This is a genomic window from Brachybacterium sp. Marseille-Q7125, from assembly GCF_023062615.1.
Taxonomy (GTDB): domain Bacteria; phylum Actinomycetota; class Actinomycetes; order Actinomycetales; family Dermabacteraceae; genus Brachybacterium.
The window spans coordinates 1-57,671 of record NZ_JALLAL010000014.1 but is presented as its reverse complement, the minus strand read 5'-3'; the positions used below and the strand labels follow the sequence as shown (position 1 = coordinate 57,671).

Here is a 57,671-nt window from a genome sequence, read left to right as displayed (position 1 = left end):
ACGACAACCCCGGCGACGACAACCCCGGCGACGACAACCCCGGCGACGACAACCCCGGCGACGACAACCCCGGCGACGACAACCCCGGCGACGACGAGTCCGGCGAAGACGAGTCCGGCGACGAAGAGCCCGGTGAAGAAGCTCCGGGCGATTCCGCTCCCGAGACCGGGGGCAGCGATGAGAAGCAGGGCTCCGACGATCGCGGGAACAGCGATGACCGCGGGAACCGCGATGGCGATGTGCAGGCCGGTGGACAGCAGCCGGCTGCGTCGGCGCCCGCACCGGCGGCTCCCGGATCGGCGACCAATGACTTCCCGGCTGCCGGGCCCACCGTCACCGAGCAACAGCGGCTGAGCGCCGTAGAGATCCTGCGGGCGTTCCTGTCCTTCGGCGGGAAGAGCACCGGCGCGGACAGCACCGGCTCCAGCGAGGGCTCTGATGCGGAGGCGTCCGATGGCGGCGGTGAGCTCGCCCAGACCGGCATCGAGGCCAGCGCGTTCGTGGGCCTGAGTGCCCTCGCCCTGCTCGGCGGGGCCGGGATGCTCTGGTACGCGCGGCGTCGCCGCAGCTGATCAGCCCTGCCCTGGCGCTGACGGCTCTGTGCCTGCTGAGGCCAGCAGCACCGCGAAATCCTCGAGGGTGCGCTGCAGGGCGACGGAGGGATCCAGCAGCCACTGGATCTGCAGCCCGTCTGATGCCGCCACGATCAGCGCGGCCATCCGTGCGGGATCCACATCAGCTCGCACCAGTCCTGCCCCCTGATCCTCGCGCAGTCGACGCGCGAGGTTCCCGCGCACCCGCTCGAACCGGGCGGTGAAGTACTCGTTCGCCGGGCCCTGCTCCGCCTCCAGGGCGGCGGCCAGCAGCGTCGAGTACAGCTGCACCAGGCCCGGGACGTGCACATTGCGCACCGCCGCATTGGCCATCACCTCGGCGGCGCGCTCGCGGCCTCCATCGGCCCGCTCCTGCCCCTCCCGCTGCTCATGGTGCTGGTATACCGCCACCAGCAGCTCCTCGCGGGAGGCGAAGTAGTGCAGCAGGGCGCCGTGGGAGACGCCGATCGCCTCGGCGATGCGCCGCAGTGACGTGCCCTCAGGGCCGCGGGCGCGGAACACCTCGATCGCGCGATCCAGGATCTCTTGACGCCGGGCGATGCCCTTGCGATAGGAGCCGGCGCGGCCGATCGCACCGCGGCCCCGCGTGGGCTCCGCGGCGTCGGCGTCCTTCCCCTCAGTGCTCATGAATCCGAGCCTGCCATAAAAACCTCCACGCGGTGGTTTCACTGTTAGGCTCGACGCACCCTGACGCGATAGGACGAAAGCAGGTCACCGTGACACCACCCCAGGACCCCACCGAGCTTCCCCTCGCCTCCGTCCAGCTGTACACGCTGGCCCAGGAATTCACCGCCGATATGCACGGCTCTTTGGCGAAGCTCGCCGAGATCGGGCTGCAGCATGTCGAGGCCTTCGACTTCGTGCGCCGCCCGAAGGAGATCCGTGCGGCGCTGGATGCCACCGGCCTCACCTCCCCCACCGGGCATGCGCCGCTGCTGTCCGATGAGCTGTGGACCCCGGATGGCTCCATCCCCACCCCGAGCAATGAGGTGGTCTTCGAGGCTGCCGCCGAGATCGGGATGCAGGTCGTGATCGACCCGATGGTCCCCACTGAGCGCTGGCTCACCGAGGACGGGGTGAAGGACACCGCCGAGCGGCTGAACACCGCCGCCCAGAAGGCCGCCGAGTACGGGCTGGCCGTCGGCTACCACAACCACGCCCAGGAGTTCCTCGCCGACTTCGACGGGAAGACCGCCTACCAGCGCTTCCTCGAGCTCACCGACGATGCGGTGCAGATCGAGCTGGACCTGTTCTGGGCGCTTGTGGGCGGACAGGACGTCGTCGGCCTCGTGCGCGAGATCGGCCCGCGGCTGACCGCCATCCACGTCAAGGACGGTGTGGCCCCGGCGTCGAACCCCTTCGCGCCCGGCGCCCCCGCCTTCACCTCCGACAGCCTGGATCAGCGCCACGCCGGTGAGGGGGACGTCCCCACCGCCGAGGCGATGCAGGCTGCGACCCAGGTGCAGTACGCCGTGATCGAGTACGACCACGCCCCCGGTGACGTCTTCGCCGACATCGCCGACAGCCACCGCTTCCTCCTCGAGAAGGGACTTGCCCGATGACCACCCTCGAAAGCCCCGTCGGCATCGGCGTCATCGGCGCCGGGTTCATCTCCGACCAGTACCTGCGCACCCTCGCGACCTTCCCCGATGTGCGCGTACTCGCGATCGGCGACCTCATTCCCGAGCGCGCCGCCACCCAGGCGCAGACATACGACATTCCCGTCCACGGCACCGCGCAGACCGTGCTCGAACACCCCGAGGTGCAGGTGGTCGTGAACCTCACGATCCCCGCCGTGCACGCGGAGGTCTCCGCTGCCGCGATCGCCGCGGGCAAGCACGTGTGGACCGAGAAGCCACTGGGCCTGGACCGAGAGTCCACCGCCCAGCTGCTGCGTGATGCCGAAGCGGCGGGGCTGCGCGTGGGCTGCGCCCCGGACACGGTGCTCGGCGCGGGAGTGCAGACCGCGCGGCGGGCGATCGTCGACGGGCTGATCGGCCGTCCGCTGTTCGCGCAGACCTCCATGCAGTGGCAGGGCCCCGAGGTGTTCCACCCCGATCCGGCCTTCCTGTTCGCCAAGGGCGCGGGCCCGCTGCTGGACATCGGCCCCTACTACTTCACGGCCCTGGTGAACCTGCTGGGATCCATCACCGAGGTGGCGGCGATGGGGCTGAAGGCCAGCGAGGAGCGAGAGATCCTGGTCGGCGAGAAGGCCGGGCAGCGCTTCCCGGTGATCCCGCCGTCGACGATCTCGGTGCTCACGCGCTTCGCGGGCGGGCAGACCGGCACCTCGCTGGTCAGCTTCGACTCGCCGCTCGCGCGGCAAGGGGTCGTGGAGATCCACGGCACCGAAGGCTCGCTCGTGGTGCCGGATCCGAACATGTTCGAGGGCCGGGTGGCGTATGTGCGGCCCTTCGAGCCCTCCGGGGAGACACCCGGGGAGCAGGAGTGGATCGAGGTGCCGCCCGCGGGGCCGACGACCGGCCGGGGCCTGGGGCTGCTGGACATGGTCCGCGCGATCGCCCAGGACCGCCCGCATGTGGCCAGCGGCGCAGTGGGCTACCACGTGCTGGATGTGATGCTCAGCGCCGAGGAATCCGCCGAGCGCGGCGAGTTCGTGCGCGTGGACTCCGCGGCTCCTGAGATCCCGGTGGTCCCCGCGGACTTCGACCCGACCGCGCAGACCCTGTGAGCTGAGCGGCAGTGACCTGGGACTGCGCGGTTCAGTCCGCCCAGTTCCAGGTCACGCCCACAAGCCCGGGGCCGAAACCGGTCACGGCGCACTGGACGCGGCCGCGCTGATCCAGAACGGCGGGGCGGCAGGTCACCTCCCCGGGCTCGGGATGGATGACGGTGCGCAGATCGCGCAGGGGCCGGGAGCCCCGGAACTCGACCTCGACCATGAGGCTCAGGATGCGCCGGGACACGGAGTATTTTATGTCGGTGACCTCATCCATCTGCACCGGCAGCGCCACCCGGTAGGACACGACCGCCACCTGCCCCTGCTGGAGGGGGCCGTCCACCTCGATCCGGGCCCCCACCACGGTGCCGTCCCGCTTGCTCACCCGACGGGCCACACGGCAGCCGCCGAGCGCGCCGATCTGCGGGATGTCGGGACCTCCCGCGGTCTCCAGCAGATGCACGTTCGGCAGGGCGCAGATGCCATCGGCCGTGGCCTTCACCTGCGTCAGGAAGGTCATCTCGAGGGTGGAGGCGTCGGTGTCCACCAGGGCGTGCTCCACGATGGTCTGCTCCATCGGGAAGTCCTCCGGAGTTCTGAACCCGAGCTCGACCAGGGCCTCGCGCACAGCGCTCGTCCCCGGGGGCATGAGCATGGCCAGGTCCCCGCGCTCCGGCGGACGACCCCGTCGGCGCCGCGGCGCCACCAGGCTCGACAACGTCCCCGGCTCGATCTTCACGACCTCCTCAAGAGCCTCGAGGACTTCGCGCGAACGCTCCCAGTCGGGGTGCCGGGCGCCGCTCTGCCACGAGGACAGGGTGGCGGGGCTCGCCGGCAGATCACGGCGGCGCAGAGTGCGGCTGATCGCCGCGAGCGTCAGCCCGCTGCCCGCGATCGCCTCGCGCAGCACCTGCGCGAAACGCTCCGGATCCCCGACGCCGGCTCCTGCCTCACCCGGCGTCTGCTCCTCATACATGACCTCAGCTCCTCCCGGTCCCCGCAGCGTAGTGCCGGAGCCTGAAGTTCGCGCATTCACCCCTTCGGCTGAGATCGTGAACACCGGTTCCTAGCATCGAGACCCCGAGGGCGCCTTCTAAGGTTCCGCAGGCCCTTCAGCAGTCGGCCACGAGGCGCAGCAGCACGCGGGCGCCGAAGCGGATCGCCTCCACCGGCACACGCTCATCGACGCCGTGGAACAGCGGGGCGAAATCGAGGTCCGCGGGCAGCTGGAGGGGCGCGAACCCGTACCCGGCGATCCCCAGCCGGGAGAGCTGCTTGTTGTCGGTCCCGGCGCTCAGGCAGTACGGCAGCAGATGGGCCCCGGGGTCCTCGGCGAGGATGGCGCGGTGCATGGCGTGGACGAATGGGGTGTCATCGGGCGCATCGAGCGCCACCCCGAGCGTCTCCACGATGACCTCCACGTGCTCGCCGCTGAGCTCGTCGATCAGCGCCAGCAGCGCATCCTCGTGGCCGGGCAGGAACCGGCAGTCCACCTGCGCCTCGGCGGTCTGGGGGATGACATTGCCCTTGTAGCCGGCGTGGAAGGTGGTGACGTTCGCGCTGTCGGCCAGGGTGCCGGCCACGAACTGGCGGGCCCCGCCCAGCAGCGGCAGGAACGCCTCCGGGTCCGCCTCATCCCAGTCCTGCCCGGTGACGTCGGCGACCCGATCGAACAGGGTGCGCACGCTCGCCACGTACTCGCGGGGGAACTCGTGGGCGTCGATCGCGGCGATCGCGCGGGCCAGGCGCACGATCGCATTCTCGTCATTGGGGACCGAGCCGTGGCCGGCACGGCCGGACGCCCGCAGACGCAGCCAGGCCATGCCCTTCTCTGCGGTCTGCAGCAGGTAGGCGCGCTCCGCAGTGCCCGATGGGGTGGGCAGGGTGATCGAGTAGCCGCCCACCTCACTGATCGCCTCGGTGCAGCCGTCGAACACCTCGGGGTGGTGCTCGACCATCCAGCGGGAGCCGTAGGTGCCGCCCGCCTCCTCATCAGCAAACATGACGATCACGAGGTCCCGCGGGGGTTTCTGGCCGGTGCGGGCCAGGTGCCGCACCACCGCGAGGATCATGCCGTCCATGTCCTTCATGTCCACGGCACCGCGGCCATAGAGCACCCCGTCGATGATCTCCGCGGCGAAGGGGTCCACCGACCAGTCCCCGGCGTGCGCGGGCACCACATCCAGATGCCCGTGGATCACCAGTCCGCCGCGCTCGCGGTCCTGGCCCGGGAGGCGCAGCACGACGCTCGCCCGGCCCGGCTCGGACTCCAGCAGCTCCGGCTCGAGCCCCACCTCCTGCAGCAGCTGCATGACGTAGTCCGCGGCCTCCCGCTCCCCCGGGCCCCAGGTCTGCGGGTCGTGGCCGCCGTAGTTCGTGGTGTCGATGCGGATCAGCTCGCGGGTGATCCGCACCGCCTCGTCCTGCAGGAGAGTCAGCTGCTCAGCGGTCGGCTCGGCGAGGGTCATCGACCCAGGCTATCCGCCGCCCCGTCCACTCGCGTCCCGGCCACGCCCGGGCGGGTGATGAGCACATCGGCGCCCTCGGGGGCATCGCCGCCCGCGCGGTAGCGCTCAAGCCAGTCCGCGGCGAAGGCCGGGGCGTCCGCGGTGGGCACGAGCGCCCACACGCTGCCGCCGAAGCCCGCCCCGAAGGAGCTTGCGGACGCCGCACCCAACTCCCGGGCGAGGTCCACGAGCTGGATGGTCTGGGGCACCTGATTGCCCAGGTGCGTCGCGGCGAGCTGCTGGGAGACCTCCACCTGCTGGGCGAACGCCTCGATGTCCCCAGCGCGAAGAGCCTGGTGGGCACGCGGCACGATCTCCCCGGATTCGCGCAGGAACTGCTCCAGGCGGTCCCTTTCGGCGCCGACGGGCAGGATCTCCCGCAGCGGGTCCAGTCGCGGATCCTCCGCCGCGAGCGGCTCCTCAAGGTCCTCCCCCACCAGGGAGCGGACCGCGGCCTGCACGGAGGCGTCCCGTCGGCCGGTGCGGCGGTTCCACTCCTGGACCACCTGGGTCAGCAGGGCGGGGCCGCGGTTGTAGGCCTCACGCGCGGCGCCGGTCTTCTCGGCGAGCACCCCGCTGACGGCCACCACGAAGGACCAGTCCTTGGCGAGCGGCACGGTGTCGATCACGCGCATCGGGTCGAACTCGGCGTAGGAGATCATGCCGTCGCGCCCGGTGAGCATGCCGGTGTGGTCCAGGGAACCACCGGAGGTGCCCACCCCCGGTCGGCCCGCGAAGGTGCCGAAGGTCTTGCCGTTCTCGATCGAGGCCGCATAGCCGGCGAGCGCCACCCGGTCGGTGATCTGCGCCGTCCAGGCTGGGGAGTCGGTGATGCCCGCAAGGTCCGCGAGGACCATCGCCGTGGCGGTCAGCAGCGCGGAGGAGCTGGACATGCCCGAGGCGGGTGGGAGGTTGGAGGTGGCGGTCAGCTCCGCGGCCGGCAGGGGCCCGAAGTTCTTGGTCAGCCGCTCGAGCACCGTGTGGACGTAGCGGCCCCAATGCCCAGGTGGCAGGGGCGGCTCCTCGCCGCTGCGCAGGCTCACCGCATCGGGGTGCACATCGGTGCGGGCTCGCACGGTCCCGGGCTCACCGCCGGTCAGTTCGCCGCGGACGGTGATGCCGCGGTCGACGGCGCACACCAGCACGCGGCCGCCGCCGTAGTCGGTGTGCTTGCCCAGCACCTCGATGCGGCCGGGCATCCGCCAGGTCGCGGCGGTGCGGGCGGGGCCGGTCACAGGGAGACCTCCACTCCGGTCAGGCGGCGCTGCACATCGGCGATGTCCTCGCGGCGGGAGAGGTCCAACACGCCCCCGGCGAAGGGGATCACCTGCACGGTCGCGAGGGCCCGTACGGCATCGACGATCTCGAGCTCCCCGCGGGCGCTCGGGGTGATCTGCTCGCAGGCGGTGAAGATCTCCGGGGTGAAGGCGAAGCAGTTCATGCTCACCAGGGCGTTCTCACCCGCGGCGGCGAGATCCTCCGCGGAGGGCTTCTCCAGGATGCCGGTGAGGATCCCGTCCTGCTGCTGGATGATCGCGAAGGCGGCGACCCGGTCCGCGGGGATGTTCGACTGCTCCACCAGGGCGGTGCGCTCGAAGCCCAGCAGGGCATTGCCGGGGGCGGCCAGGAGCTGCTGCACACCCTCGCCCGGGTACAGGTTGTCGCCGTTGACCATGAGGAACGGCTCCTCCCCCACCGCCTCCCGGGCGGCGGCCACGGCATCGGCGGTGCCCCTCGGCTCCTCCTGCACGGCGAAGAGGACCTCGAGGCGCTGTGGGGCCACCTGCGCGATGTGCTCGGCGAACTCGGCATGCTCGGGGGCGACCACCAGGACCGCCCGGGTGATCCCGGCATCGGCCAGGGCGGACAGCGAATAGTCCACCAGGCAGTGCTCGCCGATGGGCATCAGGGCCTTATGCCCGCTGGCCGCCGCGGCGGCCTGCTCGGCGCTCAGGTTCTCCCCGCCCGCGGCGCGCATACGGGTGCCCAGTCCCCGGGCCAGGACGACGGCGGTGGTGATCATGACTCTCCCAGGTCGAAATGGTCGGCGACGGCGCTCGCCAGCTGCTGCGCCTCCTCCAGGGTCGGGGCCTCCGCGAACACTCGGATCACCGGCTCGGTACCGGAGAAGCGGATGGTCAGCCAGGAGTCGTCGGCGAAGTACACCTTGGCCCCATCCTCCCAGCTGATCCGCGCGATATCGCGGTCGAAGGAGGGCAGTTCGTGCTCGACGAAGATGCGCTGCTGCAGCTCCTCGCGGCGGGCAGGAGTGTACGCGTAGGCGGCCTCGACCATCTCGAGCCGCCCGTAGCGGTCCACGATGTCCTGGTAGATCTGCGAGAGCTTCTTTCCGGAGGCTGCGACCATCTCCACCAGCAGGCTGCCGGCCTGGATGCCGTCCTTGCCGGGGATGTGCCCGGCCACCGTGAGGCCGCCGGAGGATTCACCGCCGATGATCGCGCCGGTCTCGGCCATCTTCGCGCTGATCCACTTGAAGCCCACCGGCACCTCATGGCACTCCTGGCCGTGGGCGGCGGCGACCCGGTCCAGCAGATGGGTGGTGGACATGTTGCGCACCACCGGGCCGGACCAGCCCTTGGTGCTCAGCAGGTACTCGTACAGCAGCACGAGCACCTGGTTGGGGCTCAGGTATTCGCCGGTGTCATCGATGATGCCCAGGCGGTCCGCATCCCCGTCGGTCGCGATGCCCAGATCCGCCCCCTGCTCGAGGACGGCCTGCCGCAGCGGGGCCAGCGACCCCTCCGCCGGGGAGGGCATGCGGCCGCCGAACAGCGGATCGTGGCGGGCGTTGATGACATCCACCTGGCAGCGGGCGGAGATGAGGATGGTCTGCATGCTGGTCTGCGCGACGCCGAACATCGGGTCCAGCACCACGTGCAGATGGGCGTGGCGGATGGTCTCCAGGTCCAGCTGCTCCATGATCGCGTCGAGGTACCAGTTGATCGAGGACTGCTCGGTGACCAGCTCGCTGCTGCGTGCCTCATGCGGGGCCAGGGCCTTCACGTCCGCCTCGGTGAGCGGGGCGATGCGCTCACCCAGCTCATCGGTGACCTCGAGGGTCGCATCGCGCCCGCCGGCGGTGAAGAGTTTGATGCCGTTGTACAGGGCCGGGTTGTGGCTCGCGGTGACGGCGAGGCCGTAGGGCGCCTCCTGCTGCTTCACCGTCCACATGCACATCGGCGTGGGCACGGGGCGGGTGATCACGCGCACCGGGATGCCATTGCCGGCCAGCACCTCGATCGCCCACCAGGCGGCGACGTCGGAGAGGAACCGCCGGTCGTAGCTGATGACGATGCCGCGCTCGGCGACGCCCTCATCGTGCATGCGGTCCGCGAGGCCCTGGGCCAGCAAGCGGACGTTCGCGCGGGTGAACTCATCACCGATGATGGCGCGCCAGCCACCGGTGCCGAACCTGATCATGGATGCTCCTTCGCGGGCGGGGCGGCGGGGTGGGGCAGCCTCCCGCCAATACGTTCACGTTGTGAACAAACTACGACGACGGGCGCATGCCGTCAAGACTTTCGACAGGTTCCCCCCTGTGTTATTCGCAGTAACCTGGCGGCGTGCTGCGTTCCGAGTTGCCGCGTTCCCAGTTCTGCCGTGTGCTCCTGGCCTCCCTCGGGGGATCCCTCGCCCTCGGTGCCTGCACCGACCGCGGAGGCACCGACCCCACTGCATCGCCCGGCCCCTCCGATGGTGGCGGCCCCTCCGACGGGGGCACCAGCGGTGACGGGGAGGACATCGTCGGCACCCCGGCCCCCGCGTGGCCGCAGCCAGCCGCCGTCGACCCCTCTGCCCTGCCGGACCTCGACGTGCTCACGATCTCCGACAACACCCTGCACATGCACATCGTGGTCCCGCAGCTGGGCGGCCACGACACCCTGAACACCGCGACGCGAGAATTCGCCGAGGGGCAGGAACAGGACTTCCGCGACGGCCTGCCGCCCGCCCCCTCCGATGGCGGCGACAGCGAGACTCCCCCGATGTGGATCTCCGGCACCTGGCAGGCCACCGCGCTCAGCGCGGACATCGCCGGATTCGTGCTGACCACCAGCTACTCCCCCGGCGCGAGCACCGGGCAGGAGCGGCGCAGCCTCTGGTACGACACCCGGGCCGGGCGCGTGCTCTCCCCCGGCGACCTGTTCGTGTCCGAGCGTCTCGGGGACATCACCGAGGCCGTCACCACGGAGCTCGAGGACCACATCGAAGACGTCGACTCCGCATGGGTGGATTCCGCACTGGATGAGGGCAGCGCGCTGATCGCCTTCACCGCCGACGGGGACCTGCTGGTGGGCTTCGATTCGCACACCGTCGGCCCCGGATCCGCGGGCGCCCCCGCCGTCGCCCTACCCGACCCGGACGGTGCGGGCTGGCTAACTGAGACGGGCCGCACGGCGCTCGCCGCAACGCTCGACCCGGCCCCAGCCGACCTGCCCGACCGCCCCGAGGTCACCGTCCACCCGCCGGTGGACCCCAGCGACGGAAAGTTCATCGCGCTAACCTTCGATGACGGGCCCTCCGGCTCGACCACACCCCGTCTGCTCGACATCCTCGCCGAGCATGAGGTGCCCGCGACGTTCTTCGTCCTCGGCTCCCAGGCGCAGGCCTTCCCCGATGTGCTCGCGCGGCAGGTCGCCGAGGGGCATGAGATCGGCAACCACTCGTGGTCCCACCCGGATCTCTCCGGCCTCGGCGCCGAGGCCGTGCGGGAGGAGATCGACCGCACCTCCACGACGATCGAGGAGATCACCGGCGCACGGCCCACCCTGCTGCGCCCGCCCTACGGCGCGACGAACGGCACCGTCGATGAGGTGTCCGCGGAGCTGGGGGTCGCGCAGATCCTGTGGAACATCGACACCGAGGACTGGCGCCACCACGATCCTGCGCAGACGCGCACGGCGATGCAGAATCCGGCGAGCGGCTCGATCGCTCTCATGCACGACATCCACGCCAGCACCGTCGACGCGGTGCCGCAGGTGATCGAGGATCTGAAGGCCGCGGGCTTCACCTTCGTGACCGTCAGCCAGCTGCTGCCGGATCCGGTCCCGGGCGAGCGCTACTCGCAGGCGGGCTGAGAGGCGGGACGCGCAGCGGATCCTCGAGCACCCGCTGCAGGGCGAGCGTCGCCCCGCCGCGAGCCGCGGCCTGGAGCCCGAGCCATGAGCCGAGCACCTCGACGCGACCTGCGGGGTCCAGCAGCCGCGCATCCAGCGCCTTCTGCACCGGGCTGACCAGCAGCTCGGCGAGCTCGCCGAAGGCCCCGCCGAGGATCACGACCTGCGGGTTCAGCACATCGGTGAGCACCCCGAGGCCCCGGGCGAGATCGGTGGTCAGCTGCGCCATGCCCTCCGTGATGGCGGGTTCTCGTGCGGCGGCGAGCTCGCGCAGGCGGGCGAGGCGCCGCGCCATCGACCAGTCCGCGGTGCGCCCGGGATCCTCGGCGGGCAGCAGGTCCAGGACCGCCTCGAGGCCGACGAGCGTCTCCCAGCAGCCGCGGCGGCCGCAGCGGCAGGCACGGAGCGGGGCGGTGGGGGTCGGTGCGCCCAGGCTGATGTGCCCCACCTCGCCGGAGCTGCCGGAGAAGCCGCGCAGCAGGTTGCCGCCCACGATGATGCCCGCGCCCACGCCGACATCGCCGGTGAGATAGATGAGGTCCGCAACCCCGCGGCGGGCCAGGCGCGGGGCGGCCGCGAGCGCGGAGAGCTTCGCGTCATTCTGCACCGCGACCGGCAGCTCCTCCCCCATGAGGCGCTGGTCGAGCTCCGCGGCGAGCGGCACCTGCTGCCAGCCGAGGTTCGAGGCGAAGCGCACCGTCGCGGACTGCTCGTCGATCGGGCCGGGCGCGGCGACGCCCACGCCCGCGACCCACAGTCCGGCCGCCTCGGCCACCTGCTGTGCCTCGCAGATCAGCTGCGCCGCAAGATCCAGGACCGTGGCCGCGGGGTAGGTGCGGGCGGGCTCAGCGTCGGCGGCAGGCTGCCCGTCGGCCCCCTGAGCGGCGGCGTCCCGTCCCCGCTTTCCGCCGGCGATGAACGGGGTAGGGCGCGCCGTGGTGAACCGGACGCCACCGCCGAGGTCCTGCAGGCACACGGTGAGCTGATCCGCCGCGAGATCCATGCCGATGCCGGCCACCCGCGTGGGATCGAGGTGGAGCGCGGTGCCGGGTCGGCCCACGCCGCCTTGCCGCTGCGTCGGGCCCTCGCGCACCAGCCCGCGCTCCGACAGATCCGTGACCAGCGAGGTCACCGCTGCTTTCGACAGGCCGGTGCGCTGGGCGAGATTCGCCCGGGTGCTCGGGCCGTGATCGGCCAGATCGCGCAGCAGCAGCGAGAGGTTCGCGCTGCGCATTGCGGCGTGGCTCCGCGGGCGGGCGGCCGGGCTCATGATGCGGCGTGGGTCGCACCGTCCGGCCGGGCGGCGCGGGCGTACCACTGCTCGAGCTCGCGCAGCTCTGCGGCGCCGACGTGCCCGGTCGCGGGCGGGCACGGGCCGCCGCGGGCGATCGCGGCGGGGATGCTCAGGTGCAGCCCGTCGGGTTCGGCGCGCTCCCGATCCGGCTCACGCGGCAGGGCGGCGATCACCGTGGCCGGCAGCAGGACCGTGCGCGAGCTGAGCTGCCGGCGGATCACCGCCAGGGCGGCGAACTCGCCCGTGGCATCGCGCAGGTAGATGTCGCGGACGCGGCCGACGACGACCCCGTCGGCCCCGTGCACTGTGACGCCCTCGAGGTCAGCCGGGCGCAGCGGCGGCGCCGGGGATTTAGAGGGTGCAGTGCTCACAGCTCCTGATCCTAGCGATCCGGCTCCCTGCCGCGGGCCCGGATGCGCCGGTGGGCGGGGCTCAGTTCTTCGCGTCGTCCTTCGCGTCGACCAAGAGCAGGCCGATCAGCTCACGCACATCGTCGATCGGATCAGCCACCGCAGATTTCTGCAGCTCACGGACGGTGTGCTCACGCACCGTGAGGCTCAGCAGCTCGGAGAACACGGTGCGGGCCAGGAACGTCGGCCCCGCGCCCTCCCGCAGATACCCGGCCTCCGCGAGGCCCTCGAGAGCCTTCTCCAGCACATGCTCATGCACCAGGCGCAGCCGCGCGATCCGGAACCGGCCCGGATGATCCGGGTTGACGATCTCCGCGGATAGCGTCGCCATCAGCGCCATCTGATGCCCGCGCGGATCCCACGGTCCCGCCAGCGCCGCCAGCAGCATCTGCGGGGATCCCGCGAGGGAATCCACCGAGTTCAGCAGGCCCTGCGCATGCGCCTCCAGCCGGTCGATCACCGCGCTGAGCAGCACTTCCTTGGAGGAGAAGTGGTGCAGCATGCCCGGATGGGAGATCCCCACCCGACGCGAGATGTCCCGCAGGCTCGCCCCGTGATATCCGCGCTCGGCGAACAGTGCCGAGGCCGCATCCAGGATCGCCTCGCGCCGCCCCGAGGACTGCGAGGAGGAGGCCTTGGAGCCATCGGCCGTCCCGGGGGTGTTCGGGACCGACGTCGCCGTGCGCAGTCCGTCCCCGCCGTCGAAGTCGATCGAGGAGATCGAGTCCAAGGCCCTCAGCGCCCTCGCGAGCGGATCCCCGGCTGCCGGTCCTCGGGAGCCGGGAGCGTCCGTGTGCGTGCGGTCCGAGGCCCGGGCTGACAGTGGCGCCGGGCCCGGGCCCGAACCGGTTGAGGAACTACCCGCAGCGCGCATCTTGGACTGCTCCTTCGGCTGACGTCTCTCGCTGGTCAGGGCGAGGCGAGCAGCTCCGCGATCTGAACCGCGTTGAGCGCCGCACCCTTGCGCAGATTATCGGCAACCACGTAGAGGATGAGGCCACGCCCCCCTGGAACCGCCTGGTCCTGCCGGATCCGTCCGATGAATGTGCCATCATGGCCGGTTGCCCTGAGCGGAGTCGGCAGGTCCATGACGGTCACCCCGTCGGCCGCCTCCAGCAGCTGCCGGGCGCGCTCGGCCGCGAGGGGCTCGGCGAATTCGGCGTGGATGGTCAGGGCGTGGCCGCTCAGCACCGGGATGCGCACGCACGTCCCGGATACGGCCAGGTCAGGAAGACCCAGGATGCGTCGGGACTCATGGCGGAGCTTCTGCTCTTCATCGGTCTCCCCCGAGCCGTCATCGACCAGGCTGCCGGCGAGCGCGACAGCGTTGAAGGCGATCGGCTCCGCGTACACCGTCGGCTGCCCGAGATCCACCGCGGAGCCGTCCAGCGCGAGCTCTTCGAGGCGGTCCGCGGCGCGGCGGATCTGCGCGGCGAGCTCCTGCACGCCTGCGACACCCGATCCGGAAACCGCCTGGTAAGTGGAGATCGCAAGGCGGGTCAGGCCCGCATCGTCATGCAGGGCCTTCAGGGCCGGCATCGCCGCCATCGTGGTGCAGTTCGGGTTCGCGATGATGCCCTTGGGGCGCTTAGCCAGGTCCTGCGGGTTCACTTCGGAGACGATGAGCGGCACGTCAGGGTCTCGCCGCCAGGCCGAGGAGTTGTCCACCACCGTCGCCCCCGCCGCGGCGAAGCGGGGCGCGAGCTCGCGAGAGGTGGCGCCGCCCGCGGAGAAGATCGCGATGTCCACCTGCTGCCCGGGCGCGGTGAGGTCCGCGCTCGCGGCGTCCTCGACCACGAGGTCGAGGTCCGCGTAGCGCACGGTGCTGCCGGCCGAGCGGGCCGAGGCGAAGACACGGATCCGCGAATGCGCGACCGCCCGGTCGGCCAACAGGGTCAGCATGACCCGGCCCACCTGTCCGGTGGCACCGACCACGCCGATCACGGGCCCGTCGGCCGCGTATCCGGGGGTGGCCGAGAAGTCGGGGGTGTGCTGGGTGGTGGGCTGCTGGGTGCTCATCGTCCGGTCCCTCCGTAGACCACGGCCTCGGTCTGCTCGGCGTCGAGGCCGAACGCCGTATGGATCACGCGCACCGCATCATCGAGGCGGCCCCGGTCGGTGACCACCGAAATGCGGATCTCCGAGGTGGAGATCATGTCGATGTTGATGCCCGCCTCCCCGAGGGAGCGGAACAGGCGGGCGGAGACGCCCGGGTGGGAGCGCATGCCCGCGCCGACGATCGAGACCTTCCCGATCTGGTCGTCGTAGCGCACCTCCGCGTACCCGATCGCCTCATGCGCCTGCTCGATCGCCTCCAGAGCCGCGGGAGCGTCGGCCTCCGGGAGGGTCAGGGAGATCGCGACCGTGTCGTCGGTGGTGGAGGTGTTCTGCACGATCATGTCGATGTTCGCGCCGGTCGCGGCGACCACGTCGAACAGCAGCGCGGCCTTGCCGGGGCTGTCCGGGACCTCCACCACGGTGATCTTGCCCTGACTGCGGTCATGTGCGACGCCGGAGATCAGCGGAGCCTCGAGGCCCTCCGCGGTGAAATCCGGGCAGTGGGGATCCAGGCCGGGCTGAGGCGCGGCGGTCGGGTCCTGGTTCTGGTTCTGGTTCTGGTTCTGGTTCTGGTTCTGGGGCGACGGTGTCGTCACGGGGATCTCCTTGCTGGGATCGGCGGCGTCGCGGCGGGCGACCTCGGCGGTGCGGACGGTGACGGTCGGGTCCACCGGGATCTCACGCGCAGGATCATCGGACACCACGGTGCCCAGGCGCCCCGAGTAGCTCGAGCGCACATGCAGCGGCACGTCATAGCGCCGCGCGTACTCCACACTGCGGGCCATGAGGATCTTCGCGCCGTTCGCCGCGAGCTCCAGCATCTCCTCGCTCGTGATCCAGGGGACGCGGCGGGCCGAGGGGACGATGCGCGGATCGGCCGTGAACACCCCGTCGACGTCCGAGTAGATCTCGCACACATCGGCGCCGAGCGCCGCCGCGAGCGCCACCGCCGTGGTGTCCGAGCCGCCGCGGCCCAGGGTGGTGATGTCCTTCGTGGTGCTCGAGACGCCCTGGAAGCCGGCGACGATCGCGACCTGCCCCGCTTCGAGGGCCTGCTCGATACGGCCCGGGGTGACGGTGAGGATGTGGGCGCGGCCGTGCTCCTCATCGGTGATCAGCCCGGCCTGCGAGCCGGTGTAGGCGCGGGCGGGCACGTCCAGGGCGTTCAGGGCCATCGACAGCACCGCCATCGAGATCCGCTCCCCGGCGGTGACCAGCATGTCCAGCTCGCGCGGCGGCGGGGTGGGGGCCACCTGGTGGGCCAGGTCGATGAGGTCATCGGTGGTGTCGCCCATCGCCGAGACCACCACGACCACCTGATGCCCGGCCTGCGCATACAGGGCGATGCGGCGGGCCACGCGGCGGATCGCATCCGCATCGGCCACGGAGGATCCCCCGTACTTCTGGACGACCAGGCTCATCGGCGGTTCCTCTCGGCGTGGGGTGCGGGGGCAGGGGCGTCCGCCAGTCTACGAGCGCCCCGCCGGGACCTGCCGAGCCGTCCCACGGGCACGCGCCCGTTACCCCGCCAAGACGGCTACGTTTCCGTGGAAATTGACCATCGATTCCCACGAAAACGTACCCGTGTGCGCTTTAGGAGGTCCGACGGGGCGAGGGGGCAGGGCGGGGCAGGCCAGGCAGGCCAGGCAGGGCAGGGCCCCGCGCGGGTCAGAGCGTCTGCACGAGGTCGCGCAGGAGGGCGCGGGCTCCGCGCTCGCGCAGCGTGGTCAGCGCCGCGAGGTACGGCCGCGTGAAGGCCTCGTGCTCCACAAGGTCACCGAACAGCTCCTCGTCGCGCAGGAACGCCAGCAGGTCCTCGTCGTGCTGGGCGGCCGCACCCATGACGCGGTCGCGCAGGCGATCCACCACCGGCCACTGCTCGCCGTTCTCTCCCGTGCCCTCCGCGTAGCGCGCCCAGGACGCCACGATCGCCGCCGAGGCGCTCACGTCCCGACCCGCCGCGAGGTTCTCGCGGATCACGGGCATCAGCCAGGTGGGGATCCGGTCGGAGCTCTCCGCCGCGAGCCGCGCGAGCGTGTCCTTGACATGCACGTTCGCGAAACGCTCCATGAGCTGGTCCTGATAGGCGTCCAGGTCCATGCCGGGCACGGGGGGCACCGTCGGCGCCCCCTCCCGTTCCATGTAGAGCACGCGCGTGAACGGCGCCAGGTCCGCATCCACGGCGGCCTCGTCGGCGTAGGTGTGCCCCAGCAGCAGCCCGAAGTACGCGATCGCCTGGTGGGAGCAGTTCAGCAGGCGCAGCTTCATCAGCTCGTAGGGCTCGACATCGTCGACCATCTGCACGCCCGCCTTCTCCCAGGCGGGTCGGCCGGTGGGGAAATGGTCCTCGAGCACCCACTGCACGAAGTCCTCGCTGACCACCGGCCATCGGTCCGCGATCCCGAAGTCCTGCTCCACCATCGCCACGTCCTCGGGCGTGGTCACGGGGGTGATGCGGTCCACCATGCAGTTGGGGAAGGCGACGTGCTCGCGGATCCACGGCGCCATCGGCTCGCTCCCGGTGCCGCCGGCATCGTCGCGCAGCTCGGCGTAGGCGAGCATCATGCGCCGAGCCAGATCCCCGTTGCCGCGCACGTTGTCGCAGGACATGACAGTGAACGGAGCGGTCCCCGCCTCGCGCCGACGCCGCAGCGCCTCCACCACGTACCCGAACATCGTGCGCGGCGCGCTCGTCGTGACGTCCGCGGCGATGTCGGCGGCCACCTCGGGCGTGGACTCCTGGAACTCGCCGGTGGAGGGGTTGTAGTTGTAGCCGCCCTCGGTGACGGTCAGGGACACGATCCGCACCGCCGGGTCCGCCATCCGCGCGAGCACGGCCTCGGGGTTCTCGGGGGCGTGAAGATACTCGGCGATGCTGCCGATCACGCGTGGCTCCCGCGACCCGTCGGGCGCCTTGGTGACCAGCGTGTACAGGCCGTCCTGGGTGGCGAGGGCATCACGCATGCGGGCATCGCCCGGCAGCAGGCCGACCCCGCAGATCGCCCAGTCGAGGTCGCGTCCTGCGCGCATCAGGCGGTCCAGGTACATCGCCTGGTGGGCCCGATGGAAACCGCCCACGCCGATGTGCACGATCCCGACCTGGCGCTGCTCGAGCGGGTAATCCGGGACAGCGACGCGGCCCTCCTGGGCGATCTGGGGCAGGGCGGCGGCGGTCAGCGCAGTCATGGGGGTCCTTCCGGGGTGGTCTGGTTCACGAGGCTATCGGGCCGACGTCGCCGGGCGCGGGGCCGACGGGCCCGGGCCGCACGGGCCCGCGCCGCGCGGATTGCCGCGGAGGACTACCGTGGTGCAGGTGAATGACTTTTCCACCATCTGCGGGAGCGCGGCGTGAGCCCGCGTCGTCCCCTGGCGGGCTGGCTGCTCATCGCGCCCAGCCTGATCGGCGTGACCGCGTTCCTCATCCTGCCGGTGACACTCGCGTTCGTGGTCTCGCTGTTCCGGTGGAGCCTGCTGGGCGAGCAGCAGTTCGTGGGCCTGGAGAACTACCGCAGCCTCCTGGCCGACGGGGTGCTCGCCAACTCCCTGCTGGTCACCGCGATCTTCACGCTCATCTCGGTGCCGGTTTCGCTGGTGCTGGGGCTGATTCTCGCGACCCAGCTGGTGCGCGCCCTGCCGGGCTCGGCGGTGGCCCGCGTGGTCGTGGTGATCCCGTGGGTGTGCGCACCGCTGGCCCTGGGCGTGGTGTGGAAGTGGATCTTCCAGCCCTCCGTCGGCGCGCTGAACCAGATCCTGGGGGTGCGGATCGAGTGGCTCACGGATCCGTCGCTCGCCCTGCCGGCGGTGGCGTTTGTGGCGATCTGGCAGAACGTCGGCTACATCTCCCTGTTCTTCCAGGCGGGCCTGGGCCGGATCCCCGTCTCGATCTACGAGGCCGCGACCCTGGATGGCGCGGGCCCGCTGCGTCGGCTCACCGCGATGACCATCCCGCTGCTGCGCCCCACCACGTTCTTCCTCGCGGTCACGCAGGTGGTGGCGAGCTTCCAGGTGTTCGACATGGTCTTCGCGCTCACCGGCGGCGGTCCGCAGCGTCGCACCGAGGTGATCGCCTCCCTGATCTACAACGAGGCCTTCGTCTCCGGCCGCCTGGGCCGCGCGAGTGCGGTGGCTGTGATCCTGTTCGTCCTGCTCGTGGTGATCACGCTGATCCAGCAGCGCTGGTTCTCCTCGCGCGTCACCTACGACATGAGCTAGGGAGCGCCGATGCCTCACGACACCACAGCACAGCCCGACGCGCCCCGCACCGGATCCCGTCACCGCTCCCCCGGTCGGCTCCTGGGCTACGTCGCCACCTACCTGGTGCTGCTGGTCGCGGTCCTGCTCACGCTGGGGCCGTTCGCGGTCTCGGTGATGACGGCCGTGACCTCGACGCGCCAGTTCGCGCAGCAGGGCCCGCTCTCGATCCCCGCCCCGCCGGTGCTGGACAATGTCGTCGAATTGCTGACTACGCCCGATGGTTTCCTCACCCCCGTGGTCGTGACCGTGCAGATGGTCGCGGTGATCCTGGTCGGCCAGATGGTGTTCTCGGTGCTCGCCGCTTACGCCTTCGCGCTGCTGCGCTTCCCTGGCCGTGACCTGCTGTTCTGGGTGTATGTCGCGACGCTCATGGTGCCGCAGGTCGTGGTGGTGGTGCCGCTGTATCTGATGCTGTCCGAGGTGGGGCTGCGCAACACGTTCTGGGCGCTCGTGATCCCCTTCGTGCTGGGCTCGCCGTACGCGATCTTCCTGCTGCGCGAGAACTTCCGCGGTGTGCCCGGGGAGCTGATCGACGCGATGTGGGTCGATGGTGCGGGGACGCTGCGGCTGCTGTGGAGCCTGGTGGTCCCGCTGAACCGCCCGATCATCGTCACGCTCGTGCTGATCACGGTGGTCACGCACTGGAACAGCTTCATGTGGCCGATGGTGATCACCTCCGGGCCTGAATGGCGCGTGATCACCGTGGCGACAGCGTCCTTGCAGTCGCAGTACAACAACAACTGGACCCTCGTCATGGCCGGCACCACCCTTGCGGTGCTGCCGCTGGTGATCCTCATGATCGTGTTCCAGAAGCAGATCACCCGCTCGGTGGGCGAGACGCTCCGGTAGGGCCGACGGGCAAGCGGTCCCGTACGCTGGCGCCATGAGCATCGAGCTGGCGCACACGCTGCGCCGCGGGATGCGTCGGCACCTCTCGCGGTGGCTGTTCGCCCGGGTGCTGCCGCATGATCCGCGGGTGCTGCCGCCGCCGCTGGCTCGCGCGTGGTCCATCCCCGCCGCCCTCACGTCCCCCACGACCGGGTCTAGGCAGAGATAATGGGGTGATCGCCCATCGGAAGGACGTCTCCATGTTCACTCGCCGCACCATGCTCTCTGCCACTGCCGCCGCCGGTCTGCTCGGCGTGGCCGCCGCCTGCTCTCCGTCCTCGAGCGGAGGCGGCGACGAAGGCGGCGGTGAGGCCAGCGGGGAGAAGAGCCTCACCTTCCGCCTGTGGGAGCAGAACGCCGTGCCCGCCTATGAGGAGTCCTTCGCCGCTTTCAAGGAGGAGACCGGCTGGTCGGTGACGATCGATGTGGTCCCGTGGAACGACTACTGGACGCGCCTGCCGCTGGACACCGCGAGCGGTGACGCCGCGGATGTGTACTGGATGAACTCCGCGAACTTCGTGCGCTACGCGGATGCCGGGCATCTGCTGGCGATCGATGACGTCGTCGAGGGCGGCGCCGACCAGTGGGAGAAGTCCGTCGTGGACCTGTACACGCGAGACGACAAGCTGTGGGGCGTCCCCCAGATCTGGGATTCGATCGCGACGTTCTACAACCAGGACCTGGTGGAGGCCGCCGACGTGGACCCCGAGGCCCTGGAGTTCGATCCGGATGCGGAGACCGACTCGCTGCGCGACGCCGCGCGGGCCCTGACCCTCGACAAGGACGGCCGCCACCCGGGCGAGGACGATTTCGCGGCCGATGCCCGCGAGCAGTACGGCTTCAACTCCGCCGCAGACCGACAGGCCATCATCGGCCCCTTCCTCGCCTCCAACGGTGCGACCTGGCAGGAGGATGACCGCTACGTCTTCGCCTCCGAGGAGGGCATCGCGGCCTTCGACTACATGCAGGCGCTCGTGAACGAGGATCACGTGGCCCCGTCGGCCGCGGACACCAATGAGAACGGTGACTTCTCCCGAGACCTGTTCACGCAGGGGAAGCTGGGGCTGTTCCAGTCCGGTCCGTACAACCTGCTGGCCATCAGCGAGGGGGTCGCGGATTCGTTCCCGTGGGCGATCGCCCCGCCCGTGAAGGGCCCGGCGGGCGCAAAGTCCCTGGTCCACGGCGTGGTCGCGGTGGGCAACGCGAAGGCCGACGAGGACCAGCAGGAGGGCATCGCCGCGCTGCTGACCTGGCTGGGCTCGAAGGAGGGCCAGCTGCCGCTGGGCGAGCAGGGCGTTTCCTTCCCCGGCCATGTGGATGCGCAGGATGCGTTCATCGACTTCTGGGCGGACAAGGGCGTGGATGTCTCGGTGTTCGTCGAGGCGGCGAAGGATCCAGCGCCCGCGGACACCGGCGAGCGCGCGAACGACGGGCTGATGGCCGCGATCCCGATCTTCCAGGAGATCTTCATCGGCCGCCTGCCCGCCGAGGAGGGCGTCCCGCAGGCGCAGGAAGCCGGCAACGCGGCGATGGAGGGCTGAGGTCCCATGACCGGGGTGGGGGAAGACAGGCCGGGGACCCACGGATACGAGGCCGACGGGCCGTGGTTCGGCGTGCCCGGATCCCCTCAGCCCGGTCCGGAGAGCCCCGCGGCCGACGGGCTGCGGGCCGAGCAGGTCTCCCGGGCCTTCGGGGCGGTGCAGGCCGTCGCGAACCTGTCCTTCACCGCGCCGCGCGGGGCGGTGACCGCGCTCGTGGGGCCGAACGGTTGCGGGAAGTCGACGCTCATGCTGATGCTGGCCTCGCTGCTGCGGCCGGATACCGGCCGAGTGCTCGTGGACGGCATCGACCCCGCCGAGGACTCCCCCGCGGTGCGGGCCCGCGTGGGCTGGATGCCGGACCAGTTCGGCGCCTGGGACTCGCTGACGGTGCTCGAGGTGCTCGAGACGATGGGGCGGGCCTACTTCCTGCCCACCGCGCAGCTACGTGAGCGCGTGGATCATCTGCTCGAGCTGCTGGATCTGACCAGCCTCGCGCAGCAGCGGGCGCATGTGCTCTCACGCGGACAGAAGCAGCGGCTGGGGCTCGCGCGGGCGCTCGTCCATGACCCCTCGGTGCTGATCCTCGATGAACCCGCCTCGGGGCTGGATCCGGCCTCCCGGCGCCGCCTGCTGCGGGTGGTGCGGACGCGCGCCGCCCAGGGATCGACCGTGCTGCTGTCCAGCCACATCCTCTCCGAGCTGGAGGAGATGGCCGACCACGTGGTGTTCATGGATGCCGGCGAGGTGGTGGACGCCGCGAGCGTGCACGAGCTCGCCGCGCGGCCGCGCACCTGGCGGGTGGGCTCGCTGCACCATCAGGCGCTCGAGGTGGCCCTGGATCGCCTCGGGGTGCGGCATGGCGGAGTGATGCCCGCGCAGCAGACGATCTCCGGGCATGCTGAGGCGCTGATCTCCCTGCCCGATGACCGCACCGCCGCCCGACTGCTCGCCGATCTGACCGCTGAGCAGGCGCAGCTGATCGAGTTCGCGCCCGCCACCGGCACCCTGGAGGCCGCCTACCTCGCCTCCGATGCCGCCCGACGTGAGGGAGCTCTGTGATGACCGCGATGATGCCCTCGCCCTCCGGGTCCCCGCCCGGCTCCGCGCTGCCGCCCGGCGGGGATGCGCTGCCTCCGCCCCCACCCGCGGCTTTGCGGAAGCGGCCGCTCGCCAATGGGCGCTGGCAGCTGCGGCCGCGCGGCGTGTGGCTGGTGACCGCGCTCGAGCTCAAGCAGCGCCTGCGCTCCCTGCGCTGGTACATCGCGCTCGGCGTGTGGACGCTGGTGCTGCTGGGCATCGGCCTCCTGGCGCTGGGCCCGATGATGTACAGCGGCTCCTGGGTGGACGTGCGCGTCACCGCGCGGGTGCTGTTCAGCCTGCAGATGATCCTCGTGCTGTTCGCGATGCTGCTGGTGGTGCCGGCGCTCTCGGCCGGGTCGATCAATGGTGACCGCACCGCCGGGACACTCGCGACGCTGCAGGTGAGCCTGCTGAGCCCGGCGGAGCTGGTGCTCGGCAAGCTCCTTGCGGGCTTCGCGACCGGGCTCGCCTTCCAGGTTCTCGCCCTGCCGTCGGTGGTGCCGCTGGCGCTGCTGGGCGAGGTAGGTATCTTCTACATGCTGCGCTTGGTGCTGGTGCTGAGCCTGCTCACCCTGTGCGTGACCTCGATCGGGCTGGGGCTCTCGGCGCTGACGGCACGGCAGCTGGGCTCCGTGGTGCTCATGTATGCCCTCGTGTTCGGGGTGACAGCGGTAGCGCCGATCACCTGGGCGACCTCCGCGGCGTTCCTCCAGTACGACACGACGGTCCAGACGTATCGCGGGACCTACGACAGCTCGAGCGACCGCTGGATCTGCGAGCCCCAGATGCGGGAGCGCCGCGTGGTGCGGGCAGATCTCTCGCTGCCGCTGATGTGGGCGAACCCGGTGGTGCTGCTGGCGGAGGCCGCGCCCCGCGTGAATATGGACATCAACGCCAGTGAGGGCCCCGACATGGATGCGCTCGTGCTGCTCAAAGCGGGGATGCGGACCGTTGCCACGTCGAACCACCCCTCCCACCGGGTGAACTGTTCCCCAGAGGATCCCGGCTACCCGGAGCATCTCGCGACGCCGCCCAACCGACCGCTGTGGCCGATGGGCCTGGCGATGTGGATGCTCGCCGGGGGTGGCTCGCTCGTGCTCGCGGTGCACCGTATCGGCGTGCCGATCGGGCGTCTGGGCAAGGGGACCCGGATCGCCTGAGTCGAGCTCGCGCGCACCTGACCCGGGCCCGCGCAACCGGCTGCTCAGCCGCGGGACGGCGGCCCGATCTGCTCGGGGATCGTGTGGCTCGCGCCCCCGTCGGCCCCCTCGAGGGAGCCGGCCGCCCGCCCGCCGCCGGTGAACGCCGACCCTTCGCCGCCGAAGTCCGGCAGCCGCCCGGCGGCGAGGTCCGCCTCCCGGATCTCGGTGTCGGTCGCGCCGGGCAGATCATCGTCCACCCACAGCCGGTCATCGGCCGCATCGAGGTCGAAGGCCTCGAGGTCGTACTCGCCGCCCTCGGCCCGTCGGCGCTGGCGCAGCGCTGTCCGCACCGCAGGGTCCCGCGCGCGGTCCGCCCGGGTGCCGATATCGGGGGCGACCAGGGCATACGGGGCGGGCCGACGCATATACGCACCCGCGGGCCCGTAGAGCACATCGCGCAGGTTGCGGCGCATCGCGAAGGCCGCTGCCCCGCCTGCGAGCGGCACCAGCAGCAGCACGGCGAACACCACCCAGGCCCAGGTGACGCCGCTGGCAAGCCCGGTGACGGGCAGCAGCACGCCGACGAGCAGCCACGCGCCGAGCTGCAGGGCGGCCACCAGCCAGCCGGCGAGGCCGCAGACGCGCGCCTCCCACGGGTTCGCGCGGGCCCGACGTTCCCACTGCGGGACGGTGCGCTGATCGCGGACCTCGGCTCGCTGCGCCGTGGACAGGCGAATCGCGGCCGCCGGGGCGAGTCCCCCGAGCGCGGTCGCGAGCAGCAGAACGGTGGCGGCCAGCAGCAGCTGCGGCAGCCGCACCGGGGTGCGCAGCTGCGTGAGGTCCTCGGCGGCAAGCCCCGTGAACAGGGCGATGAATTCCGTGAGGCCGAAGATCGTCCAGCCGGTGAGTGCCGCGGCGGGCAGCACCCACACCAGGGCGGAGCGGCCCATGGCCAGCAGCGCCGTGAGGATGCCGCGGCCGCTCAGCTCTGCGCCGTCCTGGGGGCTGCCGGGGGTGGGTGGCAGGTGCCGACGGTCCTGCGCCCACAGGGCAGCGCGGCGCTGCTCGAGCACTTCCCGGTCACTGCCGAGCATCGCGGCTTTGCGCAGCGTCTCCATGCGCTCAAGCCCCAGCAGACGGTGGATCGCGAGCGTGGCGCGCACGAGCACCCAGGCCAGCGGCAGCACCGCGAGCGCCAGGCACCACATGGACAGGTGGCCGGGCCCGAGGGTCTGCCAGGGCTGGCCGAGCGGCAGCGCGGTCACCAGCGGCAGCAGCACCACGGTGAGGATCGGGACCGCCATGAGCAGCAGCGTCAGGCGGTTCGCGGCGGCGCGGCGGAACGTCTCCTCGCTCAGGTGCTCGCGCGGTCGCATCGCGCCCAGCAGCGGCGGGGCCGCGAGCGCCGGCAGCAGGCTCACAGCCGTCGCGATCAGCGGGACGAGGGCGAAGGACCAGGCCAGCGACGTCCCGGAGAAGCCCATCTGGGTGGTGAGCGAGGTCAGCATGGATGCATCGGCCAGGGAGAACAGCACCCCGAAGAACCACAGGGTGGGCGAGGGGCCCAGCACGTACATCACCAGCAGCAGGTACCACAGGGCCAGCAGCACGAGGGCGGGCGCCCAGATGCGACGCAGCACCCGGGCCCCGAGGGTGCGGCGGGCGTACAGCATGATCTCGGCGGGCGGCACGAGCGAGGCCGGTTCCTCCGGGACCCGTGGCGGGGCCGGGAGGTTCCGCAGCGGCGGCAGGGCCCGCTGGTTCGGGTGCAGCATCGGGGAGGTCACGTCGGCCCTGTCCGGTCGTCAGCTCATACGCTGCGGCGGCCCAGGAAGGCGCGCCCAAGCGTCATCTCATCGGCGTAATCCAGGTCCCCGCCCACCGGCAGGCCGGAGGCCAGACGCGTCACGGTCAGCTCGAGCGGCGCGAGCAGGCGCGAGAGGTACGCGGCGGTGGCCTCCCCCTCGATGTTCGGGTCCAGCGCAAGGATCACCTCGGTGGTCTCCCCGATGCCCAGGCGGCTCATGAGCTGGGTGATGCGCAGGTCGTTCGGGCCCACGCCGCCGATGGGGTCGATCGCGCCGCCGAGCACGTGATAGCGGCCGCGGAACTCGCGGATCCGTTCGATGGCGATGATGTCCTTGGACTCTTCGACCACACAGATGACCTCCTCGCTGCGGCGGGGGTCGGCACAGATGCGGCAGCGTTCGGCGGAGGAGACGTTCCCGCAGATCTCGCAGAAGCGCACGGTGTCCTTGACCTGGATGAGGACGTCCGCGAGGCGGCGCACGGCGGCATCGTCCGCGTCCAGCAGGTGGAATGCGATGCGCTGGGCGGACTTGGGGCCGATGCCCGGCAGGCGGCCGAGCTCGTCGATCAGATCCTGGACGATGCCTTCGTACACGCAGGCCACTGTAGTGGGCGGCGCGGTGGACGCTGCGCCCCGTCGGCGTCGGGGGCACTGCGCCCCGTCGGCGTGATGTGCCGCTAGCCTGGTTCTCCACCAACCATCCTGTGACGAGGTGACCACTGTGCAGCTCCCTTCCGCACTGCTCGATGACGTGGCCGAGCGCGTCCGTTCCGGCATCGCCGCGGCGACCGACGCCCCGGCTCCCACCTGCGAGGCCATCGCCGAGTGGGTCATCGGCTACCTGCGCAACACGGCCGAGACCACCGTCAGCCGGGAGGAGGACGGCACCACCTTCGTGATCACCGGGGACATCCCGGCGATGTGGCTGCGGGATTCCGCGGCCCAGCTGACTCCGCTGCTGCGCCTGGTGGTCGGCGGCGTGGGCTCGGACGCGGACCGGGCGGAGCTGGTGGAGGTGCTGGCCGGGCTGCTGCGGCGGCACTGGATGTACCTCGTCATCGACCCGTACGCCAATGCTTTCAACCGCACCGCGGACGCCTCCCACTGGGACAGCGATGACACCGAGCTGAACAACCCGTGGGCGTGGGAGCGCAAGTTCGAGCTGGACTCGCTGTCCTACGGCCCGGATCTGGCGTGGCGGCTGTGGCGCGCGACCGGGGATACGTCGTGGGCCGATGACCAGTTCCTGCCGGCCGCCCGCGCGATCCTCGAGGTGGTGCAGACCGAGCAGCATCACGAGGAGCGCTCAAAGTACTTCTTCCGCCGCGAGAACTGCCCGCCGTCCGACACCCTGGCGCGTGACGGCAAGGGCTCTAAGACGGTGCCCAACGGCCTGGTGTGGGCGGGGTTCCGGCCTTCCGATGATCGCTGCGAGCTGGGCTACAACATTCCCGGGAACTTCTTCCTGGCGCTCGCGCTGGAGCGGCTGGGGGACCTGCTGGAGCACGTCGCCGGGGAGGCGGACGATGCCGCGACCGCGCGGCGCCTGGCCGGGGAGATCCGCGCGGCGCTCGAGGAGCACGGCCGGATCGACGGGCCCGATGGCGAGCAGATCTGGGCGTATGAGATCGACGGCATGGGCCAGCACCTGTTCATGGATGACGCGAACGTGCCGAGCCTGCTGTCCCTGCCCTACCTGCGCTGCGTGGAGCAGGATGATCCCACCTACCGCGCCACCCGCGCCGCGGTGCTCTCGCGCACCAACCCGTTCTTCTTCGCAGGCCTGTACCTCGAGGGCGTCGGCTCCCCGCACACCCCGAAGGATCACGTGTGGCCGATCGCGAAGTCGGTCGAGGGGCTGACGCTCAGCGACCCGGCTGAGAAGCTGCGCCTGCTCGAGCAGCTGATGCGCACCGACGGTGGCACCGGGATGATGCATGAGGGTGTGCACGTGGATGACCCGACGATCTTCACGCGCGAGTGGTTCTCCTGGTCCAACTCGATGTTCTGCGAGCTGGCGCTGGATCTCGCCGGTGTCTCCCGCGAGGAGGCCGAGCGATGACGGCGATGCCGACGCCGTACGGCGATACGGAGGCCCTGGAGCACTGCCGGATCGAGACGGCGCCCGAGGTGCCCACCGCGGTGGTGCGCCAGCAGGATTTCCCGATGTACGACATGGCCTCCCTCATGGATGGCACGTTCACGCATCTGGCCGAGGCGCTGGCCGGGGCGGGTATCGCGCCGATCGGCCCGGCGTTCGCGCTGCATCACCGTCAGCCGGTCTCCACCGCGGACTGCGAGGTGGGCTTCCCGGTGGACCGGGTGCTCGAGGGCGAGATCGAGCTGCCCAGCGGGTATGTGGTCACCGGATCGGTGCTGCCGGGCGGGCGCGTGGCTCGCATCTCCCACCGCGGAGCCTACGGCGGGCTCGCCGAGGCGTGGGGGGCGTTCACCGAAGAGATCGGGGAGGCCGGGGAGCAGATGATCTTCCCGTTCTGGGAGTTCTACGTGACGATGCCGGGCCCGGACGTGAACCCGGCGACGCTGCGCACGGATCTGGTGAGCCTGCTCGAGCCGCGGGAGGGCTGAGCGGGTAAGTGGGGCCGACGGGGTCAGCGGCCCGCGGTCTCGTCGATCACCTCGAGCACGCGGCCGCCCAGCACCTGCTCGATCACCTCACGGCCTGAGCGGGTGGTGATCACTGCGTCCTCGTCATCGCGGGTCGCACCGCCGGTGGGGTCTTCCTCCGGCGGTGGGGCCATGGCGGTGCGTGCTGAGCCACGGCCGCGCTGCGCATGCGCGGCCCGCGAGGCCTGCGCGGCCTCCCGCACGAGCGCTGCCCCGCTGCGCGCGGGCTCAGCGGGCGCGGGCTCCGTCGGGGCGGGCGCTGCCGACGTCGCTGCGCCCCGGCTCTCGTGAGCCTGCGGCGCCGCATCAGCCGTCGGGGTGGTGGGGGCCGACGTGCTCTCCGCGGGGCCGCTCCCGGGGCTGGTCGGGAGATTCTGTGCGGGGCGGGAACGGATCACGCGGCCTTCGGCGATCGCACGGCGCAGCGCGGCCTGGCCGAAAGTGCGCGGCTCACCGTCGGGCAGGGAGTCTCGCCCCTCGTCCTCGACCTCGGGCGCCGGGCCCTCCGGGGCTTGCGGCGATGTGCGGCCTGCCTCCCGCGGCTGGGCGTCGTTGCTCGCGCGAGCCTCCTGCCCCTCCTCGGCGCGCGATCCCGGAGCAGCCTGTGCTGGGCCACCGGGGGCAGGCGCCGGGTAGGTGTCCTCGCGGGGGTCCGGGGGGTAGGCGTCCTCGGGCTCCGGCGGGTAGGGGTCATCGGGCTCGGGCGGGAAGTCCTCGGGCGACGGTCCGGCGTTCGCCCGTGCCGCGGAGGCTCGTTCGGCGGCGCGCATCGCTCGCTCGGAAGCGCGCTGCCCGGCGGAGGCTGCAGGCGCCTCCTCGCGCGGGGGTGCCGGGCGGCTGGGGGTCATGGCCGCGGCGGCATCGCCCCAGGCCCCGCCGCCGCGTGGGCTCTGCTGGCGCGGCGGGGCAGCAGGGGACGCGCCCGGGCCGGGGCCTCCCCCGGCGGGCCCACCGACGGGGCCGTCGCCCCGCGGCCCGCCACCGGCGCCGCCTCTGACGGGGCCCCCGAGACCGCCTCCACCAGGTCCACCGGGACCGCCACCCCCGGGGCTGCCCCCGCCGGGTCCCGGGTCCTCGCCGACGACAGCGTCGACGGTCAGCTCCTGGTGGGTGATGCGCCGGACGGCATCGGCCACGTTCTGCGCCGCGGTGCCGCGGTGGAAGGCGGCCACGAGCCCCTCGGTGCGGAAGCCCAGCACCAGGGTGCTGCCCTTCACGGCATGCACGTGGGCGTTCTGGGAGACGAGCGCCCAGGCGGGCCGACGGATCTGCTGCAGCTCATCGAGGATTGCGGACCAGTGCCCGCGCAGCTCCTCCGCAGCATCGGCACCCCCGGCAACCCCGGCAGCCCCGGTACCACCGACTCCGCTGGCCTGCGGGGCGGGCTCTGCGGACGGCGCCGGTGCTGCCTCGGGCCCCGGCCCCGCCTCTGGCGGGCCCTGCGGGGCGCGCTGCTGTTCCACCTGCTCTGCCGGGACCTGCTGCGGCGCCGCACCCGGGCGCTGCTGCGCGGGCGCTCCCTCAGCTGCCCCGCGCTGGGGCTGCCGGCCGCCACGAGCCTGGCGGGAGGCTTCAGCCTTCTGCTGCGCGATCCGGCGAGCTTCCTCCCGGGCTCCGCCTGCACCCGTCGGCGACCCTGCACCCGCCGGCACCCCTGCGCCCGCCGGCGCTGCCCCCGCAGCGCGCTCGGCGCGCAGCACGAGGCGCGCGGCCAGCAGCTCGAGGTGCAGTCGCGGCGACGTCGCACCGGTCATCGTGGACAGCGCCTCATTGACGAGGTCACCACAGCGGGAAAGGTCCGCGGGGTGGAAGGCGGCGGCCTGCTCGCGCATGCGCTCGAGCTCATCGGCCGGAACCTGGGGCAGCAGATCCGCGCCCCGCTCCGGCACCGCGGCCAGCACGATGAGGTCCCGGATCCGCTCCAGCAGATCCTCCACGAAGCGCCGCGGCTCATGCCCGGTGGCAAGCACCTGCTCGACCGCGCCGTACAGCGCCGCCGCATCGTGCTCGGCCACCGCGGTGATGGCGCGGTCCAGCAGGGCCGTGTCAGTGAAGCCCAGCAGCGCGATAGCGGTCGCGAAGTCCAGGCCCTCGTCTCCGGAACCGGCCATGAGCTGATCCAGCACCGACATGGAATCGCGGGCGCTGCCCCCGCCGGCGCGCACCACGAGCGGCATCACGCCTTCGCCCACGGGGACGTCCTCCGCGGCGCAGACCTCCTCGAGGTAGGGGCCGAGCACCTGCGGGGGGATGAGGCGGAAGGGGTAGTGGTGGGTGCGGGAGCGGATGGTGCCGATGACCTTGTCCGGCTCGGTCGTGGCGAACACGAACTTCACGTGCTCCGGCGGCTCCTCGACGAGCTTCAGCAGCGCGTTGAAGCCGGCGGAGGTCACCATGTGGGCCTCGTCGATGATGAACACCTTGTAGCGGTCCCGCACGGGAGCGAAGGAGGCGCGTTCACGCAGCTCACGGGCATCATCCACACCGCCGTGGCTGGCGGCGTCGATCTCCACCACATCGAGGGAGCCGGCACCGCCGCGCGCCAGGTCACGGCACGAGTCGCAGGTCCCGCACGGGGTGTCGGTGGGGCCCTCGGCGCAGTTCAGGCAGCGCGCGAGGATGCGGGCGGAGGTCGTCTTGCCACAGCCGCGCGGCCCGGAGAACAGGTAGGCGTGACCCACCCGGCCCGCGTTCAGCGCACGCCGCAGCGGCGTGGTGACGTGGTCCTGGCCGATCACCTCGGCGAAGGACTCCGGGCGGTAACGACGGTACAGAGCGGTGGCCACCCGTACAGGCTAGTTCAGGGCGCGCGCGGACTATCACAGCTCTCGTCGGCGCTCACATGATCGCCATGAGCGCCCCGGGATCATGGCGCCTTCGGCGCCCTGCGACAGCGGCGGGAGCCGTCCGACCTGACTTAGGTCATCGAGTTGGGGTTGGCGGAGCATCACGCGGTGAAGGTTCTGCTGGACCTGGCCCTGACGTGCGCGATCGGTGGCGACACCGCTCGGGATACTGATCTGCTGCGGTGCGAGCCGGGCCTGTTCGGTCCGGTGGCCTCAACCCCGACGATCTCCCGCACGCTCAGGACCCTGGCCGACGACGCCCCGGCGATGATCGCAGCGATCTCCACAGCTCGCCAGGCCGCGCGGGAGAGAGCCTGGGCTTTGGCTGGGGAGCATTCCCCAGCCGGAGGGGCCAGTGCGAAGACCCCGCTGGTCATCGATCTGGATGCCACCTTGATCAACGTCCACAGCCAGAAGGAGCAGGCCGCCCCGACGTTCACACGTGGTTTCGGCTACCACCCTTTGTGCGCGTTCCTCGACCATGGCAGCGGCGGGACCGGTGAACCGCTGGCGATCCAGCTGCGTCCGGGCAACGCGGGCTCGAACACCGCTGCTGATCACATCGCCCTCACCCGTGAGGCCCTCGCGCAGCTGCCCGCGGGACTGCTTTCCCGGGACGGGCGGGGCTCGAAGAAGATCCTGATCCACACCGATGGGGCTGGTGGCACGAAGGATTTCGTGGGCTGGCTTAACCGGCAGCGACTGGCCTACTCGGTCGGGTTCACCCTCCCAGCGAACACCCCTGACCTGCTGGAGCGCATCGATGAGGCGGGGGCGTGGACTGCCGCCTATGACACCGATAGCGACGGTATCCGTGAAGGAGCCTGGGTGGCGGAGCTGACCGGGCTGCTGGACCTGACAGGCTGGCCGGAGGGAATGCGGGTGATCGTGCGTAAGGAACGCCCGCACCCCGGAGCGCAGCTGCGGATCACCGATCATGAGGGCATGCGCAGCACCGCGTTCGCGACCAACACCGTCCGCGGACAGCTTCCCGTCCTGGAGCTGCGCCACCGTCGCCGGGCACGGTGTGAGGACCGGATCCGTCACGCCAAGGACATGGGCCTGCTGAAGCTACCGCTGCAGTCCTTCAAGCAGAACCAGATCTGGTGCCAGATCATCCAGCTCGCCTGCGAGCTGGTCGCATGGGTGCAGACCATCGCTTTCACCAGCGATGATGCCCGGAAATGGGAGCCCAAACGGCTACGCGCGAGGCTGTTCGAGATCCCCGCGACGCTCGTGCGGCGCTGCCGTCACAAGGTCCTTCACCTCGCCCGCCACGCCCCGGAAGCCGCCACCGTCCTGACCGGCATCAACCGACTACGCACCACCGTGGCCCAGACCTGACGCGCCCGCTCCACCGTCCCTACGACCAGCAGCACCCTCACCCCCGGCAGTGGAACCCGGGCCGCCCGCAACGGACACTGCGACACAACGTCACACCCACATACCAGAATCAGCCCCCGGGACACCGGCAACGACGCCACCCGAGCCAGCTCACGACCCCGATGAAACATCGAGGCTAGGTTTCTTGACCGACACTAACTCTTCATTGACACTACGAAGACGGAACCCGTGGTGCTGCAAGAGGCTGGATACTCGAAATCGTCTGTCTTTGGCGCCGGAATCTCACCTCCAGCTCCAACGAATTTATCACCCTCAGCAAGCGACGCTGGGCGCTCATCCTTGACACTAAAAGCTAGCAGTATTATCGCGCGGTCGTCAGAATCATCTCTATCAATTCCAAGACAGCCGTCCACGCTGACGATGACCCCTGACACCTCTGCACCATCACCGCCATCCCCGGCATCCGCGTACTTGATCCACTCTAAGTTGGAGGTATCGTCGGGAGTTCCCGGGTGGCCGCCTTGGTCAGCAGACACACAGCTCGATAAAGCGACGGCAGCAATTAGCAGTAATAATCCGAAGCGGTTCTTCGCGTTCAATATCGAGTCTTTCTGGACCTAAGACAGAATCTGAACTCCCGAGGGAACCCGATGGAGCTTGGAGTAAATGCTGAAGGTCGAGCTACCGCCCTTGTGGATACCGATTGGCCTTGATCCTGCAGCCCAAGGTCCACCGCTGTCACCCCCTTCCTGCTTCGCCGAGACCCTCACGAACACGGAATTGCAGGTCCCTCCGGGACATGCGCCGCTATAGGTTGGCTTGTATGCAATGGAAGTAACCCTCCCGCACTGATACCCCGTGGTCATACCACGGTGGCATACTACGGTTCCCGGTCCGACACTTGCAGGGGCTCCAACGCGAACGGGCGAGGTTGCCGAGGAGGCATAGCGGGTTCTCGTTAACGTATTAGAACTAGATACGCTATAGAATGCGATGTCGGCATTGGCGTTATGGATTTGCTTCCGCATGGTTGCTCGGGTTGAAACCCCCGAGTTCTTTGTTGAGCCGAACAGTCTGGTTACATCGTCGCAGTGGGCAGCGGAAATGAACCCTTTGTAAGATCCATATTTGGCGGGAAGCCCAGCGGTACATTTGCTCATCGCGGCTCCGCCTCTAATTGGTAGGGAATCTGCGGCCTCATCACCGTATGACACGATGGTTGTAGAATAGCCGCGCACCTTAAGTACGCCAGGATCCCGGGAGGCCCGGGCACCATCTGTTGTTGGTACTGCGTCGACCATCAAAGCGCCATCCGACTCGCGAACGTATACACCCTGAACACCGGGGATACTTTCTTTGACCTCAGCCACAGTTTCGTCGGACACTTCTAGCGGAATCCTCGACTCAATATCGACATCTTCTATTCGCATCTTTGTGTTGACAGAGATGGGCAGGACGGCAAAGGCGGATATGTGCTCTTCGTCGCTCGAATGCACGACTGCGGTCTGAGTTCGCCCGTGTGGCTCGAAATAAACTGACTCGTCCTCGTCAAATTCAAACCCAAGTTCATTCGCAACCGAAAGAATTACCTCCTGGTCGCTGATAATGTTCCTTGCATCTTGACGGGAGATGCCTTCAGTTTCCGCATAGTAAGCGACTGCCGTAGTTTGATACTCGTCTTCGAGCTCAACTGGTGGACCTGCGTTCGCTACGCCCCCCCACACACCGAATACCATCCCGAAGCACACTGTCAGAACTGCTATCTTCAACGCCTTCATGGCCCCGCCTTTTGAACCTCTAGGCCCCATTGCTCCTGCGCTCACGGTAGTGCTCGTTAGCAAGCAGCAATGCACGTCCGCCTAATTGTAATCTGATTGTGATCTGCTCTGGCTTGGAGGGCACGCTGTCGGGTGTCTCAGCAACGGCGCAACTAGGTGTAGTTGGTCATGACGTTGTCGACGCCCTTGTGGTTGCGCGCAGCCTCCGCGAACCAGGTCGTGATCGTGGTGGGGTGGGTGATCGCGGTGCCGACGACGACCGCATCCGCCCCGGCGTCGCGGGCCTCAGCAACCTGCTGCGGGGTGTGCACGCGCCCCTCAGCGACCAGCAGCTGTCCCTCCCCGAGACTCCCGGCGAGCTCGCGCAGCAGCGCGAGGTCCGGCCCGTCGGTCTTCGGCCGGGCGTCGGTGTATCCGGCGAGGGTCGTGCCGATGAGCTCGATGCCGAGCTCGGCGGCGGCCTGCGCGGATTCGACGCTGTCGCAGTCGGCCATAAGCGGCCCGTCGAAGCGCTCCCGCAGGCCCGCGACGGTCTGGGCGAGAGTGCGCCCGTCGGGCCGCTCGCGCAGGGTCCCATCGAGCGCCACGATGTCCGCCCCGGCCTCGGCGACGGCGAGCGCATGCTCGAGCGTGGGGGTGATGAACACGCCCTGCTCGCCGTCCTTCCAGATCCCGATCACCGGAACGCTCACCGCGGCCTTGACCTGGCGGATGTCCTCCAGGCCCTGGGCGCGCACAGCGGAGGCCCCACCACGCTCGACGGCGGCGGCGATCTGCGCCATGGTCCGCGGATCGCGCATCGGCTCCCCGGGGTAGGCCTGGCAGGAGACGATCAGGGTGTTCGTCAGCTCGGCAGGGTTCACGCGCACAGCTTCCTCCAGGCGTGCTCGGCCGCCCCCAGCAGGGCGGCATGGACACCGGCCGCAGCCGGCAGGATCGGGGTGGCGGCCACGACATCCATGGCCTCATGGGCGATGCCGCGCTCGAGCTCGTGCTGCCAGGCCTCGCTCGCGCCGAGGACTCCGCCGGTGAGCGCCACCACGTCGGCATCCAGCAGGTTCAGCGCCCCACCGATCACGCGCCCGGTGGCCCAGCCCGCGAGGCGGTAGGCCTCCTGGGCGATCGCATCGCCCGCGCGGGCGGCCGCGGCGAGCGCCCGCCCATCGGCCGTGATCTCTCGGGCGGCCCCGAGGCGGGTGGCGAGGGCGAGGATCCCGGGACCGGAGGCGAGGCCCTCGAGGTGACCGGTCCGGCCGCAGGGGCAGGCCACCCCGTCGGCCTCGGGGACCGGCAGGTGACCGAGGTGCCCGGCGGCGCCGCGGGTGCCGACGTGCACCGTGCCGCCGCTGACCATTCCGGCGCCGATCCCGGTGCCGACGGCGACCAGCAGCAGGCTTTCGTGCCCGCGACCCACGCCGTGGACGGCCTCGCCGAGAGCGTGGGCCTGCACATCGTTCAGCACCGCGACCGGCAGGTCCTGGCGCGCGGCGAGCTCAGCACCGAGCGCCGTTGTGGCCCAGCCGCGGATCGCGTCGGTCGCGTGGGTGACCTCGCCGCTGCCGGGGGCGATGACCCCCGCGGAGGCGATACCCAGGGTCATGGGGGCCGACGGGGCCGCCGTCCCCGGAGCGCGTGATGCCGCGGCGGCGCGGACGGTGCCGAGCGCCCCATCGGCCGCCGCGATCACCGCCGATGCGCCCTCCTGCGCGGGGGTCGCGACGGTGTGCTCGGCGAGCACTCGGGCGGTATCTGTCGTGCGCTCCACAAGCGCGGCGGTGGTCTTGGTGCCGCCGATATCCAGGGCCAGCAGCGTGCTCACGGGGGCTCTCAGCGGGAGGCGAGCGTGAGGCCGGCGGCCTCGAGGATCCCCGCGACCATCGCTGTATCGGCCTCATCGAGAGCTTCGAAGGGCTGGGGCACCTGGCGAGAGCCGATCACGCCCAGCAGCTGCAGGGCCGTCTTGAAGGAGCCGACGCCCGCGCCCCAGCCGACCTGTCCGCGCACCCCGAAGGCGATGCCCATCAGCTCGGCCAGGCGGTCCTGCTCGGTGCGCACGGCCTCCCAGTCGCCGCGGCGGGCGGCCTGGTCCAGCCGCACGTAGCCCTCGGGGTCGACATTGCCCAGGCCCGGCACGCAGCCATCGGCGCCGGAGAGGTAGGCACCATCGACGACGACCTCGTGGCCGGTGAGGATGGACAGCGGCGAGCCGGCGGCGCGGTTGGCGAGGATGAGCCGACGAAAGGACACGTCATCGCCGGAGGAGTCCTTCACCCCGGCGATCGCGCCGCTCTCCCCCAGGCGCACGAGCATCGCGGGGTCGAGCTTGGTGTGGACGCACACGGGGATGTCATAGGCGTAGACGGGGATGTCCGCGTGCTCGCCGAGGATCTGGAAATGGCGCTCTACCTCCGCCGGGGCGGTGATGGCGTAGAAGGGTGCGGTCGCGACGACGGCATCGGCCCCGAGCTCCTGCGCCTGGTCGATGCGCTCGATGACCTCGGCGGTCTGCGGCGCGACGACGCCGACGAGCACAGGGACGCGGCCCGCGACGATGCGCACGGTCTCGCGGACGATCTGCTCGCGCACGCGCATCGGGTGGAAGGCCGTCTCGCCGGTGGAGCCGAGGGCGAACACGCCGGTGATGCCGGCGGCGAGCATGCGCTCCAGGACGCGCTCGAGGCCCTCGACATCGAGGGTGCGGTCCTCATGCAGGGGCGTGATGACCGGCGGGATGACGCCGGTCAGGCGGGTGGCGGTCTGATCGCTGGTGCTCACGATGCTCCTTCGCAGGGTCCCGCGCGGAGGCGCCGCGGGAGTCGACTCGAGTGGACATCAGTCGTCTGATGTCTACTCGAGGTTACGGTGCGAGCGGCTCCGGCGCAAGGCCCTGCGCACTCTTCGTCTCGAGCACCTCGATCAGCGGTGCATAGTGCTCGTCGACCGCCGCGAGGTAGGCAGGCAGATCCCCCGCCTCGGCGGCGCGCAGCATCTCGCCATGCGCCTCGGCAGTGCGCTGGATCCGCGCGGGGACCGGCACCTGCAGCAGCTGCACCAGGTCGGTGTGCAGATCCCAGAAGGCGCTCAGCAGATGCTCGCCGAGCCGGTTCCCGGTGGCGCGCTCCATGAGCGCGGCATGGAAGGCGCGGTCCTGCTGCGGGAAGGGCTCGCCGCGCTCGGCATGCTCGACCATCTCCGCCACGAGCCCATGCAGATCCTCGTGATGGGTGCCGGCCAGAGCCTCGACCACCTGGCGCCCGTAGCCGACGTCGAGCGCGCGGCGCACCTCGACGATGTCCTCCAGTGTGGTGAGCGCGCCGCGGGCATCGATCCGCGAGCGGAAGGTCACCGAGTCCACGAGCGGACGCAGGGAGACTGCGCCGACGAAGGTGCCGTGGCCATGGCGGACATCCACGATGTCCAGCGCGTCGAGCTTGCGGATCGCTTCGCGCACGCTCGAGCGGCTGACGGCGAGCTCCTCGACGAGCTCGACCTCGGTGGGCAGCAGATCGCCCGGGCGCAGGCCGCGCTGGACGATGAGGTCGCGGATCATCTCCGCGGCAGTGTCGGAGGCGCTGGGGCGCCGTTGCCTGGACATGCCGGTCCTCCTGGAGGAATCGCGACCACCCGGGCCGAACACGCTCCGTCGGCCCCATTCCGGCAGTCACTGGTCTGACGTCTTCTCATCGTAATGCGCCCGGGCGCAGCACCCGACGGTTTCCTCCGGAGCGGCGATGCGCTACGCTCTCCCCAGAGTTCGGACATCTGATGTCCTAGCGCGGTGCCGACGTCGGCACCCGCACCCGTCGGCCAGCATCCCGCGCCGACACCCACCCGCCATCTCGAAGGAGACCGATGGACACCGTGGAACTGGGCCTCGTGAACTGGGGCGTCATCATCCTCTATCTGCTGGGGATGCTCGGCGTGGGGATCTACTTCACGCGCCGCGCCTCGGCCAGCACAGACTCGTACTTCCGCGCAGAGGGTCGCATCCCCGCCTGGGCCGCGGGCTTCAGCATCTACGCCACGACCCTCTCGGCCATCACCTACATGTCCACGCCCGAGCAGGCGTACCTCAACGACTGGGCGTATGCGGCCGGCAACCTCGCGATCTTCGCGATCGTGCCGCTGCTGATCCACTTCTACATCCCCTTCTTCCGCAAGCTCAACGTCACCACCGCGTACGACTACCTCGAGGAGCGGTTCAACCCGCTGATCCGCGTGCTCGGCTCGCTGATGTTCGTGCTGTTCCACATCGGCCGCATCGCCGTGGTGGTGTACCTGCCCACCCTCGCCATCACCTCCGTGACGGATATGAGCCCGCTGCTGGTGGCCGGCCTGGTGGGCGCCCTCGCTGTGCTCTACACGTTCCTGGGCGGCATCGAGGGCGTCATCTGGTCCGACGTCATCCAGGGCATCATCCTGCTGGCGGGCGCGGTGGTGATCCTGGTGGCCGGATTCCTCGCGATCGACGGGGGCCTGGGCACCGTGATCAGCGACGGCATGGCCGACGGGAAGTTCATCACCGGCGCGAACTGGGACCTCACCAACACCGCGGCTGCGGCGATCCCGATCATCTTCATCGGCTCGGTGTTCAACAACCTGTACCAGTACACCGGCTCGCAGGACGTGGTGCAGCGCTACCAGACCACCGCCAGCCTCAAGGACACCGCAAAGTCGCTGATCACCAACGGCATCCTCGCGCTCATCACGATCCCGCTGTTCTACGGCATGGGCACCATGCTCTACAGCTACTACGCGCGCGGCACCTCGCTGCCCGAGGGCGTGAACACCTCCGCGATCGTGCCGTACTTCGTGGTGAGCGTGCTGCCAGCGGGCCTGGCGGGCCTGGTGATCGCCGCGATCCTCGCCGCTGCGCAGTCCACCCTGAGCTCCTCGATGAACTCGATCTCCGCGTGCCTCACGGTCGATGTGTGGAACCGCTTCGGGCAGAGCCGCGGGCTGAAGCCCGCCTCCGTGGGCGTGGCCCGCGGGATCATCATCGTGGCCGGTCTGCTGGGCGTGGGCGTTGCGCTCTACCTCGTCTCCACCAATCAGGCCGAGACCTGGAACCTGTTCCTCTCGATCATGGGCCTGTTCGGGGTGCCGCTCGCGGCGGTGTTCGCGCTGGGCATCTTCACGCGGCGCGCCAATGGCGCCGGTGTGCTGCTGGGTCTCGCGGCCGGGTCTGTGGCGGCGTGGATCGCGCAGTCGAATGGGGCGAACCCCTTCACCGTCTCGACGATCGGCTTCCTGGTCACGCTCGCGGCCGGTTACCTGCTGTCCCTGCTGTGGAGTGCGGTGCGCGGGAGCGATGATCACGACATCACGCCGCTGACGATCTTCGGCACCGACACCGCGTACACGCGCCGCGGGACTGCGGCCGAGGAGGCGGCTGCCGACCGCCGGTGACGTCTGTGATGCGCTGGTGACCGATGCGGCGGCCCGCATCGGTCACCAGCGCATCACATTCGACGTCGCTCCGACTTCACTCAGCCCAGACGGCTGCGAAGTGGTGCTTATCCACCGTGCATAAGCACCACTTCGCAGCCGTTTCGCATGGGGTGGACGGCGCACGCGGGGAGCTCCGGGTCCGACGGGGGCGTGGCGACCCCGCCCACCCCAAAGCATTGCTTATGTGATCCCTAACCAAATAGTGGCGCAGGAGGTGTTCACGGCCTACGCTCGGGTGCCGTGAACACCTCCCCCGCCTCCTCCACCCCCGCATCCCCGACGCGCCGACACGGCCCCCTGGCCGCGATCGCCCGGATCCCGTTCGGCTGGCAGGTCCTCATCGGCCTCGTGCTCGGCGTGATCCTGGGCCTGGTCGCCTCCGCCATGGGACCCGGCACCGGGGAAGACGGCGCGAACTGGCTGACCACCACGCTGGACACCATCGGCACCATCTTCGTGACGCTGCTCAAGGCGCTCGTGCCGCCGCTGATCTTCCTCGCAATCGTCACCTCGATCGCGAACCTGCGCGGCGTGACCGGCGCGGCCCGCCTGGCCGCCCAGACGCTCCTGTGGTTCGGCATCACCTCGCTGATCGCCGTGCTGATCGGCATCGGCCTGGGGGTCCTCACCTCCCCCGGCACGAACTCCGGCGTGGACGCCTCCGCGGCGCAGGCCTCGAGCACACAGGGCGGCTGGATGGACTTCCTGCGCGGCCTCGTGCCCACGAACTTCCTGGGCATCACCGGCTCCGCGGGCGATGACGGCTCGGTGAGCCTCAGCTTCAACGCCCTGCAGATCCTCGTCATCTCCATCGCGGTGGGCATCGCCGCGCTCAAGGTCGGCGAGAAGGCCGAGCCATTCCTCAAGATCACCGCCTCCGGACTCGAGATCGTCCAGAAGCTGCTGTGGTGGGTGATCCGCCTGGCGCCGATCGGCACCGTCGGCCTGCTGGGCACGGCCGTGGCCAGCTACGGCTGGGATGCCATCGGGCAGCTGGGGGTGTTCACCCTGGATGTGTACGTCGGGATGCTCATCGTGCTGCTGGTGGTCTACCCGGTGCTGCTGAAGCTCAACGGCCTGTCCATCGGCTCCTTCTTCCGCGGTGTCTGGCCGGCGACGTCGCTGGGCTTCGTCTCCCGCAGCTCGCTGGGCACCATGCCGATGACGCAGACCGTCACCGAGCGCATGGGCGTGCCGCGCCACTACGCCTCCTTCGCGATCCCGCTGGGGGCGACGACGAAGATGGACGGCTGCGCCGCGATCTACCCCGCGCTGGCCGCGATCTTCGTGGCGAACTTCTACGGCGTGCCGCTGCAGATCACGCACTACCTGCTGATCGTGCTGGTCGCGGTGCTGGGCTCGGCGGCGACGGCCGGCATGACCGGCGCGACCGTCATGCTCACCCTGACGCTGTCCACCCTGGGGCTGCCGCTCGAGGGCGTGGGCCTGCTGCTGGCGGTCGACCCGATCCTGGACATGGGCCGCACCGCCCTGAACGTCACCGGCCAGTCCCTCGTGGGCGTCATCGTGGCCAAGCGCGAGAAGATCCTGGATCAGGCGGAGTACGACGCCGCCCGGCATCGCGCCTTCTCCACCGAGCCGGCCGAACCCGCCCCGGAGCCCAGCGCAACCGCCTGAGCCCTTGCCCTTTCCCGCAGACCGCTGCGAAATCGTGGGAATGAGGTAGTCATTTCCACGATTTCGCAGCGGGATCCGCGACGGGCGGGAGCGCAGAGCGGGCGGCGCGGGGCGGTGCGGCGGAGCGATGGGTCGTGTGCCGACGGGGTGGGGTGCGGCACCACCGGGGGCCTGCGCCTTCCGTGCACCGCGCGTCCCCGGCTACAGTGCCCTCGTCCCCGCGGCCCCGTCGGCCGCCCCGCAGTGCATCTACCTCGGGTCCACCCGGACCGTCCAAGGCGGCACCGACCGTCAGGAGCTTCGTGAGCGCGCAGCACAGCACCCCCGCCCCCAGCTCCTCCCGCACTGATTCCGGCGCCCCACGCACGGCCCCATCGGCCTCCGGCACTCCGCCGTCGGCCCCGCGCACTGCACCGTCGGCCCCGAACTCCCCGGACGCTCCGCATTCCCCGCGCTCCCCGATCACGCTGCGGCGCGCGGCCGGTGCCGCCTACTTCCCCATCGCGTTCATCGCTCGCTTCCCCTTCGCGATGATGGTCGTGGGCACCATGACCCTGGTCGTCGCGGCGCGCGGCTCGATCGCGCTGGGCGGCTGGAACGCGGCGGTGCTGGGGCTCGGCTCGGCGCTCGTCGGCCCGCTGCTGGGCTTCTTCGCCGACCGCTTCGGGCAGCGCCCAGTGCTGCTGCTCGCCGGGACGCTGAACTCCCTGGGTCTGCTGGCCCTCGCGGCGGTCGCCTACAGCTCACTGCCGGATACGGCGGTGCTCGCCGTCGGGTTCCTCATCGGCGCGACGTCCCCGCAGATCGGCCCGTTCTCCCGCACTCGCCTGGTGCATCTGATCCTCACGCGGCTGCCCGAGCCGCGGCGTGCGAAGACATTGAACGCAACGATGGGCTACGAGTCCGCGGCCGATGAGACCGCCTTCGTGTTCGGGCCCCTGGTGGTGGGGCTGCTCGCGACGACCATGACGCCGGTCGCCCCGATGATCGGCGCGGCGGTGCTGACGCTGATCTTCGTCACCGCCTTCGCTCTGCATCCCACCGCCCGCGCCACCCCCGCGAGCACCGACTCCCCCACCCGCCAGGCTCCCGCGCATGAGCTGCGCTCCCTGCGGATCCTCATCGTCGTCGCCGGGGCGCTCGGCGTCGGGCTGTTCTTCGGCACCGTCCTCACCTCCCTCACCGCCGTGCTCGCCCAGTCCGGCCGCGCGGATTCCGCGGGGCTGATCTACGGGGTGATGGGCATCGGCTCCACGATCCTCGCGCTGTCGATCGGCCTGTTCCCGGAGGTTTTCAGCCTGCGTGCCCGCTGGGTGGTGTTCTCCGCGCTCATGCTCGCCTCGATGCTCGGCTTCGCCCGGGCCGACGGGGTGGGCGGCCTGGTCGCGGCGATGGCAGTGGCGGGCCTCGGCATCGGCCCGACGATCGTGACGCTCTACAGCCTCGCGGCCGAACGCGCACCGCAGGGCCGCTCCGCAACGGTGATGACGATGCTGGGCTCAGCCACGATCGTCGGCCAGTCCGCGGCCTCCGCGCTGACCGGAGCGATCGCCGAGAGCGCGGGCACGCAGGTGGCGGTGTGGCTGCCGGTGATGGCGAGCGTGGTCGTGGTGGTGTGCGCGGTGCTCAACGCCCTGGGCACCACCCGGCTGGTCGAGCAGGCCGCCCGGCGCGAACACGCGGCGGCGCAGCAGGCGCAGGCCCTCGCGCAGAAGCCCGCCGACCGGCTCTGACCGCCCGCCTTAGCGCCACAGCACGTGCGCGAGCGCCTCGCGCAGGCGCGGATGCGCCACCTCCATCCCGCTCGCGCGCAGGCGCGCCCCGGAGACCTTCTGGTCGGTGCGGATCAGCTCGTCGGCCCCCTCGCCGAGCGCCAGGCGCGGCCCGATCGGCGGCACCGGGACCAGGGCTGGACGGTGCAGCGCCCGACCCAGCTCCCGGGCGAAGGTCGCGGCGTCTACCGGGTCCGGGGCGACCGTGTTCACGGGGCCCTCGAGCGCGGGCTCCAGGACAGCGTGCGCATAAGCGCGCACCATGTCGTCCAGCGTGATCCAGGACAGCATCGCCTCCGGCGCGGTGAGGCGCCCGCCCATGCCCAGCCAGAACAGCGGTAGCTGGGGCAGGAGGGAGCCGCCGCCGTCGGAGAGCACCAGCGGTGTGCGCAGCAGGGCGAGGCGCACATCCTTCCGAGCGCCGCCGGCCGCGGCCTCCCAGTCGCGCACCACGTCGGCGAGGAAGCCGTCCCCGGGGGCCGACGCCTCGGTGAGCAGCTCTCCGGGCCGACGCGGCCCATAGATCCCCACGGCGCTCGCCTGGATGAGGGCCGATGGGCCCTCGCGCATCCCCGCGAGGGTGCGGGCCAGCAGCTCGGTGCCCTGGATCCGGGAGTCGCGGATCTCGCGCTGCGCCGACGCGGTCCAGCGGGTGGCGATCGACCGGCCGGCGAGGTTCACCACCGCATCCACGCCCTCGAGGTCCGCGACATCCAGGCGGCCGGACTGCGGGTCCCAGGCGATCTCCCCCTCCCTGGCGCTCTGGCCCCGGCGCATGCGCAGCACCCGGTGCCCGCCGGTCTCCAGCAGCGCCGCGAGCTGCGTACCGATGAGTCCGGAGGAGCCGGTGATCGCCACGGTGCGGCGCGGGACGTGAGCGAAGCGAGCGTGGAAGGCGAGGTCCTCGCGCAGCTGGCGGGTGCGGAAGGCGAGGAGGCGGCGCACCCGCTGCGTGACCAGCGGCTCGAGAGCCCGCAGGACGCGGGGCAGCTCGATCTCGATCGCATCGTGCACGATGCTGGCCGCAGTCCCGTCGGCGCTGACCTGGTGCTCGTGGCGCCAGGTGCGCCAGGGGCCGCTGGCCTGCTGGTCCACGAAACGGCCTGCGGCGGGATCACCCTGGGCGTGATGCAGCACCCAGGCCGGGCGCAGCAGGTCTGGCAGCAGTGCGGGCCCCAGGTGGGCGCCCACCACACGCCCGGCGCGCATGCCGCCCTCGGCCGGGTCATCCAGGGTGGCGAGTCCGGGCGGGGTCAGGCGCACCACGGCGCCGGGGCGGTCGAGCCACTCCAGCACCTCGCGGGCGGGACGGGCGATGCGGACGGTGGAGCGGATCTGCACAGGACCTCCCTGGGGTGACGGGACCACCACGCTACGCGGCCGCGCTCTGCGGCGTGCGACGGGCGGCGCCTCACCGCCCTGCCTGCACGCCCCGCCGGGGATCCGGCCGAGCATGCGACGACCCCTCGTGCACCTGCCAGAGCCCACCTGCCCTTGCTGCCGTCAGGCCCTGGGGGAGTTCGGAAGGATGACACCGCACGAGGGGTCGCGTGCCACTGTACCGAACCTGCCCGGTCCGCGGCACGTCGGCCAGCTGTGATGTGCGCGGAACGGCCCCTGATGCGTGCGGGGCGGCCTTCGATGTGCGCGGGACGGCCTCTGATCGGCACGGCGTGAGAGCCAGTGCCGTCCGGTCGGCCCGACACGACACCCAGTGACCGATTGGTATCAGTCGCGTAACAGCCCGCAGGAAGTCCCCACCGGGACCTTTGTCGCGCTACTGTGCGGTCAGGCCCACCTGGTGATCACGCTCACAGATGCGCGCGATCCCCGTCGGCCTCCCGTCCCCACTCCCCCCCCTGGAGCGTCCATGTTCGACACCCTGATCACCGGGGCCAACAACCTGGTGTGGTCACTGCCGCTGGTGGGTCTGCTGCTTCTCACCGGCCTGTACTTCTCGCTGCGCACCCTGTTCCTGCAGGTGCGCGGCCTACCCGACATGCTCACGCAGCTCAAGCGCGGCGAGTCCTCGCCCGACGGCACGAGCTCCTTCCAGTCGCTCATGATCTCCCTGGCCGGCCGCGTCGGCATGGGCAACATCGGCGGCGTTGCCACCGCGATCGCGCTCGGCGGTCCCGGGGCCGTGTTCTGGATGTGGCTGATCGCCTTCCTGGGCGCCTCCACCTCCTTCATCGAGTGCACCCTGGGCCAGATCTACAAGGAGAAGGACCAGGACACCGGCGAGTACCGCGGCGGCCCCGCGTACTACATCGAGAAGGCCTTCAAGCACACCTCGGCGCGCGGCTTCTTCCTGGCCTACGCGATCGTGTTCGCGGTGGTCACCATCGTCGCGATGTGCTTCTTCCTGCCGGGCGTGCAGGCCAACGGTATGGCGTCGGCTGCGTACGAGGCCTGGGGCCTGCCCCACTGGATCAGCGCCGTGGCCGTGCTCATCCTGCTGTCCTTCATCATCGTCGGCGGCATCAAGCGCATCGCCCAGTTCGCGGTGATGGTGGTGCCGGTGATGGCGGCGCTGTACATCCTGCTGGCGACCATCGTGTTCTTCGTGAACTTCGACCAGATCCCGCACGTTTTCGGTCTGATCTTCTCCAGCGCCTTCGGGGCGAACGCCTTGTTCGGCGCGATCGTGGGCAAGGCCGTGGAGATGGGCGTCAAGCGCGGGCTGTACTCCAATGAGGCCGGCCAGGGCACCGGTCCGCATGCGGCCGCTGCGGCGGAGGTCTCGCACCCGGCCAAGCAGGGCTACGCCCAGTCCTTCGCGGTGTACGTGGACACCCTGTTCGTCTGCACCGCGACCGCCTTCCTGATCATCTCCACCGACATGTACCAGGTATTCAAGGTCAACGCCGCCGGCGAGGAGGAGTCGATCTACCCGGGGTCGATCCCCGAGGGCACCGACTACGGTCCCGAGTTCGCGCAGAACGGCTTCGAGTCCGTGTTCGCGGGCCTGGGCCCCACCTTCGTGGCGGTGGCGCTGTTCTTCTTCGCCTTCACCACCGTGGTGGCCTACTACTACATGGCCGAGGTGAACCTCACCTACCTCAACCGCTGGATCCCCAACAAGATGCTGCGCCAGGTGCTGGTGCGCATCCTGCAGGCTCTGATCCTTGTGGCCGTGGTGTTCGGCGCGACCACCCAGACCGGTACCGCCTGGACCCTGGGCGATATCGGCGTGGGGGCCATGGCCTGGCTGAACGTGGTGGCGATCCTCATCCTGCAGGGCCCGGCCCTGAAGGCCCTGAAGGACTACCACGCGCAGAAGAAGGCCGGGAAGGACCCGCAGTTCGACCCGCGTCCGCTGGGCATCAAGAACGCCGAGTTCTGGGAGCTGCGGGCCGATGGCCTGGTGCGCCAGGGTGAGACCGGCGAGGAGCTGGCCCAGAGGGCCGAGGGGCACTGACTCCGACTCCTACCCCAGCACGAAACGCAGCAGCCCGTCCCGCGGACCGCGGGGCGGGCTGCTGCGTTGTCACGCGGGACTGGCAGGGGGCGAGCCGACGGCCCTGGTCAGCCGGTGGCGGCCAGCCGCGGGGGTGCCGGGTCAGTCGGCGGGGTCGGCTGTGGGGTCGACTTCGGCGACGTCGGCTTCAGCGGTGTCGGTGCCGTACTCGGCAATGTCGTCCTCGACGGGTGCGTACAGCGGGGGCAGCTCCCCGCCTTCCTCGCGGGCGCAGCGCAGGGCCAGCTCCCGCTGGGCCATGCGGCGCAGCGTGGACAGCACCGGGTCGACCATCACTGCGCCGACGACCACCCGGTGGATGGCGTCGGCGGAATCCTCGGGCAGGTCCGTGAGGTCCGCCTGGGCGGCCTTGGACATCGCCTCGGCATAGACATCCATGCGCGCGTCATCCAGCGGGATCTTCGCCTGCTCGCAGGCCTGCCACTGCCAGGCGAGCTTGTCGATCAGCGGATCATCCTCCAGGACGCTCCACCCGTGCGCGAGCGCCCAATCGCGGGCACGCGCGGCATCCACCTCCGGGACCGGGGAGGCGCTCTGCAGAGCCTCCTGAGCGGTGCACAGCACCGTCATGTGGTGCTCCTGCTGCCCCTCGTCGAGGGCCTGGACCACCTTGCGCACCGCAGCGATGCCCAGTCCACCCACGACGGTCAAGGCACGGATCAGGCGGATGCGCTCGACATGGGAGTCGTCGTATTCGCTGGAGGTCCGGGTGGTCGGGCGTCCAGGCGAGAGCAGCTCCTCGCGCAGATAGAACTTGATGGTGCCGACGGGAACGCCGGTACGTTCGGCGACCTCGGAGATGCGCACCTGTGGGCTCCTTTCGGGCCAGCGGCCCCGGTGTCAGTTCACCGCAGCTGCGCCACCCACCGTGGTGCAGCTGCGAGGCGGTCGGATGCGGGATGTTCACATCACAACACCATCACGGTGCGGAATGCTCACATTCCGCACCGCCCTCGCGGAGAGAATTCAGCTCAGGCTCACGGAGAGCCTGGGCATACGGTACACAGAAAACGCGCGGCGAGACACCACGCCGCAGCGCCTGCCCGACGACACCGGCTATGACCTGCAGGTTCCCTCGGCGAGTTACCGACTGGGCGAGATGCGGCCGGATCCATCCGGCGCCGAACACGAGATCTCAGCAACACATAGCGCTCTGCCCATGCGGGACTTCTGGACACCCGATCACCGGATCGTGACGCTTTCCGAAGAAAAACTATCTGATTACGCCATCGGCGTCAGCATTCGGTTCTGCCGCGCGTTCCGATGCGTGCCCACCGGGCTCTGCGGCCTCCGGACCCGGCTCGCCGTCATCCGCCATGCCGCCGGAGAACTGCGACCAGTACAGGCGGTGGTAGGCGCCTTCGGCCGCGAGCAGCTGATCGTGGGTGCCCTGTTCGACGATGTCGCCGTGCTCCATCACGAGGATCACGTCCGCATCGCGGATGGTGGAGAGGCGATGGGCGATCACGAAACTCGTGCGGTCCGTGCGCAGCGCCGCCATGGCCTGCTGGACGAGCACCTCGGTGCGGGTGTCCACGGAACTGGTCGCCTCATCGAGGATCAGCAGCGCGGGGTCGGCGAGGAAGGCCCGGGCGATCGTGATGAGCTGCCGCTCACCGGCGGAGACGTTCCCGCCGTCGTCCTCGATCACGGTGTCGTAGCCCTCGGGGAGGGTGTGCACGAAGCGGTCCACGTAGGTGGCGCGGGCGGCGGCGAGCACCTCCTCGTCGGTGGCGTCCAGGCGGCCGTAGCGGATGTTCTCGCGGATCGTGCCGCCGAACAGCACGGCGTCCTGCAGCACCATGCCCACCTGGGAGCGCAGGGCGCCGCGGGCGAGATCGCGGATGTCCACCCCGTCGAGGGCGATGCGGCCGGAGTCCACCTCGTAGAAGCGCATGATGAGGTTCACCAGGGTGGTCTTCCCGGCGCCGGTGGGGCCGACGATCGCGATGGTCTGGCCCGGTTCGGCCACCAGGTTCAGGTCGGTGATCAGCGGCTTCTCGGGCGTGTACGAGAAGGCGACGTGCTCGAACTCGACGCGACCGGCGGCGGGAGCAGCGGACGGCGCTCTCCCGTCGGCCCCGGTGGCCCCGTCGGCCCCGTCGGCCCCGTCGGCCCCGTCGGCCTCGGCAGCGTCCACGGCGCCGGCGGCGTCGGGCTCCTGTTCCTCCGCGTCCAGCAGCTCGAAGATGCGCTCGGCGCTCGCCACGCCGGAGATCAGCATGTTCGCCATCCCCGCCACCTGGCCCAGCGGCTGGTTGAACTCGCGCGAGTACTGGATGAAGGCGGTGACAGCGCCGAGGGTCATCTGACCGCTCGCCACCCGCAGCCCGCCGACCACAGCGATCCCCACGTAGCCGAGCCAGTTCACCCACTGCATGATCGGCATGATCATCCCGGAGAAGAATTGGGCGGCGAAGGACGCCTCGAACAGCTTGCCGTTGCGCTCGTCGAACCGCTCGGCCATGTCCTCCTGGCGGCCGAACACGGTGACCAGCTCGTGGCCGGTGAAGGACTCCTCGATGTGCCCGTTCAGCCGGCCCGTCTCCCGCCACTGGGCGGTGAACAGGGTCTGGGAGCGGCGGCCGATCACGCCGACCACCACCCCGGCCACCGGCACGGAGATCAGAGCGATCAGCGCCAGCTGCCAGGAGAGGTAGAACATCATGAACACGATCCCGATCAGCGTCAGGACCGAGTAGACGAGCGTGGCGAAGGCCTGCTGCATGGCCTGCTGGACGTTGTCGACGTCGTTCGTGGTGCGCGAGAGGAGGTCGCCGCGCTGCGTGCGGTCGAAGTACGACAGCGGCAGGCGGTGCATCTTCGCCTCGATGTCCTGGCGCAGGCGGAACACCACGCGCATCACCACGTCGTTGAGCACGCGGCCCTGCAGCCACATGAACGTCTGCGCCACCACGTACATCACCAGCACGATGAGGATCAGCCGACCGAGCTGCCCGAAGTCGATGCCCTCGCCGGGGATGAAGTCCATGCCCGAGAGCATGTCCGCGGCCTGATCCTGACCGGCCGCGCGCATCCCCTCGATGACCTGCGCAGGTGTGGCCCCAGCGGGCATCTGCGCGGAGAGGATCCCGCCGAAGATGACGTCCATCGCCTGGCCCAGCACATGCGGCGCCCACACGTTCAGCACCACGGCGATGACCACCATGACCAGCACGGCGGCAAGGCCCACCTTCTGGGTGGAGAACAGCCCCAGCAGCCGTTTCGCGGAGGGCCAGAAGTGCTTGGCCCGACGGTTCGGCGGGGGCTGCGAGTTCGAGGTCGCGTCCATCTCCTCGAGGTCGTCGGCGGCCGGGGCGGCGGCGGTGTCCTGCGTCGCGGTGGTGCTGTGCTCGCTCATGCCAGCTCCTCCTCGGTGACCTGCGAATCCACGATCTCGCGGTAGGTCTCGCTGCTGGCCAGCAGCTCCTCGTGGGTGCCGCGGCCCACCACGCGCCCGTGCTCGAGCACGATGATCTGATCGGCCCCGGTGATGGTCGAGATGCGCTGGGCCACGATCACCTTCGTCACCCCGGCCGTGGTCTGCTCGAGGGCCGCGCGGAGGTTCGCATCGGTCGTGACGTCCAGGGCGCTGAAGGAGTCATCGAACAGCAGGATCCGCGGCTGCGCCACCAGGGCGCGGGCGATCGAGAGACGCTGGCGCTGCCCGCCGGAGACGTCGGTGCCGCCCTGGCTGATGCGGGAATCCAGGCCGTGGGCCACCTCGTCCCCCACTCCCGTGGTGCGTTCGCGCACGAACCCGTCGGCCTGCGCGGTGGTGAGGGCCTGCCAGATCTGCTCCTCACTCGCCTTCGGGGCGCCGAAGCGCATATTGGAGCCGACGGTGCCGGAGAACAGGTACGGCTTCTGCGGCACGTAGCCGATCGCGGCGGTCAGCTCACGGCGGGCGAGATCCGTGACCGGCACACCGTCGACGAGGACCTCGCCGCTGGTCGCGTCATACAGGCGCGGCAGCAGGTTCAGCAGGGTGGTCTTCCCGGCGCCGGTGGAGCCGACGATCGCCGTGGTGGTCCCGGGCAGGGCGGTGAAGCTCACGCCGTCCAGCACCGGCTCCTCCGCGCCCGGGTAGGAGAAGGTCACGTCCCGCAGCTCGAGGCGGCCCTCGCGGCGCTCGGGGGTACGGGGCTGCTCGGGCTCGTGCAGGGTGGGTTCGGTGGTGAGCACTTCCATGATGCGGCGGGCGGTGATCAGGGCGCGCGGCAGCATCATGAACATGAACGAGCCCATCATCACGGCGCCGAGGATCTGCAGCAGGTACTGCATGAACGCGGTCAGGGAGCCGACTTCCACGAGCTCGGCGTCCACCCGGTGACCGCCGAACCACAGCACTGCGGCGGTGGCCAGGTGCAGGATCATCGTGATGATCGGGCCCATGAGCACGAAGATGCGGCCGATCGCGACCGACGTGTCGGTGAGGACCTGGTTGGCATCCTCGAAGCGGGCGCGCTCATAGTCCTCGCGGACGAAGGCCCGCACCACGCGGATGCCCATGATCTGCTCGCGCATCACCCCGTTGATGGCGTCGATGTTCTTCTGCATGCGCTGGAACAGCGGCAGCAGCTGGCGGATCAGGATCCCGACGATCACCAGCAGCACCGGCACGCTCACCCACACCAGCCAGCTGAGCCCCGGATCCTCCTGCAGCGCCATGATCACGCCGCCGATCGACATGATCGGCACCATCACCACGAAGTTCAGCGTCATCAGCACGAACATCTGGATCTGCTGCACATCGTTGGTGCCGCGCGTGATCAGAGTGGGGGCGCCGAAGCGGCCCAGCTCCTCGGTGGAGAACGCGTCCACGCGCCGGTAGACGCTGCGGCGGATGTCCCGGCCCAGGCCCATCGCGGCGCGTGCCCCGAACCACACCGCGGTGATCGCGGTGACGACCTGCACCACCGCCACAGCCAGCATGATCCCGCCCACGCGCCAGATATGAGCGGTATCGCCCTTGGCCACGCCGTTATCGATGATGTCCGCATTGAGGCTGGGCAGGTACAGCATCGCGAGCGTGGTGATCAGCTGCAGCACCAGCACAGCAGCCAGGTGCGGCAGGTAGGGCCGCGAATGACGGCGGACCAGGGTCCAGAGCATCGGGGCTCCTCGGGCGAGGGCGGGCGGGGTGAGCGGCCGGGCGGCGAAACAGCGCCGGGGCGGGGTGTGAAGCAGCATGGGAGGCGGGGCCGATGGCGGCCGGGCCTGACGCTCCAGGGTAGTCGACGGGGTCGCGGCGCACGGGGTGGGCTCGAGCTGCGCCATGTCCTCACCTCACGGTGTCCTTACCTCACGGTTGCGCAGCGCCCACGACCGATGCGGCCCCCGGCATCGGTCATTGGCGCCGCACAACCGCGCGCTCAGCGGGGAGGTGAGCCACGGCACACCCTCGTCGGCTCTGTGCGACACCATGAGGTAACGGGGAGGTCACGATCCCCTGCATTTGGCGGTATCGGATTGTCGGACACCGTAGGTTCGGGCAACGCACATGGCCGTGCCCGGGACCGTCAGCACTGGTGCTCCCCCACGGCCCCGACCTACCGGAGTGATCCGACTGGACATCGACAGCCTCATCTCCTCCGTCTCCGGGATCCTGTGGTCCCTCCCTCTGATCGGCGTGATCCTCCTCGCCGGCGTGATCTTCACCGTCCGCACCGGCGCGGTGCAGGTGCGCGGCATCCCCGACATGATCCGGCAGCTGTTCGGAGGAGAGAAATCCTCCGACGGCACCAGCTCCTTCCAATCCCTCATGATGTCGCTGGCCAACCGTGTGGGCACCGGCAACATCGCCGGCGTGGCCACGGCCATCGCCGCCGGTGGCCCGGGTGCGGTGTTCTGGATGTGGTTCGCAGCCCTGCTGGGCGCGGCGACGAGCTTCATCGAGTCCACCCTGGGCCAGATCTACAAGGAGCGCGACCCGGACACCGGCGAATACCGCGGTGGCCCCGCCTACTACTTCACCAAGGGCTTCGCTCACCGCTCCGCCGGCTTCGCCACCGTGTACGGCGTGCTGTTCGCGGCCGTGACGATCGTGGCGATGAGCTTCACCGGCCCCGGCGTGCAGTCCAACGCCATGAGCACCGCGATCAACAACGCCTTCGGGGTGCCGCTGTGGATCGTCGCGATCTTCCTCATGGCACTGCTGGCACTGATCATCATCGGCGGCGTGAAGCGCATCGCGGCCTTCGCCTCCTTCGTGGTTCCGCCGATGGCCGTGCTGTACATGCTCCTGGCGCTCGTGGTGCTGGTGCTGAACTTCGACATGGTGCCCACCGTGTTCGGGGAGATCTTCGGCAGCGCCTTCGGCTTCCACGCCGTGTACGGCGCGATCTGGGGGCTTGCGATCAAGTGGGGCGTGCAGCGCGGGCTGTACTCCAATGAGGCCGGGCAGGGCTCGGGCCCGCACCACGCGGCTGTGGCCGAGGTGTCCCACCCCGCCAAGCAGGGCTTCGTGCAGGCCTTCGCGGTGTACATCGACACGCTGCTGGTGTGCTCCGCGACGGCGTTCATCATCCTGTCCACGGACATGTTCGCCGTGTTCGAGGGTGAGACGCACGGTAATCCCACGATCTACGTGGGCGAGATCGGCGCTGAGATCGAGCCCGGCCCCGGCTACGTCCAGGGCGGCTTCGACACCGTCATGCCGGGGCTCGGCTCCGCCTTCGTGGCGATCGCGCTGTTCTTCTTCGCCTTCACCACCCTGGTCGCGTTCTACTACATGGCCGAGGTCAACATGTCCTTCCTGACCCGGAACATGACGAGCCGCACCGCGCGCCGCGTGCTGATCCGGGTGCTGCAGCTGATCACCGTCATCTCCGTGGGCTACGGCGCGGTCAACTCCGGTGGCTCCGCCTGGGGGCTCGCGGACATCGGCGTGGGCGCCATGGCCTGGCTGAACGTGCTGGGGATCCTGCTGCTGCACGGCCCGGCCGTGAAGGCGCTGAAGGACTACTACGCGCAGAAGAAGCAGGGCGTGGAGCCGCAGTTCGATCCGCGGCCGCTGGCGATTCCCGGCGCCGACTTCTGGGAGACCCGCGCCGATCAGCGGGTGGCCGTGGAGGCTGCCGGCGGCATCGAGGCACAGCCCGAGTGGGGCGCCGACGTCTCGCAGGACCAGTTGAACACCATGATCGACGAAGTCGAGGGCGACGGGCAGCTGTCCGAGGAGAGCCTCCGGGCCGCCCGCGAGGCTGGGGAGGACGGGTCCGGCGACCAGCGCAGCTGAGCCGCCGCCCCGGGCTGATACGCCGATGGCCCGCTGCCTGCATCACGCAGGCGGCGGGCCATCGCGCTTGTTGGGTCTGCCCCGCCCACGGCCCCGTTCCCCAGGTTGCGGAGCTGGCTCCCTGCGCTCAGCCCCGCCCCACGTTTGTGGAGCGCCTATGACCGATGCAGGGGTCTACATCGGTCGAAGGCGCATCACAATCGGTCCGGGAGCGGGGTGCAGAGCGCGGGGGGTGCCCGCTCGGCTGCAACCGCCAGCGCCCCGCACTCAGCCCGTCACATCGAGCAGCCCTTGGCGCAGCGCGGGCGCCATCCCGGGTGTCAGCGGCAGACGAGGTACAAGCAGACAGTGCAGCAGGTGGTAGATGTCCTGTTTGCCGCTCCACACCAGGCTCGTGACCTTGTTCGTCTCGTCGAGCTCCTGCCACCATGAACCGTTCTCGTAGTCCAACAGGTAGTCGCGGCAGAAATCCCAGAACTCCTCGTACCAGCGCGCGTACTTCTCATCCCCCGTCGCCGCGAACAGTGCGTATGCCCCGCCTATGGCTTCAACCACAACCCAGCGCACACGCGAACGGATGACCGGTGTGCCGCTCCAGTCCACGGAGTACACGAAGCCGGGCGCCCCGTCCACGGACCAGGCGTCGGCAATGGCGGAGTCGAACAGCCCGATGGCATCCTCGACCAGCCACTGCGGCGCGGGCTTGCCTTCCGCCAGGAGGGTCGCGCGCATCTGCAACAGCAGGCGAGACCACTCGACCCAATGTCCGGGTGTGCCCCCGTAGGCGCGGAACCGGTCGCCGGGTTCATCCTTGTTGTAGTCGGGCAGCGGGTTCCAGTCAGTATCGAAGTGTTCGTTGACCCGGTAGCTGTTGTTCCGGGCGACATCGTGGATGATCTTCTCGGAGATCGACATGGCGCGCTCCAGCCAGACGTCATCACCGGTGACGTCATGCAGCACCAGGAACGCTTCGACGCTGTGCATGTTCATGTTCCCTCCGCGATACTCCTCGCAGCGGGTAAAGGACTCATCCCAGTTGTCCCGGCACATGCGTTCCTGCTCGGACCAGAAGTACTTCTCGATCACCTCAATGATCAGCGCAAGCAGTTCGTCAGCGCGAGGAATCTTCGCCGCAACCGCACTTGCGGCACCGAGGGCAACGAAGGCGTGGGCGTAGGCCTCTTTGTGCCGTGCGATCACCTCAGTGCCGTCATTGGAGACCACCGCGTACCAGCCGCCGTACTGGCGGTCGCGGGCGGTGCCGTCGAGGAGAGCATCAACGCCGTGGCGGGCGAGGGAACGCGCCCCGGGCCGACCCATCAGCGAGGCGATCGCGTACACGTGGATCTTTCGCGCGGTGATCCACAGGTGGGCTCCGTTCTCTTCGATCGGCGCACCGTCTGCGCCGAGCCATCCGAAGCCACCCGGCACTTTTGCGCCTCGACCAAACTCGAGAATGCGGTCCTGCTCGGTCTCGAGCCAGCGGTTGTGTGCGGGCGATCCGATCCATTGCGTCATCGCTGTGCCTTTCTGTCGTGTAGTTCTGTGAGTGGGCTATGAGGTCAGAGAAGTGAGGCGAGGCCCCGACCGAATGCAAGGACAGCCCCACCTATCGCAACGGCCATGACCAGGCGCATTGCAAGCTCCGGCTCGATCTTCGGACTGATCCAGTTACCCACCAGCAGCCCCAGGATTAAGGACGCCAACAGGGCGGACCAGCCGACGGCGGTGAGCGCTGGCAAGGATTGCTTCGACAGCAGGGAAGCGATGCCAAGGGTCAGGAACTGAAGCTGCGCAGTGGCTGCAAAACGGTGGTGCGGCCAGCCTGTGGCCCGCGCATAGACCACCACCCCCGGACCGCCAACTCCGGCGGTGACGTTCATGAACCCTGACGCGAGACCGCCTGCAGCGGCGAGGGTCCTGGAGCTCGGAAGGGTTCTCCCGCGCAGCATCATCGTTAGCCCAAGGCCGATGATCACCACCGCACTCACACCGATCATCAGTGGGGCGGTGGGCAGCAGGAGGACTGCGATCGCCCCCGGCACCACGCCTACCAGCCCCATCGGAACCAGGATGGCTGCACGGCTCCAGTCCACATCACGCCAGACCTGGGTGAGATTCAGAAGTGAGGCAACCGAGCCGCAGACATTGGCTACCAGAATCCCTTCGAACGGTCCGAGCACGAGGGTCAGGAACGGCGAGGCGAGGAGGGCGAAGCCCATCCCCGTGGATCTTTGGGCGACAGCACCGGCGAAGGTCGCCGCCGCCAGGCCCAACATCGCGAGTGTGCCGGCATCGGTCATGGGCGCCAGGCGATGTACGTGGTCTCCTGGAATTCGCGCAGGCCATCAGCGCCACCTTCACGGCCCAGCCCGGATCGTTTGGTACCGCCCATCGGGGTGAAGGCCACGGTGGGCAGGGCATCGTTGACGCCGACGATTCCGCTGTCGAGCTGCTCGGCGTAGCGGAATGCCCGACCAGCATCCTGCGTGACGACGTAAGAGGCGAGCCCCATCTCAGTCGAATTCGCGATGTCCACTGCCTCCTCGTCGGTGTCGAATGCGAAGACGCCAGCAGCCGGACCGAACACTTCCTCACGGGCGATGCGCGCATCCAGAGGAGCATCCGCCAGCAGCGTCGGTGCAAGCCAGGTGCCCTGCGAAGGCAGCTCCCGCTCGGCGGTCAAGCGCCGCGCGCCTCGAGCCAGCGCGTCATCAACCAGAGCCGTTACCTCCCGGACTCGGCTCTCATCGATAACCGGCCCCAGGTCAGGAAGCGGATCGGCCGTGCCCGGCCCGATGCTCAGTTCGTCGAAGCGTGCAGCGAGACGCTGAGAGAATTCTTCGATACGCGAACGGTGCGCGAGGAAGCGGTTGATCCCGATGCACGACTGGCCGGTGTTGCGCAGCTTCCCGAGCTCGGCTTGCGTCAGCGCAACCTCCATATCGGCATCCTCGGCAACGATGAATGCGGCATTCCCGCCGAGCTCCATCATCGGCCGCACAATCCTTTCAGCGGACTGGGCGAGCACCTCGGCCCCGACCTCTGTGGAGCCGGTGAAGGACACTCCGCGCACTGCGGGATGTGCGGTCCATGCCCCCGTGATGCTGCTGGCTGCGCCATGCACGAGGTTCAGCACCCCATCGGGCAGACCCGCCTCGTGCAGAGTCGACAGCCATCGCGTCACGGCGAGCGGCGCCTTCTCGGAGACTCGGGCAACGACCGTGTTGCCAGCGGCCAGGGCTGGTGCGACCTTGCGAGCCTGGATCGAGACGGGGAAGTTCCACGGCGTCAGCGTCGCGACGACACCGAGCGGGCGGTGGATGCTCAGTTGTCGCCGCGCTGCATCCTCGGAGGTGTAGAACTCACCGCGCGGGCGACGGATCTCCTCGGCGAACCAGGTCAGGTACTCGGCTGAGCCCGCGACCTCTCCCCGTGCCTCAGGGAGACGTTTACCCGCCTCGAGTGCGAGGGTCAGCGAGATCTCCTCAGCCCGCTCGGCGAGCAGATCCACGGCGTCGTGCAAGATCTGAGCACGCGATCGCGGGGAGGTCTGCGCCCATGCGTGCTGGGCAGCCGCGGCGGCGTCGGCCGCCTGGCGTGCGAGCTCGCTCGCCTCCTCGCCGATCACGCGGGAGAAGCTGCCGACGAGCTCTCCGGTTGCCGGGTCGTTCACGCCGGCGCGTTCACCAGCCTCGATGTGCTGTCCGTTGACCAGGTGCTGTGCGGTGCGATGGGGATCGGTGGCGGTCATAGGTACCTCCTGAAGTCAGCGAGAACAGGTCTAGGTAGAGCAGATATGGGGCAAGAGGAGCGATGCTCACGGGGTCCAGGTGAGCTGTCGCCCGGTGAAGTGGGTGAATGTACGCGGCGCCTCTGCTTCTCCTACGGCACGAAACTCCCAGGGTGCCTTGAGCAGGTCGTCGGTCGACCGCACGGAGGTGCCGATATCGGGCTCTTCACATTTGAGGGTGTAGGTGGGGTCTGAAGCCGCCTGCTTCGAGGAGGCTGCGGGCGATGTAGTGGGTGAGGTTGCGGAAACCGAGAGCGGAGCCGCGCAGATGCTCGAGACGGCCATTT

44 protein-coding genes, 1 other RNA gene and 1 pseudogene (1 of these 46 running past the window's edge) are annotated in these 57,671 nt (G+C 70.0%); 18 read left to right on the top strand and 28 right to left on the bottom strand.

Translation table 11 applies throughout. The features are described from left to right. On the top strand, window positions 1-572 hold part of the coding region annotated (locus tag MU407_RS05500; RefSeq protein WP_246955999.1) for an LPXTG cell wall anchor domain-containing protein (this coding region is incomplete at its 5' end). Its footprint begins 47 nt before the window's first position; 572 of 619 annotated nt are visible. On the opposite strand, the gene MU407_RS05495 is transcribed toward MU407_RS05500, so the two are convergent. After that, window positions 573-1,241: a TetR/AcrR family transcriptional regulator gene (locus MU407_RS05495; protein WP_246955997.1), complete on the bottom strand. Its 669-nt coding sequence runs from the start codon at window positions 1,239-1,241 to the stop codon at window positions 573-575. A gap of 170 nt (window positions 1,242-1,411) precedes the next feature. Between MU407_RS05495 and MU407_RS05490 the strand changes: the two genes are divergently transcribed. Then, window positions 1,412-2,176, top strand: coding sequence for a sugar phosphate isomerase/epimerase (locus MU407_RS05490; protein ID WP_246956005.1), 765 nt, complete (start codon window positions 1,412-1,414; stop codon window positions 2,174-2,176). Next, a complete protein-coding gene (locus MU407_RS05485) occupies window positions 2,173-3,306 on the top strand; it encodes a Gfo/Idh/MocA family oxidoreductase (RefSeq protein ID WP_246955995.1) in 1,134 nt (377 codons plus the stop codon). Before MU407_RS05490 ends, MU407_RS05485 begins: the two co-directional genes overlap by 4 nt. A gap of 31 nt (window positions 3,307-3,337) precedes the next feature. Here MU407_RS05485 and MU407_RS05480 read toward each other — a convergent pair whose 3' ends face one another. The 5 genes from MU407_RS05480 to MU407_RS05460 all read right to left on the bottom strand — a co-directional run bounded on the left by MU407_RS05480 (window position 3,338) and on the right by MU407_RS05460 (window position 9,242). Then, complete coding sequence (locus MU407_RS05480) at window positions 3,338-4,270, bottom strand: hypothetical protein (protein ID WP_246955993.1); 933 nt, start codon at window positions 4,268-4,270, stop codon at window positions 3,338-3,340. A gap of 136 nt (window positions 4,271-4,406) precedes the next feature. Then, window positions 4,407-5,762, bottom strand: a complete 1,356-nt coding sequence (locus MU407_RS05475) for a M20/M25/M40 family metallo-hydrolase (protein WP_246955990.1) — start codon at window positions 5,760-5,762, stop codon at window positions 4,407-4,409. Beyond that, window positions 5,759-7,036 (bottom strand): galactokinase family protein, encoded by a 1,278-nt coding sequence (locus tag MU407_RS05470; RefSeq protein WP_246955988.1) that lies wholly within the window; start codon window positions 7,034-7,036, stop codon window positions 5,759-5,761. The genes MU407_RS05475 and MU407_RS05470 overlap by 4 nt, the downstream gene beginning before the upstream one ends. Next, on the bottom strand, window positions 7,033-7,824 hold the full coding sequence (locus MU407_RS05465; protein WP_246955986.1) for a sugar phosphate nucleotidyltransferase: 792 nt from the start codon (window positions 7,822-7,824) through the stop codon (window positions 7,033-7,035). The genes MU407_RS05470 and MU407_RS05465 overlap by 4 nt, the downstream gene beginning before the upstream one ends. Then, window positions 7,821-9,242, bottom strand: coding sequence for a phosphoglucomutase/phosphomannomutase family protein (locus MU407_RS05460; protein WP_246955984.1), 1,422 nt, complete (start codon window positions 9,240-9,242; stop codon window positions 7,821-7,823). The genes MU407_RS05465 and MU407_RS05460 overlap by 4 nt, the downstream gene beginning before the upstream one ends. 143 nt (window positions 9,243-9,385) lie before the next feature. Between MU407_RS05460 and MU407_RS05455 the strand changes: the two genes are divergently transcribed. Continuing rightward, on the top strand, window positions 9,386-10,897 hold the full coding sequence (locus tag MU407_RS05455; protein WP_246955982.1) for a polysaccharide deacetylase family protein: 1,512 nt from the start codon (window positions 9,386-9,388) through the stop codon (window positions 10,895-10,897). On the opposite strand, the gene MU407_RS05450 is transcribed toward MU407_RS05455, so the two are convergent. The 6 genes from MU407_RS05450 to MU407_RS05425 all read right to left on the bottom strand — a co-directional run bounded on the left by MU407_RS05450 (window position 10,842) and on the right by MU407_RS05425 (window position 17,884). Beyond that, complete coding sequence (locus MU407_RS05450) at window positions 10,842-12,170, bottom strand: ROK family transcriptional regulator (protein WP_246955980.1); 1,329 nt, start codon at window positions 12,168-12,170, stop codon at window positions 10,842-10,844. The two genes, MU407_RS05455 and MU407_RS05450, sit on opposite strands and share 56 nt — an antisense overlap. Before the next feature lie 32 nt (window positions 12,171-12,202). Continuing rightward, window positions 12,203-12,601 (bottom strand): PRC-barrel domain-containing protein, encoded by a 399-nt coding sequence (locus tag MU407_RS05445; protein ID WP_102234948.1) that lies wholly within the window; start codon window positions 12,599-12,601, stop codon window positions 12,203-12,205. A gap of 61 nt (window positions 12,602-12,662) precedes the next feature. Further along, window positions 12,663-13,370: a TetR/AcrR family transcriptional regulator gene (locus MU407_RS05440; RefSeq protein ID WP_246955978.1), complete on the bottom strand. Its 708-nt coding sequence runs from the start codon at window positions 13,368-13,370 to the stop codon at window positions 12,663-12,665. A gap of 179 nt (window positions 13,371-13,549) precedes the next feature. Then, window positions 13,550-14,659, bottom strand: a complete 1,110-nt coding sequence (locus tag MU407_RS05435) for an aspartate-semialdehyde dehydrogenase (protein ID WP_246955976.1) — start codon at window positions 14,657-14,659, stop codon at window positions 13,550-13,552. Continuing rightward, complete coding sequence (locus MU407_RS05430; RefSeq protein ID WP_246955975.1) at window positions 14,656-16,119, bottom strand: aspartate kinase; 1,464 nt, start codon at window positions 16,117-16,119, stop codon at window positions 14,656-14,658. Before MU407_RS05430 ends, MU407_RS05435 begins: the two co-directional genes overlap by 4 nt. A gap of 247 nt (window positions 16,120-16,366) precedes the next feature. Continuing rightward, window positions 16,367-17,884 carry a mannitol dehydrogenase family protein gene (locus tag MU407_RS05425; protein WP_246955973.1) on the bottom strand — a complete coding sequence of 506 codons (1,518 nt, stop codon included), beginning with the start codon at window positions 17,882-17,884 and terminating at the stop codon, window positions 16,367-16,369. A gap of 162 nt (window positions 17,885-18,046) precedes the next feature. Between MU407_RS05425 and MU407_RS05420 the strand changes: the two genes are divergently transcribed. The 6 genes from MU407_RS05420 to MU407_RS05395 all read left to right on the top strand — a co-directional run bounded on the left by MU407_RS05420 (window position 18,047) and on the right by MU407_RS05395 (window position 23,621). Next, window positions 18,047-18,910: a sugar ABC transporter permease gene (locus tag MU407_RS05420; protein WP_246955971.1), complete on the top strand. Its 864-nt coding sequence runs from the start codon at window positions 18,047-18,049 to the stop codon at window positions 18,908-18,910. A 9-nt stretch (window positions 18,911-18,919) separates the two neighbouring features. Then, a complete protein-coding gene (locus MU407_RS05415; protein WP_246955969.1) occupies window positions 18,920-19,801 on the top strand; it encodes a carbohydrate ABC transporter permease in 882 nt (293 codons plus the stop codon). A 34-nt stretch (window positions 19,802-19,835) separates the two neighbouring features. Next, window positions 19,836-20,009: a hypothetical protein gene (locus MU407_RS05410; protein WP_246955967.1), complete on the top strand. Its 174-nt coding sequence runs from the start codon at window positions 19,836-19,838 to the stop codon at window positions 20,007-20,009. 31 nt (window positions 20,010-20,040) lie between these two features. Beyond that, window positions 20,041-21,381 carry a sugar ABC transporter substrate-binding protein gene (locus MU407_RS05405; RefSeq protein ID WP_102234957.1) on the top strand — a complete coding sequence of 447 codons (1,341 nt, stop codon included), beginning with the start codon at window positions 20,041-20,043 and terminating at the stop codon, window positions 21,379-21,381. 72 nt (window positions 21,382-21,453) lie between these two features. Beyond that, a complete protein-coding gene (locus tag MU407_RS05400) occupies window positions 21,454-22,440 on the top strand; it encodes an ABC transporter ATP-binding protein (protein WP_233190575.1) in 987 nt (328 codons plus the stop codon). Next, window positions 22,440-23,621 carry an ABC transporter permease gene (locus MU407_RS05395; protein ID WP_246955965.1) on the top strand — a complete coding sequence of 394 codons (1,182 nt, stop codon included), beginning with the start codon at window positions 22,440-22,442 and terminating at the stop codon, window positions 23,619-23,621. Before MU407_RS05400 ends, MU407_RS05395 begins: the two co-directional genes overlap by 1 nt. Before the next feature lie 44 nt (window positions 23,622-23,665). On the opposite strand, the gene MU407_RS05390 is transcribed toward MU407_RS05395, so the two are convergent. Both MU407_RS05390 and recR read right to left on the bottom strand, forming a co-directional pair. After that, the gene (locus MU407_RS05390; RefSeq protein WP_246955963.1) at window positions 23,666-25,390 is read right to left on the bottom strand and encodes a hypothetical protein; all 1,725 of its coding nucleotides are present in this window, start codon (window positions 25,388-25,390) and stop codon (window positions 23,666-23,668) included. Window positions 25,391-25,413: 23 nt separating this feature from the next. After that, window positions 25,414-26,007, bottom strand: a complete 594-nt coding sequence (recR, locus tag MU407_RS05385; RefSeq protein WP_246955961.1) for a recombination mediator RecR — start codon at window positions 26,005-26,007, stop codon at window positions 25,414-25,416. Window positions 26,008-26,125: 118 nt separating this feature from the next. On the opposite strand from recR, the gene MU407_RS05380 reads away from it, so the two are divergent. Continuing rightward, window positions 26,126-27,475, top strand: a complete 1,350-nt coding sequence (locus MU407_RS05380) for a glycoside hydrolase family 125 protein (protein ID WP_246955959.1) — start codon at window positions 26,126-26,128, stop codon at window positions 27,473-27,475. Further along, window positions 27,472-28,002, top strand: a complete 531-nt coding sequence (locus tag MU407_RS05375; protein WP_246955957.1) for a transcriptional regulator — start codon at window positions 27,472-27,474, stop codon at window positions 28,000-28,002. Before MU407_RS05380 ends, MU407_RS05375 begins: the two co-directional genes overlap by 4 nt. A 23-nt stretch (window positions 28,003-28,025) precedes the next feature. Here the strand turns inward: MU407_RS05375 and MU407_RS05370 are convergent, their stop codons facing one another. Beyond that, on the bottom strand, window positions 28,026-30,827 hold the full coding sequence (locus MU407_RS05370) for a DNA polymerase III subunit gamma and tau (protein ID WP_246955955.1): 2,802 nt from the start codon (window positions 30,825-30,827) through the stop codon (window positions 28,026-28,028). Between the two features lie 153 nt (window positions 30,828-30,980). Between MU407_RS05370 and MU407_RS05365 the strand changes: the two are divergent. Next, window positions 30,981-32,231, top strand: a pseudogene (locus MU407_RS05365) (IS1380 family transposase); the annotation flags it as partial. Between the two features lie 617 nt (window positions 32,232-32,848). On the opposite strand, the gene MU407_RS05360 reads toward MU407_RS05365, so the two are convergent. The 5 genes from MU407_RS05360 to MU407_RS05340 all read right to left on the bottom strand — a co-directional run bounded on the left by MU407_RS05360 (window position 32,849) and on the right by MU407_RS05340 (window position 37,604). Continuing rightward, complete coding sequence (locus MU407_RS05360) at window positions 32,849-34,009, bottom strand: S1 family peptidase (RefSeq protein ID WP_246955953.1); 1,161 nt, start codon at window positions 34,007-34,009, stop codon at window positions 32,849-32,851. Between the two features lie 152 nt (window positions 34,010-34,161). Then, the gene (locus tag MU407_RS05355; RefSeq protein WP_246955951.1) at window positions 34,162-34,872 is read right to left on the bottom strand and encodes an N-acetylmannosamine-6-phosphate 2-epimerase; all 711 of its coding nucleotides are present in this window, start codon (window positions 34,870-34,872) and stop codon (window positions 34,162-34,164) included. Then, entirely contained in the window at window positions 34,869-35,828 is a 960-nt protein-coding gene (locus MU407_RS05350; RefSeq protein ID WP_246955949.1) for an ROK family protein, read from the bottom strand. The genes MU407_RS05355 and MU407_RS05350 overlap by 4 nt, the downstream gene beginning before the upstream one ends. Window positions 35,829-35,836: 8 nt before the next feature. Next, window positions 35,837-36,784 carry a dihydrodipicolinate synthase family protein gene (locus MU407_RS05345; protein WP_246955947.1) on the bottom strand — a complete coding sequence of 316 codons (948 nt, stop codon included), beginning with the start codon at window positions 36,782-36,784 and terminating at the stop codon, window positions 35,837-35,839. A gap of 82 nt (window positions 36,785-36,866) precedes the next feature. Beyond that, window positions 36,867-37,604: a GntR family transcriptional regulator gene (locus MU407_RS05340; protein ID WP_102234964.1), complete on the bottom strand. Its 738-nt coding sequence runs from the start codon at window positions 37,602-37,604 to the stop codon at window positions 36,867-36,869. Between the two features lie 257 nt (window positions 37,605-37,861). Here MU407_RS05340 and MU407_RS05335 point away from each other — a divergent pair, with 257 nt between their 5' ends. The 3 genes from MU407_RS05335 (at window position 37,862) to MU407_RS05325 (ending at window position 42,831) form a co-directional block, all read left to right on the top strand. After that, window positions 37,862-39,418 (top strand): sodium:solute symporter, encoded by a 1,557-nt coding sequence (locus MU407_RS05335; RefSeq protein ID WP_246955945.1) that lies wholly within the window; start codon window positions 37,862-37,864, stop codon window positions 39,416-39,418. Between the two features lie 282 nt (window positions 39,419-39,700). Continuing rightward, window positions 39,701-41,098, top strand: coding sequence for a dicarboxylate/amino acid:cation symporter (locus MU407_RS05330; protein ID WP_246955943.1), 1,398 nt, complete (start codon window positions 39,701-39,703; stop codon window positions 41,096-41,098). Between the two features lie 302 nt (window positions 41,099-41,400). Then, window positions 41,401-42,831 carry an MFS transporter gene (locus MU407_RS05325; RefSeq protein WP_348648014.1) on the top strand — a complete coding sequence of 477 codons (1,431 nt, stop codon included), beginning with the start codon at window positions 41,401-41,403 and terminating at the stop codon, window positions 42,829-42,831. 9 nt (window positions 42,832-42,840) lie between these two features. On the opposite strand, the gene MU407_RS05320 is transcribed toward MU407_RS05325, so the two are convergent. Together MU407_RS05320 and ffs are read right to left on the bottom strand one after the other, a co-directional pair. Then, window positions 42,841-44,211, bottom strand: coding sequence for a TIGR01777 family oxidoreductase (locus MU407_RS05320; RefSeq protein WP_246955941.1), 1,371 nt, complete (start codon window positions 44,209-44,211; stop codon window positions 42,841-42,843). Window positions 44,212-44,324: 113 nt separating this feature from the next. Further along, window positions 44,325-44,421: signal recognition particle sRNA small type (ffs, locus tag MU407_RS05315), an RNA gene on the bottom strand. Window positions 44,422-44,740: 319 nt separating this feature from the next. On the opposite strand from ffs, the gene MU407_RS05310 reads away from it, so the two are divergent. Then, window positions 44,741-46,291, top strand: coding sequence for an alanine/glycine:cation symporter family protein (locus MU407_RS05310; protein WP_246955939.1), 1,551 nt, complete (start codon window positions 44,741-44,743; stop codon window positions 46,289-46,291). Between the two features lie 141 nt (window positions 46,292-46,432). Here the strand turns inward: MU407_RS05310 and MU407_RS05305 are convergent, their stop codons facing one another. The 3 genes from MU407_RS05305 to MU407_RS05295 all read right to left on the bottom strand — a co-directional run bounded on the left by MU407_RS05305 (window position 46,433) and on the right by MU407_RS05295 (window position 51,466). Then, window positions 46,433-47,158 (bottom strand): MerR family transcriptional regulator, encoded by a 726-nt coding sequence (locus MU407_RS05305; protein ID WP_246955937.1) that lies wholly within the window; start codon window positions 47,156-47,158, stop codon window positions 46,433-46,435. Between the two features lie 406 nt (window positions 47,159-47,564). Next, entirely contained in the window at window positions 47,565-49,643 is a 2,079-nt protein-coding gene (locus MU407_RS05300; RefSeq protein ID WP_246956001.1) for an ABC transporter ATP-binding protein, read from the bottom strand. A gap of 65 nt (window positions 49,644-49,708) precedes the next feature. Further along, a complete protein-coding gene (locus tag MU407_RS05295) occupies window positions 49,709-51,466 on the bottom strand; it encodes an ABC transporter ATP-binding protein (protein ID WP_246955935.1) in 1,758 nt (585 codons plus the stop codon). Between the two features lie 445 nt (window positions 51,467-51,911). On the opposite strand from MU407_RS05295, the gene MU407_RS05290 reads away from it, so the two are divergent. Next, window positions 51,912-53,591 (top strand): alanine/glycine:cation symporter family protein, encoded by a 1,680-nt coding sequence (locus MU407_RS05290; protein ID WP_246955933.1) that lies wholly within the window; start codon window positions 51,912-51,914, stop codon window positions 53,589-53,591. 267 nt (window positions 53,592-53,858) lie between these two features. Here MU407_RS05290 and MU407_RS05285 read toward each other — a convergent pair whose 3' ends face one another. From MU407_RS05285 to MU407_RS05275, 3 genes are read right to left on the bottom strand one after another with little or no spacing between them, the layout of a single operon-like run. Next, window positions 53,859-55,109, bottom strand: coding sequence for an AGE family epimerase/isomerase (locus MU407_RS05285; RefSeq protein ID WP_246955931.1), 1,251 nt, complete (start codon window positions 55,107-55,109; stop codon window positions 53,859-53,861). Between the two features lie 44 nt (window positions 55,110-55,153). Then, window positions 55,154-55,894, bottom strand: a complete 741-nt coding sequence (locus MU407_RS05280) for a sulfite exporter TauE/SafE family protein (RefSeq protein ID WP_246955929.1) — start codon at window positions 55,892-55,894, stop codon at window positions 55,154-55,156. Then, complete coding sequence (locus MU407_RS05275; RefSeq protein WP_246955927.1) at window positions 55,891-57,345, bottom strand: aldehyde dehydrogenase family protein; 1,455 nt, start codon at window positions 57,343-57,345, stop codon at window positions 55,891-55,893. Before MU407_RS05275 ends, MU407_RS05280 begins: the two co-directional genes overlap by 4 nt. Between the last annotated feature and the right edge of the window lie 326 nt (window positions 57,346-57,671).

Bases quoted from the DNA above. Each gene is read 5' to 3' on its own strand.
- MU407_RS05495 (WP_246955997.1), bottom strand. From the start codon at position 1,241: ATGAGCACTGAGGGGAAGGACGCCGACGCCGCGGAGCCCACGCGGGGC.
- MU407_RS05490 (WP_246956005.1), top strand. From the start codon at position 1,412: ATGCACGGCTCTTTGGCGAAGCTCGCCGAGATCGGGCTGCAGCATGTC.
- MU407_RS05485 (WP_246955995.1), top strand. From the start codon at position 2,173: ATGACCACCCTCGAAAGCCCCGTCGGCATCGGCGTCATCGGCGCCGGG.
- MU407_RS05480 (WP_246955993.1), bottom strand. From the start codon at position 4,270: ATGTATGAGGAGCAGACGCCGGGTGAGGCAGGAGCCGGCGTCGGGGAT.
- MU407_RS05475 (WP_246955990.1), bottom strand. From the start codon at position 5,762: ATGACCCTCGCCGAGCCGACCGCTGAGCAGCTGACTCTCCTGCAGGAC.
- MU407_RS05465 (WP_246955986.1), bottom strand. From the start codon at position 7,824: ATGATCACCACCGCCGTCGTCCTGGCCCGGGGACTGGGCACCCGTATG.
- MU407_RS05460 (WP_246955984.1), bottom strand. From the start codon at position 9,242: ATGATCAGGTTCGGCACCGGTGGCTGGCGCGCCATCATCGGTGATGAG.
- MU407_RS05450 (WP_246955980.1), bottom strand. From the start codon at position 12,170: ATGCGCAGCGCGAACCTCTCGCTGCTGCTGCGCGATCTGGCCGATCAC.
- MU407_RS05435 (WP_246955976.1), bottom strand. From the start codon at position 14,659: ATGAGCACCCAGCAGCCCACCACCCAGCACACCCCCGACTTCTCGGCC.
- MU407_RS05430 (WP_246955975.1), bottom strand. From the start codon at position 16,119: ATGAGCCTGGTCGTCCAGAAGTACGGGGGATCCTCCGTGGCCGATGCG.
- MU407_RS05425 (WP_246955973.1), bottom strand. From the start codon at position 17,884: ATGACTGCGCTGACCGCCGCCGCCCTGCCCCAGATCGCCCAGGAGGGC.
- MU407_RS05415 (WP_246955969.1), top strand. From the start codon at position 18,920: ATGCCTCACGACACCACAGCACAGCCCGACGCGCCCCGCACCGGATCC.
- MU407_RS05410 (WP_246955967.1), top strand. From the start codon at position 19,836: ATGAGCATCGAGCTGGCGCACACGCTGCGCCGCGGGATGCGTCGGCAC.
- MU407_RS05405 (WP_102234957.1), top strand. From the start codon at position 20,041: ATGTTCACTCGCCGCACCATGCTCTCTGCCACTGCCGCCGCCGGTCTG.
- MU407_RS05395 (WP_246955965.1), top strand. From the start codon at position 22,440: ATGACCGCGATGATGCCCTCGCCCTCCGGGTCCCCGCCCGGCTCCGCG.
- MU407_RS05375 (WP_246955957.1), top strand. From the start codon at position 27,472: ATGACGGCGATGCCGACGCCGTACGGCGATACGGAGGCCCTGGAGCAC.
- MU407_RS05360 (WP_246955953.1), bottom strand. From the start codon at position 34,009: ATGAAGGCGTTGAAGATAGCAGTTCTGACAGTGTGCTTCGGGATGGTA.
- MU407_RS05340 (WP_102234964.1), bottom strand. From the start codon at position 37,604: ATGTCCAGGCAACGGCGCCCCAGCGCCTCCGACACTGCCGCGGAGATG.
- MU407_RS05335 (WP_246955945.1), top strand. From the start codon at position 37,862: ATGGACACCGTGGAACTGGGCCTCGTGAACTGGGGCGTCATCATCCTC.
- MU407_RS05310 (WP_246955939.1), top strand. From the start codon at position 44,741: ATGTTCGACACCCTGATCACCGGGGCCAACAACCTGGTGTGGTCACTG.
- MU407_RS05300 (WP_246956001.1), bottom strand. From the start codon at position 49,643: ATGGACGCGACCTCGAACTCGCAGCCCCCGCCGAACCGTCGGGCCAAG.
- MU407_RS05295 (WP_246955935.1), bottom strand. From the start codon at position 51,466: ATGCTCTGGACCCTGGTCCGCCGTCATTCGCGGCCCTACCTGCCGCAC.
- MU407_RS05285 (WP_246955931.1), bottom strand. From the start codon at position 55,109: ATGACGCAATGGATCGGATCGCCCGCACACAACCGCTGGCTCGAGACC.
- MU407_RS05280 (WP_246955929.1), bottom strand. From the start codon at position 55,894: ATGACCGATGCCGGCACACTCGCGATGTTGGGCCTGGCGGCGGCGACC.
- MU407_RS05275 (WP_246955927.1), bottom strand. From the start codon at position 57,345: ATGACCGCCACCGATCCCCATCGCACCGCACAGCACCTGGTCAACGGA.